Raw genomic sequence first — 56826 nt, 5'->3', positions numbered from 1 at the left:
AGGCCTGCCGCTTCAGCGTGATCGAGGCGACCTCGGTGGTCGATCCCGGTCCGCCGCCGGTCAGGAGGTTGACCATGTCGAACATCTTGAAGTTCTCGATGCCGCGGAACAGTACCGCCAGCATGATGAAGGGCAGCGCCATCGGCAGCGTGATCGACCAGAACTGCCGCCAGTTGGAGGCGCGGTCGACCTCGGCAGCCTCATAGATGTATTCGGGGATCGAGCGCAGGCCGGCGAGACAGATCAGCATCACGTAAGGCGTCCACATCCAGGTGTCGACGATGACGATCGACCACGGCGCCAGCGACACGTTGGAGAGCATGCCGATCTGCGTTGCCGGAATGCCGGTGGCGAACGAGATGGCATAGGCGAACAGCCCGATCTGCGGCTCGTAGAGGAAGCGCCAGAAATTGCCGACCACTGCCGGCGACAGCATCATCGGCACCAGAATGATGGTCGTCCAGAAGGCGTGGCCGCGAAACTTCCGATCGATCAGCCAGGCCAGGGTAAAACCGATCAGCGTTTGCAGCAGGATGGTCCAGAATACGAAATGCGCCGTCGTCTGCATGGCGATCCAGATGTCCTGGTCGCCGAGGATGCGCTTGTAGTTGGCAAGGCCGACGTTCCTGACCACCTCGTTGGGACGGTTGGCGCGGTAATTGGTGAAGGACAGATAGATCGCCCAGAACAGCGGGAAGATGTTGACGGCAAGCAGCAACAGGATCGTCGGCGAGATGAACAGCCAGGCGAGGCCCTTGTCGCTGATACCTCGGACCTTGCGGGCCAACGGCTCAGGCGTAGCCCGGGCGACGCTGTCCGCAGTCCGATTGAGCATGGTCAGTCCCGCTTCGGTCACTTGGGTCGTCTCGACAGTGGAATTTATCTGAGCTGTGTCCCGTGCCAAGGGTGGCACGGGACACGCGGTCGTGGCTCGGGAGGAGCCGATTGGATACTGCCCCAACTACATCTTGCCGTCGTCCTGGAAGACCTCGGTCCAGTCCTTGACCAGGCCATCAAGTGCATCCTTGGCCGAACCCTGGCCGGCGACGACGTAATCATGGAAGCGCTTCTGCGACGCCTGCAGCAGCGGCGCATAGCTGGGCTCTGCCCAAAAATCCTTCACGATGGCCATGGAGTCGAGGAAGGTCTGCGCATAAGGCTGGCTGGCCGGGAAGCCTGGATCCTTGACGACCGCGTTGAGGCAGGAAAAGCCGCCGAGCGACCACCATTTGGCCTGAACATCCTTGTTGGCGAACCACCTGATGTATTTGAGCGCAGCCTCCTGCTTGTCGGAGTAAGAGACCACCGAGATGCCCTGGCCGCCAAGCTGGGCGAATTGATCGCCGTCGGGCCCCTTGGGATTGGCGAAATAACCTATCTTGTCGCCGCCGACATTTTCGTCCTTCTGCAGGCCTGGCCAGGTAAAGGCGAAGTTCATGTGCATCGCCACCTGGCCGGATTTGAAGGCGTCGACGCCTTCGCCCATGTAGCTGTTCGAGGCTCCAGGAGGCGTGCAGCAGTCATAGAGCGCCTTGTAGAACTCAAGACCCTTCACCGATTTCTCGGAGTTGACGAAGCCGTCCATCTCGTATGGCTTGTCGGGATTCTCATATTTGAAACCGAAGCTGTAGAGCCCGTCCATGGCACCCATGGTGATGCCTTCGGAGCCGCGCTCGGTATAGATCGATGCGCCATAGACCGTCTTGCCGTCGATCTCGCGCTTCTGGAAAAACTCGGCGATCTGCTTCAGCTGGTCGAAGGTCGTCGGCGCTGCGAGATCCCAGCCGTACTTTTCCTTGAATTCCTTCTGCAGTTCCGGCTTGGAGAACCAGTCCTTGCGATAGGTCCAGCCGACGACGTCGCCCATGGCCGGCAGCGCCCAGTAATTCGGCGAGTTCTTCGGCCATTCGGAGTAGCCGACGACGGTCGCTGGCACGAAGTCGTCCATGCTGATCTTCTCCTTGTCGAAGAAGTCGTTCAGCTTGACGTAGTGGCCGTTCTCGGCCGAGCCGCCGATCCACTGGCTGTCGCCGATGATCAGGTCGCACAGCTTGCCCTTGGAATTCAGTTCGTTGAGGAAGCGATCGGCATAGTTGGTCCACGGCACGAATTCGAATTTCATGCCGATGCCGGTTTCCTTGGTGAAATCCTTGGACAATTCGACAAGCGCGTTGGCCGGGTCCCAGGCTGCCCAGCAAAGCGTCAGATCTTCAGCCTGCGCGACATTCGAAACGGCGGTCGACGCAAACATGGCCGATGTCAGTCCCAACGTCAGTTTCAAGGTCGATTTCATGCCTTCCTCCCATTTGCGAAACGCGCCCGGATGACGGTTTCAAATAACCTCAAAACCCCCTCCTCAGGGGTCTAAACATGACGACGCGGTTAAGCGGCGGATGTTTAGTAATTTGTTTAGTGATGCAATTTTTACTAAACAACGCAAGCGAATTCGTCGCTGCGCTGCAGCATAATTCGCTTGTATCTGGGCGGTGGCCCTGGCCGCGCCGTTCTATTAGGAAATATCCCGACTTCCTGTCGCTCCTCGGCCGCGTCATCCTCGGTGGCTTCCGCCTTTGACTATGGCGAGTAGGTGGACCCGCTTTGAGTTGGTCCGTTGCCCGGTTGCGCGGCGACCGCCACCGCTGATATGCGGGGCGCGACCGACCTGCCGCGAGATTGGGTGGATGCATCCCTGAAACAATGACCAGAAAACCCTTGCCAGAGCTTCCGGTCTCCGCCGTCCTGCCGGCGCTCGGTGAAGCGCTCGGCCATGGCAACAGTGCCGTGCTGGTGGCGCCGCCCGGCGCCGGCAAGACGACGCTGGTGCCGCTGGCGCTGCTCGATGCGGCTTGGCTCGGCACGGGGAAGATCATTCTGCTCGAGCCGCGCCGGCTCGCTGCCCGCGCAGCCGCCCGCCGCATGGCCGAACTGCTCGGCGAGGAGCCCGGCGAAACGGTCGGCTATGCCATGCGGATGGAGAACCGCACTTCTGCGAGGACCAGAATTCTTGTCGTCACCGAAGGCGTGCTGTCGCGGATGATCCTCGACGATCCGGAGTTGCCCGGTGTCTCGGCGGTATTCTTCGACGAGTTCCACGAGCGCTCGCTCGACGGCGATTTTGGTCTGGCGCTGGCGCTCGACGTGCAAGGTGCGCTGCGGACCGATCTGCGATTGCTGGTCATGTCGGCGACGCTCGACGGCGCGCGCGTCGCTCGGCTGCTTTCCGGCGCCCCGGTGATCGAGAGCGAAGGCCGCGCCTTTCGCGTCGATGTCCGCTACGACGAGCGGCCGGCCGGCATCGCCATCGAGGACGCGATGGCCAAGGCAATCCGCGCGGCCCTTGCCGAGGAGAGCGGCAGCGTGCTCGCCTTCCTGCCCGGCCAGCGCGAGATCGAGCGCACCGCCGAGCGGCTGCAAGGCCGCGTCAGTGCCGACACCGACATCGTGCCGCTCTATGGCATGCTCGACAACAAGGCGCAGGACGCCGCGATCAAGCCGGCGCCGTCCGGCCGCCGCAAGGTGGTGCTGGCGACCTCGATCGCCGAGACCTCGATTACCATCGACGGCGTGCGCGTCGTCATCGATTCCGGCTTGTCGCGCCTGCCGCGCTACGAGCCGGCCAGCGGCCTGACGCGGCTGGAGACGGTGCGGGTCAGCAAAGCCTCCGCCGACCAGCGCTCCGGCCGCGCCGGCCGCACGCAGCCCGGCGTCGCCGTCCGGTTGTGGCGGACCGAGCAGACCGCGGCACTTCCCGCCTTCACGCCGCCGGAAATCCTCGAGGCGGACCTTTCCGGACTTCTGCTCGATTGCGCCGCCTTCGGTGTCGCCGACCCGTCGAGCCTCTGCTTCCTCGATCCGCCGCCGGCCCCGGCACTCAACGAGGCAAGGGCGCTGCTTCGTGCGCTCGACGCCTTTGACGAGGCAGGGCGACTGACGCAATCGGGTGCTGCGATGCGCAGGCTGGCACTGCCTGTGCGGCTGGCTCACATGGTCGCCGAGGTGGCAAACACCGGCCGGGCGTTCGAAGCGGCCATGCTCGCCGTGCTGCTCACCGAGCGTGGCCTGGGCGGCGACGGCGCCGACCTCGAACGGCGGCTGCTTCGGTTCCGATCCGAAAGATCGCCGCGCGCCACCGCCGCCCGGCAACTCGCTGAGCGGCTGGCGAAACAGGCTTCACCCTCCCCTTCGAGGGGGACCGAAGGCCGGGCGAGACCCGTGGTTCGCCCCGGTATGTCGATCCGCGAAGCGGATCGGGGTGGGGTTGGGTCGGGCACGTCATCGCCGACCCCACCCCGTCTCCCTCGCCTCGCTGGGCAAGGCTCACTGGCCGACCCTCCCCTCGGGGGGGAGGGCAGCGCCGGCGCTCTCCTCATCCACGCCTGGCCGGATCGCGTCGCCAGGGCGCGCGGAGAGCGCGGCCGTTTCGTGCTGGCCAACGGTTCAGGCGCCATGCTTGACGCCGCCGACCCACTGGCGGGCGAAACCTGGCTTGTCGTCGCCGATCTGCAGGGCAAGGCGCAGAATGCCCGCATTACGGCAGCGGCGGCGATAGACGAAGCCGACATTCGCGCTTCGCTCGCCGACAAGATCGAGACAAACCGCGAAACCAGTTTCGACCGCGACGGGCGTGCGGTGCGTGTGCGTGAAACCGTTCGCCTCGGCGCCATCACCCTGTCCGAACGCATGCTGCCGGCGCCGGCCGGCATCGCCGCCGATCGCGCCATCCTTGACGCCCTGCGCCAACACGGGCTGTCGCTTTTGCCGTGGGGCAAGGAGGCCGAAACGCTGCGCCAACGGCTCGGCTGGCTGCATCGCGGTCTTGGCGCGCCCTGGCCAGATGTTTCCGATGCGGCGCTCATCGACCGCCTCGACGACTGGCTGCTGCCCTTCCTTTCCGGCGCGGCGTCCTTTGCCGCGATCGATCCGGGCGTGCTTTCGGTCGGCCTCATGGCATTGGTGCCGCACGATCTGCAGCGCCGGATCGAGGCGCTGGCGCCGACCCATTTCGACCCTCCATCCGGCAGCCGCGTGCCGATCCGCTATGACGGTGAATGGCCGGTGCTGGCGATCCGCGTCCAGGAGCTGTTCGGTCTCGACCGGCATCCCGCGATCGCCAACGGCGCGGTGCCGCTGACGCTCGAGCTATTGTCACCGGCGCACCGACCGATCCAGACGACGCGTGACCTGCCCGGTTTCTGGCGCGGCTCCTGGGCCGATGTGCGAGCCGAGATGCGTGGCCGCTATCCCCGGCATATCTGGCCGGAGAACCCGCTTCTCGCCACCGCAACCAGCCGCGCCAAACCGCGGGGGACCTAGCCTTTCTCCTTTTCCGGCTATAATCCTTGGCCATGATAAACATCCTGCGGGCGCCCGACTTCCAGCAAAGCCAGCGGCTGCGCCTCAACACGCTGATCAGGCTGCGCTGGCTTGCCATTGTTGGCCAGAGTCTGACGGTCCTTGTCGTTGCCTATGGGCTGAAATTCCCGCTGCCGGTCAGTCTCTGCTTCGCGCTGATCGCCTGTTCGGCCTGGATGAACCTGCTGCTGACCTTCCGTTATCCGGCGGCGCATCGGCTGACCCCGCTGCAGGCTTTCGCCATCCTGACCATCGACAGCCTGCAGCTTGCCGGTCTGCTCTACCTGACCGGCGGCCTCACCAACCCGTTTTCAGTGCTGGTCACCGTGCCCGTGGTCATCTCGGCGACGTCGCTGCCGCTGCGCCTGACCGCCATCCTCGGCGCGCTGGTGATGGTGACGGCGAGCCTGCTGGTGTTCTTCCATCTGCCGCTGCCCTGGTACGAGGGCGCGCCGCTGGAGATGCCGTTCATTTACGTCGCCGGCATGTGGATGGCGGTGTTTTCCTCGATCGCCTTCACCGCGATCTACGCCTTCCGCGTGGCCGAGGAAGCCCGGCTGCTCGCCAACGCGCTTGCCGCCACCGAGCTGGTGCTGCAGCGCGAACAGCATTTGTCGGCGCTGGACGGCCTTGCCGCTGCCGCCGCGCATGAGCTCGGCACGCCGCTCGCCACCATCACGCTTGTTGCCAAGGAGATGGAGAAGGCGCTCCGCAATGACCCGAAATACGGCGAGGACGTGACGCTGCTGCGCTCGCAGAGCGAGCGTTGCCGCGAGATCCTCAAACGCCTGACCAGCCTGTCCTCCGAGGGCGAGGCGCATCTCTCCCGCCTGCCGCTGACCTCGCTGGTCGAGGAGATGACCGCCCCGCACCGCGATTTCGGCATCTCGATCAAGCTTCTCCCCGGCGAGCGCATCGGCCCCGAACCGGTGGGACGGCGCAATCCCGGCGTCATCTACGGCCTCGGCAATCTGGTCGAGAACGCCGTCGATTTTGCCCGCAAGAGCGTCACCGTGCGCTGGAGCTGGAACGAGGCAACGGTCACCTTCTCGATCACCGACGACGGGCCGGGCTTTCCTCCCGAAATTATCGATCGCATCGGCGAGCCCTATATGTCGACACGCCAGGGCACCGAGGCCGGCGGCGGCCTCGGACTGGGGCTGTTCATCGCCAAGACCCTGCTTGAACGCTCGGGCGCCACGCTCGATTTCCGCAATTCAAACGAGCCGGGCGAGGGCGCCGTCGTGCGGATATCGTGGCCGCGCAGCGTCTTCCTCAATCCTGAATCGGCTTCGGCCACCATGTTTGACACGGCTTGAATTGGACAATAGCGCTCCAAAACTATATCTGCGTAAAATTCGGGCAGCAGGAATGTCAAGACGATGAATGGCGACGAAACGATTGGCGCAATGGTTGAGGGCGAGGACACCTCGCTGCTGATCGTCGACGACGACAGGCCATTCCTCACGCGCCTTGCCCGCGCCATGGAGACCAGGGGTTTCGTGGTCGAGACGGCCGAGAGCGTCGAGGAGGCCGTGGCCAAGGCGCGCGCCAATCCGCCAGCCTACGCGGTGGTCGACATGCGGCTCGCCGACGGCAACGGCCTCGACGTCGTCGCCGCCATCCGCGAGAAGCGCGACGACGCCCGCGCCGTCATCCTCACCGGCTATGGCAACATCGCCACCGCGGTTACGGCGGTGAAGCTCGGGGCCATCGACTATCTGTCGAAACCGGCCGATGCCGACGAGGTTTTCGCGGCTCTTACCCGCACTGCGGGCGAACGCGCCGCGCCGCCTGAAAACCCGATGTCTGCCGACCGCGTGCGCTGGGAGCACATCCAGCGCGTCTACGAAATGTGCGACCGCAACGTCTCCGAGACGGCGCGCCGGCTCAACATGCATCGCCGCACGCTGCAGCGGATACTCGCCAAACGCGCGCCGCGCTAACGCCTGACGGTCCTATGCGCCCCCAAGGTCGCGCGGCACTGTAGGAACTGCCCTGCCATCGGCGGTTGCGCATCATCGCACAGGGTGATGTTGTCCCTGCCGGCGGGTAGGCGATACGATGGAGACGACATGCAGGACCAGAAGCCGCGGCCGATCTCCATCTTTCGCGAATTCCTGGCCAGCGAGGCGGCAGGCGGCATCGTCCTGATGGCAGCCGCGGCATTGGCGCTGGTCGTCGCCAATTCGCCGCTGGCCGAAACCTATTTCGACGCCCTTCACGCCTATCTGGGACCGCTCAGCGTATCGCACTGGATCAATGACGGCCTGATGGCGGTGTTTTTCCTGCTGGTCGGCCTGGAGATCAAGCGCGAGATGCTGGACGGCCAGCTCTCGACCTGGCCACGCCGCGCTCTGCCCGGCATCGCCGCTGCCGGCGGCATGCTGGTGCCGGCGCTTGTCTATGTCGCCATCAACCGCGACAATCCAGCCGCCCTGTCCGGCTGGGCGATCCCGACCGCCACCGACATCGCCTTTGCGCTCGGCGTGCTGTCGCTGCTCGGCAGCCGCGTGCCAGGGTCGCTGAAGGTATTCCTCACCGCGCTCGCCATCATCGACGACCTTGGCGCCGTCATCATCATCGCGGTGTTCTATACGAGCGGCCTGTCGCTCGCCTATCTCGGCGCCGCCTTCGCGGTCATCGCTCTGCTCATCGTGCTCAACCGCATGAAGGTGCTGACGCTGCTGCCCTATCTCCTGCTTGGTGTCGTGCTGTGGGTGCTTGTGCTGAAATCGGGCGTCCATGCCACGCTCGCCGGCGTGGCGCTGGCCCTGACCATACCTTTGAAAATCACCCCCGGCATCAGCCAGGATTCAGACCATTCACCGCTGCACCGGCTCGAGCACGGCCTGCACAGGATAGTGCCCTTCGTCGTCGTCCCGATCTTCGGCTTCGCCAATGCCGGCGTCCCGCTCGCCGGCCTCAGTGCTGCCACCCTGGTCGAGCCACTGACGCTGGGCGTCGCCGCCGGCCTCGTCGCCGGCAAGCTGGTCGGCGTGTTCGGTTCTTCTGCGCTTGCCATCCGGCTCGGCCTCGCCGATCTGCCGGTCAATGCCGGCTGGCTGCACATGGTCGGCATTTCGCTGCTCTGCGGCATCGGCTTCACCATGAGCCTGTTCATCGGCCTGCTCGCCTTCGCCAGCAATGTCGAGCTCCAGGACGCGGTGAAAGTCGGCATCCTCGCCGGCTCCTTCATCGCCGCCATCCTCGGCGCCGCCGTGCTGCTGGTGGCGCCGGCAGCGAATGGGATGGACCAAGGGGAAGAGTAGCCGACGAACGTTGCGCCGCCCCTCATTGCCCTGCCGGGCATTTCTCCCCGTTTAGAGACGGGGAGAAAGACGCCTTCGCAAAGGATTTCGCCAATCTCCAGCGTTGCAGAAAGTGCGCCAAGGTTACGGCCAGCTCCCTTCTCCCCTTCACTATACGGTGAGAAGGTGCCGGCAGGCGGATGTGGGGCAGTGCGAAGGGCTAAGGAAGAGCACAAACGTTCCAGCTACTCGCTCTCGCCCTCCAGAGCCGACACCGCCACGCCGGCAAGTTCCGCCGCGAGCAGCCGCGCTGCTCCGGCCCGCGCGATCCTCAGCATCAGCGCCTTGCGCGTCGCCGCCGCCATGCGGTGCTCGGGCGCGTCGCGCAGGATTTCGGCGCCGTAGCCGTCGGAAAGGATAAAACCGCATTCCTGCGGAAAGATCTCCGACGGCACACCGGGATGCGTGGCGAAAAAAAATCGGTCGGAGTGCAGCCGGTAGTCCGGCCATTTGCGGTCGACCCTGAAATCCTCGATCGAGGATTTGATCTCGATGATCCAGATGTCGCCCTGGCGGGTCAGCGCGACGAGGTCGGCGCGGCGCCCGGTCGCCAGCGACAGTTCCGGCAGCACATGCGCGCCCATCTCCCTGAGCAGCCGCTGCACGCCACGCCGAACCAGCATCGCGCGCTCCGACTGGCGGCCGTCGATCAGCGGATTGAGGGGTACAGGTGAGATGATTGGCATGGGCTCACCATGCCAGACTTTGTTCACGGTTTGAACCCGTTTCTTGATGGCAGCTGTGCATTTGACAACCTGTATTGCAGAACGGGGCGGGGTTGCCGTCCTGCTTGGCAGGTCGATTTCCCCGCGACTTCGTGCCCAGGTTAAGCCAGGGCGGGAATACGCAATCGCAGCTATCGTCGTGCTAATTCTAGGAGCTATCAAATGGCTCCTTTAGGAGCCATCGTTTCCTAAGCGCTACCCCTGCCATTCCCCGATGGCTGGGTCGCGCTGTCGGGTAGGGGCGTTTCAAGCTCTGCCTTAACTTTCAGAACGCCGTCAACCAGGTCATTGAACTCCTCAACGCTTAAACTGCACAGGGCCTCGGCCGCACCGTAATGGCAAAATTTGAATTCTACGAATTTCTTGTTGTCGGCTCTATCCAGCTTGATGAAGAACCTAAACGAATGGGCTCCGCGAAGCGACACATAGACATAACCCAAGTCGACGGCCATGAACTGCCGTTTGATGAACTGCCAAAGCCCCATCGTCGCCCCGCCTTTTCCTACGGGTATCTGTTGCCTCCAAGCTGCCTAGCGCGGCCAGCGGCAGTTGGTGATTTGACAGTTAGTGGGCCGCACATTATCCGCTCTACGCCCGGTGTATTTATATAATAAGCCCGCACGCAGTATTTATTTGGAGTGTCTGGCAGGCAAAGTTCACGCTTTTCACCTGTCCCTGGCTCAACATAGATTCGACAGGTTTTTTTACTCGTATCATAAGGAACGTTCGCCTGACTGGTGCATGCCGATGCACCGACGGCAACGGCTATAGCGGTGGCTATGCGGATCATGTGTTTCCCCCAAAGACAACCGCACTTGAATCATGATTTGTTGCCGGTGCCAAGGCGTATTGTCGAATAAATAAGCGCCTTTCCTAAGGTGATTGTATATTTGATCAAAGACCCGACAGTTTAGCGCGTTCGACTCAGTGAGCGGACAAAGAGAACAATGGCTCCTAATTCACGTCTTCATACATTAGTAATATGAGATATTGTGCGAATGCGGGTGGGTTTAGGGAGTTTGGATGATGAACGCGGACGAGATGCAGGCGGTGGCCGACGCCTATCCGGTCGTGACGCCTGACATGGCACCCAGGCAATTGATCAAAGCGGCCAGGAACCCGAACGCGTCAAAGAAGGAAATCGCCCGTGCGGCGTTCTTCTCGATTGTCGCCTTGAGCGTATCGATGGTGCCGATTGATCGCTGAAACCTAACCTGGAAAACGGCTGGCGACGCCACGCAACCTTCACACCTGGGCGGGAACGACTTTGTCAGATGGCAAAACCGCCCCCGCAATATCGTCCAGGATCGGGCAGTCCGGCCGGTCATCGCCGTGGCAGGCATGGATCAGCTTCTGCAGGGTCGAGCGCATCGACTGCAGTTCGCGCACCTTCTCCTCGATTGCCGTCACATGCGCGGCGGCGATCTCGCGCACGTCATGGCTGGCGCGGCTGCGGTCCTGGTAGAGCGCCATCAGCTGGCGGCAGTCGTCGATGGAAAAGCCGAGATTGCGCGCGCGGCGCAGAAACGTCAGCCGGTGGATGTCGTCGCCCGAATAATCGCGGTAGCCGTTGCCGGCGCGCTGCGGGCGGATCAGGCCGATCTCCTCATAGTAGCGAATGGTCTTGGCCGGCAGGCCGGAACGCTGGGCGGCATCTCCGACATTCATGATTGGTTCCCTAACTTCGGGCGGCCTGGCGGACCGCCCCATTGAATTTCCTACATAATCTTATGAGAGCCGTTGCCGAAAAGCCACAGCTGCGGACTTACCGGCATGTAAGCCCCTGCATATAGGCATCGCCCGCTTGGCAAGCAAAGCAAATGCCAGCATGAATGATAGCGACAAGGCGGCCGTCTCGTGCCGCTATCTTTCGGGCGGGGCATCGGACCTTTTCATGCGCATGAAGTCATTCGCAATCGTCGCCGCACTTGCGCTGTCGACGGCTATTGCTGGTTGCAGCACCATCGGCTCGCAGATATTCACCAACAACTATGGCCCGATGACCGATGCGGGCTATCAACTGCCGCGCATTCCGATCGAAAAGGTGCCGTTCAAGTACCGCCGGCAGATCGTGAGCTACGACACCGGTGAAAAGCCGGGCACTATCGTCGTCGATACGCAGAACAAGTTCCTCTATTATGTCATGGGCGGCGGCGAGGCTATGCGTTACGGCATCGGCGTCGGCCGCGAGGGTTTTGAATGGCGCGGCACCGCCCGCATCGCGGCGAAGCGCCAATGGCCGACCTGGACGCCGCCTTCGGCGATGATCAAGCGCCAGCCGGAACTCGCCAAATTTGCCGGCGGCATGGATCCCGGATTGACCAACCCGCTCGGCGCGCGCGCCCTGTATCTGTTCAACAAGGGCGGCGATTCAGGCTACCGCCTGCATGGCAGCCCGGAGTGGAACTCGATCGGCAAAGCGATGTCGTCGGGCTGCATTCGGCTGATGAACCAGGACATCATCGACCTTTACGACCGCACCTCCGTCGGCGCCAAGGTCATCGTTCTCTAGAGCTCATACGCGGACCGTCTAGGCAACAACTGACGTCCCAAAACAAAAAACCGGGCAATTTGGCCCGGTTTTTTGTGTCGCGCGAAGGGGCGAATTGACGTCCTTTGATCTTAAGAGACCTGTTCGACCTGCTGCACCTCGGGCACAAAATGCCGGAGCAGGTTCTGGATGCCGTGCTTCAGCGTCGCCGTCGACGACGGGCAGCCGGCGCAGGCGCCCTTCATGTGCAGGAACACGGTGCCGTTCTCGAAGCCGCGGAAGGTGATGTCGCCACCGTCCTGGGCGACCGCCGGACGCACCCGCGTGTCGAGCAGTTCCTTGATGGTGATGACCAGTTCCTCGTCGGCCTTGTCGTAGAATTCGCCGGTCTGGCTGGTCTCGGCGGCGGGGCCGGCCCTGGCCATGACCGGCGCGCCGGACATGAAGTGCTCCATGATGGCGCCGAGGATCGCCGGCTTCAGATGCTGCCAGTCGGGGCCGTCCTTGGTCACGGTGACGAAATCATAGCCGAAGAAGACGCCGGTCACGCCGGGGATCTCGAACAGCCGGCCGGCCAGCGGCGAAGCCGCGGCAGCGCTGTCGGCATCGCGGAAATCGGCGGTGCCTTCGACAAGCACTTCCTTGCCGGGCAGGAACTTCAATGTCGCCGGATTTGGCGTCGATTCGGTCTGGATGAACATGGACGTCTCCGAGCCCGTTCGGGCAGATAGTCTGGAATAATTCTAAATAGGCCTTATGGGCAGGACATTCAAGCGAAAGCCATCGCCGGAACGGCTGGCTGGGAGAATGTTTTTGCGGTCTTCTGAAACACAGCTTAGGCCAGGCTGTCGATTTCTTCGTCTGACAGGTTCTGCGGCACCACTGTCACCGGGATCGGGAAGGCGGCGCCCTTGCCGGCGACCGCGCCGACCAGCGGGCCCGGCCCCTCCTTGCCGGCGCCGGCGGCCAGCACGAGGATGGCGATATCCTGGTCCTCCTCGATCAATCTGTGGATCTCTTCCGTCGGCTTGCCTTCGCGCACCACCAGTTCCGGCTCGATGCCGAGCTTCTGGCGCACCTTGTTGGCATAGCTGTCCAGTGCGGCGCGCGCGGTGGCGGTGGCCTCCTCGCGCATGATCTTCTCGACACCTAGCCAATGCTGGAAATCGTCCGGCTCGATCACATAGAGCAGCACCAGCACGCCGCTGGTGCTCTGCGCGCGCTTCGAGGCGTAGACGACGGCCCGTTCGCATTCGGGCGTGTCGTCGATGATCGCCAAAAACTTGCGGCGATGGCCGGCTTCGCGGCTGAGGCGTTTGGAGACCATATTCTACCTCAAATGGTTTCGGTCGCAATCTGCCACCGCCACGGCCCGGCCGCAAGCGACCGGCGGATGTAGCGATATTGGCTGCAGATTAACCCTGCAGCAGGCCGATGATGTCGCGCACGGTCTTCATCGTCGCCTCGGCCAGCAGGCCGGCCCGCTCGCCGCCATCCCTGAGCACCGCGTCGACATAGGCGCGGTCGTCGGAAATGCGGCGCATTTCGCCGGCGACCGGCGCCAGCTTTTCCACGGCAAGGTCGGCCAGCGCCGGCTTGAACACCGAAAACTGCTGGCCGCCGAACTCTTTCAGCACTGCCTCCTTCGATATCTCGGCGAGACCCGCATAGATGCCGACCAGGTTTTCGGCTTCCGGCCGGCCGGCCAGGCCGTCCAATTCGCCAGGCAACGCCTCCGGGTCGGTCTTGGCCTTGCGGATCTTCTTCGAGATGCTGTCGGCATCGTCGGTCAGATTGATGCGCGACAGGTCCGACGGATCCGACTTCGACATCTTCTTCGAGCCGTCGCGTAGCGACATGATACGCGCCGCCGGTCCGCCGATGATCGGTTCGGTCAGCGGGAAATAACCGTTCACGGTCTCCTCGCCGACCTTCATCTCGACCCCGACGCCAAGGCCGGCAATGCGGTCGGAAAAGTCGTTGTTGAATTTTTGCGCGATGTCGCGTGTCAGCTCCAGATGCTGCTTCTGGTCGTCGCCGACCGGCACATGGGTGGCGCGGTAGACGAGGATGTCGGCAGCCATCAGGCTCGGATAGGCAAGCAGCCCAAGCGAGGCGTTCTCGCGATCCTTGCCGGCCTTGTCCTTGAACTGCGTCATCCGGTTCATCCAGCCGATGCGGGCCACGCAGTTGAAGATCCAGGCAAGCTCGGCGTGCTGCATGACCCGCGACTGGTTGAAGACGATGTGCTTCTTCGGGTCGATGCCGGAGGCGAGAAACGCCGCGGTGATCGCGCGCGTCTGGTCCTTGAGATCCTCATGGACAAGCTGCGCGGTCAGCGAATGCAGGTCGACGACGCAATAGATGCAATCGGAGGTGTCCTGCAGGGCGACGAATTTCTTGATGGCGCCGAGATAGTTGCCGAGGTGCAGATTGCCGGTCGGCTGGACGCCGGAAAAAACGAGGGGCTTGAAGGCGGGCTGATTGGCGTCGGTCATGGTGCTTCCCTGGCTTGTGGAGGGCCGTTTCGCGCGCGGCGAAAGTCTTGCGACGGCGCGCTTATGGACGAGAGCGAGTAGACGATCAAGGGGCTGTAGGCGATCGCAGCAGAGCGATTGCTTCAGGTCGGATTGCTTGTTCGATGTTGTTGGCGCTGCGCCTATAGCGCCCGTCTCGGCTTGACAGGTCGGCGCTGCCCCTCATTGCCCTGCCGGGTCTATAGTGACGGGGAGAAAGACCCGTCGTCGACGGTTTAGCCAACGACAGGCGTTGCAGGACGAGCGCCGAGGGGCAGCCAGCTTCTTTCTCCCCGTTTACGGGGAGAAATGCCCGGCAGGGCAATGAGGGGCGGCGCCGACATCGATATGTATGATAGGGTGAAACATATTCTGCAAACGATCTGACGAGAAATGGATGACCATCTCAAACGAGAAAGCTTTGGAGCACCGACATGGCCGCGAGACGCCGCTGGAGACAGCGGCGCGGCTTCGGGCCGAATTCGGGATCGAACTTAGCAAGCAGGCACGTAAGCCGCTGCCGCGCCCGGTCTATGACGAATTGTCCGGCGAAGACTGATGCTTGTCGACGGGTCGCTACTGTTAGGCTTACGGATCTGGAGACTATTCCCTGGTCGAAGGTGATCCCCTCCGCGCCATACTGCGCCGGATCATGCCGAAATCGGCGCCGCCGGTGGCGAAGGCGGTGACGAAGTAAAGCAGCGCCCCGCCGGCGACGAGCCCAAGCAGCGTTGCCGCCTTGACCACCAGCGGCGAGCCCGAAGCCAGTTGGGCGGCAAACCAGTGTTCGGCAAAATACAGCGCCGTCGCCATCACCGCCGCCGACAGCACCAGCCGTGGGATGCGTCTCATGAGCGGTACGTCGCGGCCCCAATGGCCGCGCCGGATCAGCACGCCGAGCAGCATCAACGCATTGACCCAGCCGGCGACGGCCGAAGCGACGGCGATGCCCGGCGCGCCCATCTGCGGAAACAGCGTCAGCGCGGTGGTGATGTTCACAGCCACCGAGATCGCGGCGAAGATCATCGGCGTGCGCGTGTCCTCGCGAGCGAAATAGCCGGGGGTGAACGCCTTGATCAGCACAAAGGCCGGCAGCCCCAAGCCGAAGATTGCCAGGATCGCCGCCACGACCGGCGTCGAGTTGTTGGCGGCAAATGCGCCGCGTTCATAGACCAGCCCGACGATCGGCTCCGCCATGACCAGCAGTGCCGCCGCCGCTGGCAAGGTAAGGAACAAGGTGAACTCCACCGACCGGTTCTGCAGATTGGCCGCCTCCATCAGATTGCCCGACTTCAGCGCCCGCGACAGTTCGGGCAGAAGCACGATGGCGACGGCGATGCCGACGACGCCGAGCGGCAGCTGATAGATGCGATCGGCATAGGCGAGCGACGACACCGCGCTGTCCTGCGCCGAGGCGATTGCGGTGCCGATCAGCTGGTTGATCTGGGTGATGCCGCCGGTGATCGCCGCCGGCAGCGCCAGGATCAGCAGCCGCTTGACATTGGGCGTCATCCTTGGCCGGCGAAAGCCGATCGAGATGCCGGCATGGCGCACCGCCACCCAGACGATCGCCAGTTGCACCAGCCCCGCCGCCAGCACGCCCCAGGCCAGTGCGAAGCCAACGGTGCGCGCGTCCGATCCCTTGTGCCAGGCATAGGCGAGCACGCCGATCAGGATGACGTTCAGGAACACCGGCGCCACCGCGGCGGCGAAATAGCGGCGCAGCGAATTCAGCATGCCGGCCATCATGGCGCCGAGCGACATGCAGATCAGATAGGGAAACATGATGGTCGCGAGCCGGACCGTCATCTCGAACTTTCCCGGCGAGTCGGCAAAGCCCGGCGCCACCAGGTAGCGCACGATCAGCGGCATCGCCAGTTCCATGGCGATGGTCAGCGCCAGCAGCGCCGTGAACAGCACGCCGAACACCTCTTCGGAAAAGCGCTTGGCGCCATCGGTGCCGTGGGTTTCGATCTCCTTGGCGAACAGCGGCACGAAGGCGGCGTTGAAGGCGCCTTCGGCAAACAGCCGGCGGAAGGTGTTGGGAAACTGGAAGGCGGCGTTGAAGGCGTCGGCGATCGGCCCGGTGCCGAGCGCGGCCGCCATCAGCATCTCGCGGCCGAAGCCGAGGGCGCGGCTCATCAGCGTGCCGGAAGCGACCGTCGCGAACTTTTTGACAAGGCTCATGCGTCTGGAGACTGCCTGCAGGATTGGGACAAATGAGTGGTGGCGGTCACTCGGCCGCAGCCTTGGCCTTGCCGCCGCGCTCGGGCACGGTGCCTTCGAGGACGGCGATCAGCCTGTTTTTGATGGCGGCCATGCGGGTCGGGCTGTCGATTTTCTGGCCGGTGAGATCGGTGACATAGAAGGTGTCGATGACCTTTTCGCCGAAGGTGGTGATGTGTGCCGAGGCGATGTCGAGCGACAAGTCGGACAACGCCCCGGTGATCTCGGACAGCAGGCCCGGCCGATCCAGCCCCTCGACCTCGATCACCGAGAACCGGTTCGACAGCGTGTTGCGGATTTCGGCGCGCGGCTGGATGCGGAAGACCTTGGCGCCGCGCCGCGGCTTGGTGCGCTTCTCGATCATCTCCGGCAGCCAGCTCTTGCCCGACAGCACGTCCTCGATCAGCCGGCCGACGCGTTCGGCACGGCGGCGTTCGTCCTCGTCGCGGTCGAATTCCCTCGAGATCAGGATGGTGTCCAGCGCGCGGCCGTCGGAGGTGGTGAAGATCTGCGCATCGACGATGTTGCCGCCGGCCGCCACACAGGCGCCGGCAATGACCGACAGCAGGCGGGGATGGTCCTGCGCCAGCACGGTGATCTCGGTGACCGCCTCGAACTGATGGGTCTTGATCATCGTGGCGAGCTTCTTGCCCGCCGCATCCGCCTCGCGGATGAATTCGGCGTGGCGAAGCTGGTCGGCGAGATCGACCGCCAGCAGATAATTCTCATAGTGCTTGGCGACATAGCGCTTGCGCGCCTTTTCCGGCCAATCGGCGAGCGCCTCGGCCAGCTTTTCGCGGGCGGCCGCGGTGCGCATCGCACGCGACACTTCCGAAAACCCGCCGGTCAACAGCAGTTCGGTTTCGTAGTAGAGCGTGCGCAGCAACTGCCCCTTCCAGCCGTTCCAGACGCCAGGCCCGACGCCTCTGATATCGCAGACGGTCAGGACGAGCAGCAGCTTCAACCGTTCGACCGACTGCACGATCGCGGAAAAGTCCTCGATCGTCTTGCGGTCGTTGAGGTCGCGGGTCTGGGCCGTCATCGACATCACCAAATGGTTCTCGACCAGCCAGGCGACCGTTTCGGTGTCGGCCGCCGACAGCCCCATATGCGGGCAGATCCGCCGCGCGATCCGGGCGCCAGCTTCGGAATGGTCCTCCGGCCGGCCCTTGGCGATGTCGTGCAGCAGCACCGCGACATAAAGCGCCTCGCGGCTTTTCTTCAGCCCCGGCATCAGCGAGTGGGCAAGCGGGTGGACCTTTTCACCGTCGCCGCGCTCGATCTCGGCCAGCACGCCGATGCAGCGGATCAGGTGCTCGTCCACCGTATAGTGGTGGTACAGCGAGAACTGCATCATGGCGACGATCTTGCCGAAATCCGGGATTAGCTTTGCCAGCAGTCCCGCCTCGTTCATCCGCCTGAGATTGAGTTCGGCATTGCCGTCCGACGTCAATACGTCGAGGAACAGCCGGTTGGCTTCCTCGTCGCGCCTGAGCGCCTTGCCGATGAGGCCGAGCGAACGGGTCAGCAGCTTCAGCGCATCGGGGTGAAATTCCAGCCCGTGCTTGTCGGCGAACCAGAACAGCCGCAGGAGATTGACCGGATCGCGCTCGAACACCAGGTCGTCGGCGATGTTGATGCGATGGTTGTCGATAATGAAATCGGACGTGCCGGCAAGCTTGCGCTTGCGGCGCGAGAAGGTGAGGAAGATACGGTTGAAGCCCGGCACATGCTTGGCCTGCTCCTCCTCGAGCGCCGCGCAGAAGATGCGGGTCAGATCGCCGACGTCCTTGGCGACGAGGAAGTAATGCTTCATGAAGCGCTCGACCGCCGACAGGCCCGGATGTGTGGTGTAGCCCAGCCGCTCGGCGATCTCGCGCTGGATGTCGAAATGCAGCCGTTCCTCGGCCTTGCCGGTGAGGAAATGCATGTGGCAGCGCACCGCCCACAGGAAGTCCTCGGCCTTCTGGAATTCCCGGTATTCGGTGCCGGTGAAGACGCCCTTGTCGACCAGTTCCTCGCCGGTGCGGACCCGGTAGAAATACTTGCCGATCCAGAACAGCGTCTGCAGGTCGCGCAGGCCGCCCTTGCCGTCCTTGACGTTGGGTTCGACCAGATAGCGGCTTTCGCCGGCCTTGGCATGACGCTCGTCGCGTTCGGCAAGCTTGGCCTGCACATATTCGGGTCCGGTCGTGCGCACCACCTCGCGGTCGAAGCGCTGCAAGAGCTCGTCATAGAGCTTCTGCTCGCCCCACAGGAAACGCGCCTCCAGGATCGAGGTGCGGATGGTGATGTCGGTGCGCGACTGCCGCAGGCATTCGTCGATGTTGCGGGTGGCGTGGCCGACCTTCAGCCCCAGGTCCCACAGCACGTAGAGCATGTATTCGACGATCTGCTCGCCCCATGGCGTCTGCTTGTAGGGCAGCAGGAAGAGCAGATCGATATCGGATCCCGGCGCCAGCGTGCCGCGGCCATAGCCGCCGACCGCGACGACGGCCATGCGTTCGGCCGATGACGGGTTCTTGACGCGATAGACGTGGGTGGCGGCGAACTCGTGGAGCGCGCGGATGATTTCGTCCATGAGATGCGACAGCCGGGCGGCGCAGGCAGTGCCGCTGCCGTCGTCCATCAGCATGCGTTCGGCGATGCTGCGGCCGGCGGCGAGCCTGCCCTTGAGAAGCTGGAGAACACCGGCACGCGCAGCCTTGCCGGAGCCGTCGCCTGCCGTGGCCGCAGTCAGCGCGGTCATCTCGCGGCGCAAGGCTTCGGCGTCGATCAGTTCGTCGAGCTTTAGAGAGATTCTTGCCATAACTGCCGTTCGGCCTCGCCGTTTTGGCGGCGTCTATAGCGCGTTTTCGCGGCGCTGGGTATGGGGCGGACAGACAGGCTCTCCACGGGAGTCGAAACCGGATGATCGCCTCCTGCCGCACTTGATAGATGGTCTTGCTGGACGATGTTGCCAAGCCCGGAAGTAGCGGCGGCCATAAGCATGGAAGCGGTTTGGGTCAGCCAGTCCGGCATGCACCACGGCACCAAAGGTCGAAATTGGCCCTTGACCTTCCAGTCACTGGAAGCACTACCTCTGTTGCAAGTTCGAGACAGAGCGGTCTTTCCGCATTGACGCATTCCGACCACGACCATCACGCCCATAGCGGTTGCTGCTCGCCGAAAGCTGCTCCGTCCGCCGCCGACGCGGTCATTCGCGACCCGGTCTGCGGCATGACCGTCGATCCGGCCGCCGGCAAGCCGACCGCCGAGCATGGCGGCCATCGCTATCATTTCTGCAGCGAGCGCTGCCGTTCGAGGTTCACGGCCGAGCCGGAAAACTACATTACCGCCACCGATCCGGTCTGCGGCATGCGTGTCGAGCGTGCCGCCGCGAAGCACTTTTCCCGGCATGAAGGCCAGGGCTTCTATTTCTGCTCGGCCGGCTGCAAGGTGAGTTCGAGGCGGAGCCGGCAAAGTATCTTGGCGACAGGCCGGAGCAGCAGGCGATGCCGAAAGGCACGCAATACACCTGTCCGATGCATCCAGAAATCGTCCGCGACAAGTCAGGCGCTGCCCGATCTGCGGGATGGCGCTGGAACCGATGGGCGTGCCGACCGGCGACGAGGGCCCGAACCCGGAACTGGTCGATTTCTGGCGCGGATCGTCGAGCTCGTCGCCAAGGCGCAGCGTTCGCGCGCGCCGATCCAGGGCCTGGCCGAACGCGTCTCCTTCTATCTCGTCCCGGCCGTCGTGGTGGTTGCGATCGTTGCGTTCATCGCCTGGGCGATCTTCGGGCCGCAACCCAGTCTGATCTTTGCAATCGCCTCGGCGGTCTCGGTGCTGATCATCGCCTGTCCCTGCGCGCTGGGCCTTGCCACGCCGATGTCGATCATGACCGCCACAGGGCGCGGCGCGCATGCCGGCGTGCTGATCAAGGACGCCGAGGCGCTCGAGCGCTTTGCCTCGGTCGACACGCTGATCGTCGACAAGACCGGCACATTGACCGAAGGCCGGCCGAGATTGACCGAAATCGTCGCTGCCGAGGGCATGGCGGACGATGATCTGCTGGCCATTGCCGCCGGCCTCGAAAAGTCGGGACAGAAGGTGGCGCTCGGCAACGCCGCGATGATGGCCGCTCTCGGCATCGATATCGCATCCATCTCGACCAGCGCCGAGGCGCTGCAGGCCGAGGGCAAGACCTCGATGTTCGTCGCCGTCGGCAACAAGCTGGCCGGCATCGTCGCCGTCGCGACCCGATCAAGGCGACGACATCAGAGGCGATAAAGGCGCTGCACGAGCGCGGCCTGAAGATCATCATGGCGACCGGCAGCGGCGATGAGCCTGTCCTCGGTTTCGGTGATCACCAACGCGTTGCGGCTCAGGACGTTGAAACTCTGAGCCAAGTCCCCAGATAGGAAGTCGTTCAAAAAGGAGATCATGAATGACGTTGGCCAAGAAGATCGTGCTGCTGCTGATGGCGGCCGGAATGCTGCTTGCCGTTTTCCTCGAAAGCATTCCGTCGCAAGCCCAGGAGACGAAACACGACATGGGGGCGCACGACGCGAGTGGTGCCTCGACCGACAGCTACAACGCGGCGATGGACAAGATGCACAGCGCGATGATGGCGATCGAATATTCCGGCAATGCCGATGTCGATTTCGCCCGCGGCATGATCCCGCATCACCAGGCGGCTATCGACATGGCCAAGGTCGAGCTTGCCAATGGCAAAGATCCGGAAATGCGCAAGCTGGCCGAAGCGGTGATCGCGGCGCAGGAAGCCGAGATCAAGCGGATGCAGGATTGGCTGGCCGCCCATCCGGTGAAGTAGCATCAGCCATAGGGCCTCGACTGGAGCACGCCGTGCCGTCAACGATAAGAACCACAACATTGCCCTCGGGCGAAGCCGTTCCGGTGCTGGGTCAAGGCACCTGGAAAATGGGAGAGGACGCCCGCCGCCATGCCGATGAGGTCAATGCCCTGAAGCTTGGGCTGGATCTCGGCATGACGCTGATCGACACCGCCGAAATGTATGCCAGCGGCGGCGCCGAGGAAGTGGTGGCGGATGCTATTGCCGGGCGCCGCGACGAGGTGTTCCTGGGCTCCAAGGTGCTGCCGTCCAACGCCTCGCGCACCGGCGTGCCGGCTGCCTGCGAGGCAAGCCTCAGGCATCTGCGCACCGACCGCATCGATCTCTATCTGCTGCACTGGCCCGGCAGCGTGCCGCTGGCGGAAACGGTCGAGGCCTTCGAAGCGTTGAAAAAAGCCGGCAAGATCCGCCACTGGGGCGTTAGCAATTTTGACACTCATGAGATGGAGGAACTGGTCAGCCTGCCGGCCGGCGACGGCGTCCAGACCAACCAGATCCTCTACAATCTGTCCCAGCGCGGCCCCGAATTCGACCTTGCGCCCTGGAGCCGGCAGCGCGGCATTCCGCTGATGGCCTATTCGCCGGTCGACCAGGGCGTATTGGCGCGCAACGCCAGCCTCGAAGCCATCGCCGCCCGCCACGATGCGACGCCGGCTCAGCTGGCGCTGGCCTGGGTGATGGCACAGGACGGCGTCATCGCCATTCCAAAGGCCAGCAAGCAGGAGCATATCCGCCAGAATGTCGCGGCGCTCGACATCGAGCTTACGCGTGAGGATTTCGCCGAAATCGACCGCGCCTTCCCGCCGCCGCGGCGCAAGCAGGGCCTGCAGATGATTTGAGGGATGGGAGCGGACGAGGCCCAGCTATTTCCCCGCCATTCCCTTCAGCCGATACAGCGCCTCCAGCGCCTCCCGCGGCGTCATCTCGTCGGGGTTGATCGCTCCGAGCGCGGCGCCCAGTGCATCGTCCTTCACCGGCTTCGGCGCCTCCCGCCTCACCGCCACCGAAAACAGCGGCAGATCGTCGACCAGCCGGTTGGCCTTGCCCGAAACCTCGCCAGCTTCCAGTTGGTGCAGCACTTCCCTGGCCCGCCCGACCACCGCCTCCGGCAAGCCGGCCAGACGCGCCACCTGCACGCCGTAGGAGCGGTCGGCGGCACCCTTGCCGACCTCGTGCAGGAAGACCACGTCGCCTTCCCATTCCTTGACCCGCATGGTGACATTGTGCAGTCGAGCGAGCTTGCTGGCCAGCGCAGTCATTTCGTGGAAATGGGTGGCGAAGATCGCCCGGCAGCGGTTTTTTTCGTGCAGATACTCGACCGCCGCCCAGGCGATCGACAGGCCGTCGAAGGTGGCGGTGCCGCGGCCGATCTCATCGAGGATCACCAGCGCGCGTTCGCCGGCCTGGTTGAGGATCGCCGCCGTTTCGACCATCTCGACCATGAAGGTCGAACGGCCGCGCGCCAGGTCGTCGGAGGCGCCGACACGTGAAAACAGCCGGTCGACGACGCCGATATGGGCTGATGCCGCCGGCACGAACGAGCCGGTCTGGGCGAGGATGGCGATCAGCGCGTTCTGCCTGAGGAAGGTCGATTTGCCGCCCATATTCGGGCCGGTCAGCAGCCAGATCGCGCCGTTTTTGGCATTGCCTTCCGGCGACAGATCGCAATCATTGGCGACGAACGGTCCTTCGCCCGAACGCCGCAGCGACTGTTCCACCACCGGATGCCGTCCGCCCGAAATGGCGAAGGCGAGGCTCGCGTCCACGATGGGTCGGCACCATGCCTCGCTTTCGGAAACCAGCGCCAGTGCCGCCGACACGTCGAGCACGGCGAGTGCTTCGGCGCCGGCGCGGATCTTGTCCGCCTCGCCGACGGCTTCCGCCGTCAGCCTGTCGAAGGCGGCAAGCTCGATCGCCAGCGCCCGGTCGGCGGCATTGGCGATCTTCGATTCCAGCTCGGCCAGTTCGGTCGTGGTGAAGCGCATGGCGTTGGCCATGGTCTGGCGATGGATGAAGCGCGCCTTCGCCCCGTCGCTGCTCGTCATGATCGCATGGTTGTTGGCGGTGACTTCGATGTAGTAGCCAAGCACTTTGTTGTGCCGGATTTTCAGCGAGCGGATGCCGGTTTCGTCGATCAGCGAGCGCTCCAGCCCGGCGATCACCTTGCGCGATTCATCGCGCAGCGCCCGCATCTCGTCGAGCTCGGCGTTGTAGCTGGAACGGACGAAGCCGCCGTCGCGCTTGAGCAGCGGCAGCTCGTCGGCGAGCGCCCGTGTCAGATGCTCGGCCAGCGGGCGCGGCAGCGCCTCGATCGCCGCCAGCGCCGCCGCCAATTCTGGCGACAGGGCGGTCGCCCCAAACAGTTCGGCAATAGCGCCGGCGGCCTCGAACCCGGCACGCAGCGCGCCGAGATCGCGCGGGCCGCCGCGGTTGAGCGCCAGCCGCGACAGCGCGCGTGGCATGTCGGCGACGCTCTTCAGGCTCGCCCGCACCGCCTGGCACAGCCGTATCTCGGACCGGAAGAACGACACCGAATCCAGCCTTGCGCCAATTGCCGCCGGATCGGTCAGCGGCGCCATCAGCCGGTCGGCGAGCAGCCGCGCGCCGCCGCCGGTCACCGTGCGGTCGATCGCCTTGAACAGCGAGCCCTCGCGGCTGCCGGACAGCGTGCGCAGCAGTTCCAGATTGGCGCGTGTCGCCGGATCGATGAACAGCGTCGAACCCTGCTCCTCGCGCTCGGGCCGCGACAGCGGCGGCCGCTCGGCCTTCTGCGTCTTCTCGACATAGGCGATGGCGCCTGAGATCGCCGACAGCTCGGCGCGGGAAAACGTGCCGAAACTGTCCGGCGTCGCCACCTCGAAGAAACGGGCGATGCGGCCCGCGGCCGACGCCGAATCGAACAGACTCGGCGGCTGCGGACTGGCGATCCGGCCGAGCACATCGAACACCGGTTTCAGCTCCGGATCGTAAAACACCGGTTCGGCGACGATCAGCTCGCGTGGGTCGACGCGAAAGACATCGGCGAGCAGCCGGTCGGCGCTGGTCTCGGCAACGCGAAAGGCGCCGGTCGAGATCTCGATCCAGGCCAGCGCAAAACTTCCTTGGTTCCCTGTCGCGCTGCCGCGATCCCCGCTTCTTTGTTCGGCTCCGCCCTTGACCCGGCCAAGTGCCATCAAGAAACTCGATTCCGACGGCGCCAGCAATTTGTCCTCGGTGATGGTGCCGGGCGTTACCAGCCGCACCACGTCGCGGCGCACCACCGATTTGCCACCGCGTTTCTTCGCCTCTGCCGGATCCTCGATCTGCTCGCAGACGGCGACGCGGAACCCTTGTCCAATCAGCTTCTGCAGATAATCGTCGGCGGCATGCACCGGCACGCCGCACATCGGGATGTCGAGGCCCTGGTGCTTGCCACGCTTGGTCAGGACGATGCCGAGCGCCCGGCTCGCCTTCTCGGCGTCGTCGAAGAACAGCTCGTAGAAATCGCCCATTCGGTAGAACAGCAGCGAATCCGGGTTCGCCGCCTTGATCTCGATATACTGCTCCATCATCGGCGTTGCCGGCGCAAAGGCCGGCGTAGCGCTGTCGCTACGAATGGGCGTTTCGTCGTTCAAGAAGTTGCTTCCAAAATTTCCCAAGCCATCTGCTTGGCGGTTTACAGCGGCGAAGTGTAGCCTTAATCCCGAACGTTCCACAAAAGAAAGCACCGCGCCCGTCTCAACGAGGTGCTGCACGGGTGAGGAAATCGAAAGCATCATGGCCAAGAAAACCGAAAGCAACGGCCCCTCCGTCAGTGCGCAGGAGGCGCTGGAATTCCACGCCATGGGCCGCCCGGGCAAGCTGGAGATCGTCGCTACCAAGCCGATGGCCACCCAGCGCGACCTAAGCCTCGCCTATTCGCCGGGCGTCGCGGTTCCGGTGCTTGCCATTGCCGAGGATCCCAGCCGCGCCTTCGACTACACGGCGCGCGGCAACATGGTCGCCGTCATCTCAAACGGCACCGCCATCCTCGGCCTCGGCAATCTCGGCGCGCTGGCCGCCAAGCCGGTGATGGAAGGCAAGGCGGTGCTGTTCAAGCGCTTCGCCGATGTCGATTCGATCGATCTCGAAGTCGACACCGAGGATGCCGAAGAGTTCATCAATTGCGTGCGTTTCCTTGGGCCGTCGTTCGGCGGTATCAATCTGGAAGACATCAAGGCGCCGGAGTGCTTCATCATCGAGCAGCGGCTGCGCGAACTTATGGACATACCGGTCTTTCATGACGACCAGCACGGCACCGCCATCATTTCGGCGGCCGGCCTGATCAACGCGCTGGAAATCACCGGCCGCGACATGAAGACCACCAAAATGGTCTGCAACGGCGCCGGTGCCGCCGGCATCGCCTGCATCGAGCTGATGAAGGCGATGGGCTTTGCGCCCGAAAACATCATCCTGTGCGACACCAAAGGCGTCGTCTTCCAGGGCCGCACCGAAGGCATGAACCAGTGGAAGTCGGCGCATGCCGTCAAGACCGACGCACGCTCGCTGGCCGAGGCGCTCGACGGTGCCGACGTGTTCCTCGGCCTCTCGGCCAAGGGCGCGCTGACCACCAAGATGGTGCAGTCCATGGCCGAGAAGCCGATCATCTTCGCCATGGCCAACCCCGATCCGGAGATCACGCCGGAGGAAGTCGCCGAAATCCGCGCCGATGCCATCATGGCCACCGGCCGTTCGGACTATCCGAACCAGGTCAACAACGTGCTCGGCTTCCCTTACATCTTCCGCGGCGCGCTGGACGTGCGGGCGACCACCATCAATGACGACATGAAGATCGCTGCGGCGCGTGCGCTCGCCGAACTGGCGCGCCAGGATGTACCCGACGACGTCGCCGCCGCCTACCAGGGCATGCGGCCGAAATTCGGCCCCAACTACATCATCCCGGTGCCGTTCGACCCGCGCCTGATCTCGGCCATTCCGATCGCGGTTGCCAAGGCCGCGATGGAATCCGGCGTCGCGCGCAAGCCGATCCTCGACCTCGACCGCTACGCGCAGGAGCTTTCCGCCCGCCGCGATCCGATCGCCTCGACCCTTCAGCGCATCTACGACCGCGTGCGCCGCCAGCCCAAGCGCATCGTTTTCGCCGAGGGCGAGGAGGAGCAGGTGATGCGCGCCGCCGTCTCCTATGTGAACCAGCGGCTCGGCACCGCCATCCTGCTGGGCCGCGACGACATCATCAAGGAGAACGCCAGGAACGCCGGCATCGAACTGAACAAGCAAGGCATCGAGATCATCAATGCCAGGCTGTCGCGCCGCAACGGCGTCTACACCGACTATCTGTACGAGCGCATGCAGCGCAAGGGCTTCCTGTTTCGCGACTGCCAGCGCCTGATCAACACCGACCGCAACCATTTCGCCGCCTGCATGGTGGCGCTGGGCGATGCCGATGGCATCGTCACCGGCGTTACCCGCAACTACTCGACGGCGCTCGACGACATCCGCCGCATCATCGACGCCAAGCCCGGCCACCGCGTCATCGGCGCCTCGATCGTGCTGGCGCGGGGCCGAACCGTGATTGTCGCCGACACCGCCGTGCACGATATGCCGAATGCCGAACAGATCGCCGACATCGCCGAGGAGGCCGCCGGCTTTGCCCGCCGCATGGGTTATGAGCCGCGGCTGGCCATGCTTGCCTATTCCACCTTCGGCCATCCGCAGGGCGAGCGCTCCGAACGCATCCAGGAAGCGGTGCGCATCCTCGACAAGCGGCGCGTCGATTTCGAGTATGACGGCGAGATGGCAGCCGACGTGGCGCTCAGCGCACGCGCCATGGCGCAATACCCGTTCATCCGGCTGACCGGCCCAGCCAATGTGCTGATCATGCCGGCCTTCCACTCGGCCTCGATCTCGACCAAGATGCTGCAGGAGCTCGGCGGCTCGACCGTTATCGGCCCGCTGCTGGTCGGCCTGGACAAGCCGGTTCAGATCGTCTCGCTCAACGCCAAGGACAGCGACATCGTCAACATGGCGGCGATTGCCGCTTATACGGCGGGGGCCTGAGGAGCGAGCGCCTCTTCCTAAATCAGGCCTGCCTGCTCAGCCTCGTGGCGTAAATTCTGCCGCGGCCTTGGCCCGATCTGCTGGATCACCAGCCCGGCCGCCAGCGAGCCGAGATCGCCGCAATGCTTCAGGCTACGGCCTTGTGTGTAGCCGTAGAGGAAGCCGGCGGCATAGAGGTCGCCGGCGCCGGTGGTGTCGACCAGTTCGCGGATTTCCGTCGCATTGATGGTGACGGTCTCGTCGCCGCGCACGATGACCGAGCCCTTTTCGGAGCGGGTGACGGCGGCGATCTTGCAATCCTTGCGGATCTGGGCCAGCGCCTCGTCGAAGGAGGCGGTCTGGTACAGCGACTTGATCTCGTGGCTATTGGCAAAGACGATATCGACAGTACCCGAGCGCATCAGCTCCAGAAACTCCTCGCGGTAGCGGTCGACGCAGAACGAATCCGACAATGTCATCGACACTTCGCGCCCGGCTGCGTGGGCGAGCTTCGCCGTCTGCCGGAACGCTTCCTTGGCGCGCGGCGGGTCCCACAGATAGCCCTCGAAATAGGTGACGGCGGCGCCCGACGCCTTGTCCGCCTCGACATCCTCCGGACCGAGCTCGACGCAAGCGCCGAGATAGGTGTTCATCGAGCGCTCGCCGTCCGGCGTGACGAAGATCATCGAGCGCGCCGTCGGCGGTTCGCCATCGAGCGGCCTGGTGTCGAAGGCCACGCCCTGGGCGTGCATGTCATGGGCGTAGATTTCGCCGAGCGTGTCGTTCGAGACCTTGCCGAAGAAGGCGGCGCGGCCGCCGAAGCTGGCGACGCCCGCCGCCGTGTTGCCGGCGCTGCCGCCGGAGGCTTCGATGGCCGGGCCCATGCGGCTGTAGAGCAGCTCGGCGCGCCTCGTGTCGATCAGGTTCATCGCGCCCTTGATGATGCCGTTCGTCTCAAGGAATGCCTCGTCGCACTGGGCGATGATGTCGACAATGGCATTACCGATACAAAGCACGTCATAGTTCGGCATCAATCATGTCTCCGCGAAAAACCACCGGCTTTCTGGCATGCCGGCCGCGGGCGGGTCTAGCGATTTGATGCGGCTTTGCCTAGGTCGTGATTTTAATTGGCGTGACGCTGCACGTGGTTGCGCCCTTGGTTGCGCTTGTGACTTCTCGTGTCTCCGCTTATTTCGCAGATGTTCAACATGGAATTGGAAACGCCGTGATCTCCAGCGCCGCCCGCGCCGCCGCCAGCCAGCTGTTCTCGCCCGAATTCCGCTCGGTGTTCGTAAAAACGTTGGGCCTGACCTTGCTGGCGCTCGCCGCGCTGTGGTTCGCCATCGAGGGCCTGTTCGAATGGCTGGCCTGGCCATGGATCGACGCATGGCTGCCCGCCATGCCGTCCTGGGCCGGATGGCTGGGCGTCATCGTCGCCGGGATCGGTCTGGCGCTCGGTCTGGCGCTGCTGATCGCGCCGGTGACGGCGATCATCGCCGGCCTGTTCCTCGACGACGCCGCCGAACTGGTCGAGCGCACCGACTATCCCAATGACCCGCCCGGCCGCGCCATGCCGGCGCTGCGCTCGCTGGTGCTGGCGATAAGATTCTTCGGCGTCGTCATCCTCGGCAACATCGTGGCCTTGCTGCTGCTGCTGGTGCCGGGCATCAACATCGCTGCCTTCTTCATCGTCAACGGCTATCTGCTGGGACGCGAATTCTTCGAATTCGCCGCCATGCGCTTTCGCCCGGAGGCCGAGGCCCGGGCATTGCGCAAAAAACATGCCGTCACGGTGTTTCTCGCCGGGCTGGTTGTCGCTGCCTTCCTCGCGGTGCCGCTGCTCAACCTTTTGACGCCGCTGTTCGCCGCCGCCATGATGGTGCACCTGCACAAGGCGATCTCGGCGCGGGAAGCAGCTTAGGAATGCTGATGCTCAGGTGAGGCCGGCTTGCGAATGCCGATGTCCTGCGCTTCCGGGGCGTACCCAACGGTACGCTCGGTTCCGTTTCTCGGGGCCCGCGCTAACGTAAAAGAAAACCACGTCCCAACTCGTCCTCGGGTTCGACGATGAATTCGGCCCGCCCGCAGTAGAAGGCGCGGCCGCCGACGCGGGCGATGATGGCGTCATGCGGCCCGGCTTTCGCGGTCCTCGCCACGCTGCCGGAAAAGCGCGAGCCGGCGATACTCTCGAACAGCCGAATCTGGCCGGCGATTTCGCCCCTGCCATGCATCGCCGCCAGCCGCGCGGTGACACCCGATCCGGTCGGCGAGCGGTCGACCTCGGCCTCGGCGAAGACGCATATGTTTTTGGTCGGGCTATCGGAATATGCGTCCTGTCCGTCGGTCAGGATGGTGCCGTAGAGAAAGGCAAGCTCGGCATGGTCGGGATGCGACAGCGGGAATCCCTTCTTCAGCTTCTCCGTCAGTGCCGTCGCCGCATCGACGAAATCGCGCACGCGGTTCTTGCTGAACTCCAGCCCGAACTGCCGGCAATCGGCGAGCGCATAGAAGGCGCCGCCATAGGCGATGTCGAATCCGATCGCCCCGTAACCCGGCAATTCGATCTGCTGGTCGCGGGCGAACAGAAAGGCCGGCACGCTTTCGAATGACACAGCACCGGCCTTGCCGTCCTGCACCTCGACCGAGGCGACGACCAGCCCGCACGGCGCCTCGATGTTGACTGTCGTCAGCGGCTCCTGCCGCGCCACCAGCCCCTCGTCGACGGCGTAGCGGCCGAGCGCGACGATGGCGTGGCCGCACATCGTCGAATAGCCCTCATTGTGCATGAACAGCACGGCGAGGTCGGCGCCGGGCAGGTCGGGTTCCACCAGCAGCGCGCCATACATGTCGTGATGGCCGCGCGGCTCGAACATCAGGATCCTCCTGAGATGATCGAGGTGATCGCGCACATAGGAGCGTTTTTCCAGGATCGTGCCTGCAGGAATCCTGGGATAACCACCGGTGACGATCCGCAGCGGCTCGCCGCCGGTGTGCATGTCGACGACGCTGAGCTTCATGCGTTGGGTTCGGCAAACAACGCCTGCAGCTTGCCGAACGGCATGGCGGTGCGGGTGAAGCCGAAGGTGCCGTCCTGCTGGATCTCGCGCGCCGCCGTTTCCAGCATGCCGAAGGCGTAATTGGTCAGCCAGGGTCCGAGCGAAATGCGCTTGACCCCTGCCTGGGCAAGATCGGCGATGGTGAAGCCGGGCCTCACCATGACGTTGACCGGCTTGGTCAGCGCCGAGCAAACGGTTTGCACCGTCTCGACATCGCCGAGGCCTGGCGCGTAGAGCACGTCGGCGCCGGCCTTCTCGAAGGCCTGCAGCCGCTTGATCGTGTCGTCGATGTCTGGCCTGCCCCACAGAAAATTCTCGGCCCGCGCGGTGAAGACGAAGTCGTGCTTCAGCGCCCGTGCCGCCTCCGCTGCAGCAGCGACGCGCTCGACGGCATGCGAAAAATCATAAATCGGCTTGTCGGGCTCGCCGGTGTGGTCCTCGATCGAGCAGCCGGCGAGGCCTGCCGCCTCGGCTGCGAAGACAGTTTCCGCGGCACTTGTCGCGCTGTCGCCCTTGCCCTTCTCGAGGTCGGCCGAGACCGGCAGGCCGGTCGCCGCGGTCACGTCGCGGCAGTGGTGGATCATCGCCTCGAAGGTCACCGCGCCGTCGGGCAGGCCGCGCGAAAAGGCAAAGCCGGCGCTGGTCGTCGCCAACGCCTTGAAACCGAAGGAGGCCAGCAGTTTCGTCGTGCCGACGTCCCAGGGGTTGGGCATGACGAAGATCGAACTGTGCAGGTCGCGAAAGATTTTGCCCTTGTCCATGGATGCTCCCCAGAGTGCGAAGCGCATTTTATCCCGCCACTGCCCGCCGGGCAAACGAATGCGATTGGGTCAGAAGCGATTGGCGTTCTCTCCTGCCAATTTGTCCAGCGCGTCGGACCCCTTGACGTATGCGGTCCCGTCCCAATGGTAGGTGACGGAGATGTCGCGCGAGGAAGCCTCGGGCGCCGCATCGTCGCAGCTTTCGCCATTCGGCATGGTGGCATCGGTCACCGTCGCCTTGATGGCCGCATAGGGCTGGCCTTCCGCAACGGTCTGAAACGCCAACTCCTGCGTGCGCCTGTAGGCACACAGGGACTCGTCGAACGTATAGATCATGTCGATCAGCTCGAACCTGTCGTCGCGGACCAGGATCAGCGGCGTGCTCACATAGCCCTGGCTCGAATTGAAATGCGTGCTCAGGGTAATGATGGCGTCATCGCCGGGCCCGATCGGCAGCTTGCCCGGATCGCGGAGATAGGTGCTCCGGTCGACGGCGACATTGACAGCGTCGAGCAGTCTCGGCTTGCTGGCAAGATCGTAGAGCGCCAGCACCGCAAAGCCCTCAGCGCTGTCGGAGGAACTGCCGAGGTCGAACAGCATGGCCAGCCGCTCCTTGCCGCCGGCCCTGATCTGGAGCACGCCAGCATCGGAAAAGCCCGACGTTTCGGGTGGCAGGCCACCGCTATCCCCACCTTCGATATGGCGCATCTCGATCGGCATGGAACCACGGTAGAAGCCGTCCTTGTCCGCCGCCAGATCGGGAATGACCATCCTGGCGAGGTCGAGATAGGTCGTGTCCTTGTGGCCGGGAACGGCGCTGCCAAGGTCCGGGAAGCTGACGCCCTGCGCGCCGGCCGCGGCCCACAGACACGGCAGCAGCAAGCAGGCGAGGGTGAAGCGAAACAGGATCGAGTTCATAGGCTGGGCGCCTCCCACTGTCGAACATTGGCAAGCTAGCATGGGCGCCTGGCGCGTCCAGCCGGATAAAAACCTGAAGACCAGATCAGGGGATCGGCACCAGCCCGGCCAGCTCGCGCATGTCGTCAAACAGGATGCCGCCGGCCTCGGTCAGGCCGTCGCGGTCGGAATGCGGGTCGCCGTAGTAGGAAAATACGCGCATGCCGGCGGCAATGCCGGCTAATGTCCCGGCGACGCTGTCCTCGATGACGATGCAGTCGGCGGGCGCGAAGCCCATCGTGCTTGCGGCATGCAGGAACAGGTCGGGAAACGGCTTGCCGCGCGAAACCATGGTCGAGCTGAACAGTGCATGCTCGAACAGCGGCAGCAGCCCGGTCTGGCCGAGCGTGATGTGCATTTTACTCACCCGCGCCGACGAAGCGACGCAAGTTGCGATGCCGGCAGCGTGCACGGCTTCGATGAACTGCCTGACATAGGGGACGGCTTCGACGCCATGCGCGAACAGGTCCGGCAGACCGGCGTTCCAACGGTCGACGAAATCGGCGCCGAGGCTGGCGCCGGTCGCCTCGACTTCCTTCTGCACCGAGACCATGGCGCGGCCGGAGAAGTTCTTGCGGCAATATTCGAAGCTTGCCGGGTAGCCGGCGGCGCTGAGCCATTCGGCGAGGCGTCGATTGGCCAGGTTCTCGGTGTCGACCAGAACCCCGTCGCAGTCGAAGATGACCAGTTTGGGTAGGGACATCAGGCCGTGCCGGTCGATCCGAAGCCGCCGGAGCCGCGCGTCGTTCCGCCGGCCAAGCTGCGCTCATCGACCGTCGCCTGCGTCACCGGGGCGAAGACGATCTGCGCGATCCGCATGCCGCGCGTCACCGCGAAATCCTCGTCGCCAAGATTGATCAGCAGCACCTTGACCTCGCCGCGATAGTCGCTGTCGATGGTGCCCGGCGTGTTGAGGCAGGTGAGGCCATGCTTGAAGGCGAGGCCCGAGCGTGGCCGGACCTGGCCTTCCACCCCCTCCGGGATCTCCAGGATCAGCCCGGTCGGCACCAGCGCGCGTTTTCCCGGCAGGATCAGCAGCGGTCGGTCGTCCGGCACCGCGGCGCGCAGATCCATGCCGGCGGCGCCCGGGCTTTCATAGGCGGGAAGCGGCAGGCCTTCACCGTGCGGCAGCCTGATGAAGCCGACGGCCGGACCGATGACGGAGGAAGTGTAGAGTGCTGCGCGCATGAGGCTGATCCTATCGCTATCAACGCCGATTCAGTCAACTCGGCGGCCAGACTATCAACGGCTTTCTTTCAGCGCAGTTCCGTTTCAGCGCAGTTCTACGGGGACGATGGTCGTCTCCTTGATCTCCTCCATGACGAAGGACGCCGAAACATCCGACAGCGCCACCTTGGCGATAAGTCGCTGATAGAGCCGGTCATACGCCTTCACGTCGGCGACGCGGGCACGCAAGACATAATCGAGGTCGCCGGACATGCGGTAGACGCCGGTGATCTCGGGAAAACTGGTGACTGCCGCCCGGAATTTCTGCAGCCAGTCCGGATCGTGGTTGGAGGTCCGGACCAGGATGAACACCGAAAGGCCAAGGCCAAGCTTGTCGGCATCGACCAGCGCCACCCGGCCGGTGATGACTCCGTCTTCCTCGAGCCGCTTGACCCGGCGCCAGCAGGCGTTGCGCGACAGCGACACTCTTTCCGACAATTGGTCGACCGACAGCGTGCCGTCGCGTTGCAGTTCGGCCAGCAATCTTCGGTCGATCTCATCGATTTCCAGCGGCATGTGGGATGTTTGTCCCAATAATTGGCCAAACACAAGGATGATTTGGGACCGATGAACCGAAAGCTTGTGCCAGAATACTCAGCATCGGGGGCTTACCCAGCCAGGAGGGATCACCATGACGACACGGCTTGCAAGGCTCTTTACCTCTCACCCGACCAAGGTGGGCGAGACCTATTTCAGCCATATGGCTTTCGCGGCGTGGTTCTGCTCGCGTCTGTTCATGGCAGCGTTCGCCGCACTCATTCACGCTTTCTTGCCGTTTCTGTTTGAGACTACGGCCAGCCGAATCGTTCGCGAGCTCTATGAGCGCACGCACAACAGAGGCACACACGCGATCAAGGAGCCTGCGGCTCTCATGGATCGCGCCTGAGGGGGATTAAGCGATGTGCCGGTGGGCGGCCTATCTTGGCGAAGCGGTTTTCCTCGAAGACATCGTCACGGCGCCCTGCCATTCGCTGATCGCCCAGAGTCATTGCGCCGAAGAAGCCAAGTCGCCGACCAATGGCGATGGCTTTGGTCTCGCCTGGTACGGCGACCGGCCCGAACCGGGTCTCTATCGCGACATCCTGCCGGCCTGGTCCGATCCCAATCTGAAGAGCCTGTGCCGGCAGATCAGGTCCAGCCTGTTCCTTGCCCATGTGCGCGCCTCGACCGGCGGCGCCACCAGCCGCATGAACTGTCATCCCTTCACTGCCGGCCGCTGGTCGTTCATGCACAACGGCCAGATCGGCGGCTTCGAAAGAATCCGCCGCGCGCTGGAAAACGCGCTCTCCGACGATGTCTTCGATCGGCGCGAGGGCACCACCGATTCCGAACTTTTCTTTCTCCTGATGATCGACGAGGGTCTGGCGGGCGATCCGCAAGGCGCGGTGTCGCGCGCTACGGCGCGGGTGATCGACGCCTCGCGCCGCGCCGGCTTCGAACCGGCGCTGAGACTCACCGCCGCCTTGTCGGACGGCGAATCGCTCCATGCGGTGCGCTATGCGACCGATGCCCACGCGCCGACGCTCTACACCTCCGTCTTCCGCAACGGCGGCGGGCGATGCCTGAGTCGGAGCCTTTCGACCGTGATGGCGGCGACTGGCAGCCGATCCCGCCCTCTAGCTTCGTCACCATTACCAGAGACGGCATGACCACTCGTCCATTTGCGCCGGAACCGGCAAGACTGGCGCTGGCGGTGTAGCTCCCTCGCTATCGCGGCAACATCGCGGGACAGTGCCCCCTCAACAGACCCTCGCAGCGCAATTCCGATCAAGCACCACCTGTCCTCGAATGCTGAACTCGGCTTGAAGACGCGCCGTAGTCCGCCATTTGGTGAGGCTGGCGCCGCTAGCAAGCCGGAGCATTGGTCATGGACCTCGTCTTTTCCTCCACCAGAGACTTGGCTGCCGCGATCCGCGACCGCAAAATTTCCGCCGTGGAAGCGCTGGACGCGCATTTGGCTGAGATCGACAGGCATAATGAGGCGGTCAACGCGGTCGTCACGCTCGACAGGGAAGGGGCTCGCGCTCGCGCGAAGAAGGCCGACGAAGCGCAGGCGCGCGGCGACGCTCTCGGGCCGCTGCACGGCGTGCCGTTCACGCTGAAGGACACTCACGAAACAGTGGGGATGAAGACGACGGTCGGCTTCCCGCCTTTTGCCGACTATGTGGCGAGAAAAGACAGCCCGGTCGTTCTCAGGTTGAAGGCGGCCGGCGGCGTGCTGGTCGGCAAGACAAATGTCGCAACGATGCTGGGCGACTGGCAGTCGAACAACCCGCTGTTCGGCCGCACCAGTAATCCGTGGGATCTATCGCGCACCGCCGGCGGCTCCAGCGGGGGAGCGGCGGCAGCACTTTGCGCGGGCATGACGCCATTCGAACTAGGCACCGACATGCAGGATTCGATCCGCCTGCCGGCAGCCTTTTGCGGCGTCTACGGCCTCAAGCCGACCGAGCATCGCGTCTCCCTGGCCGGCGCCTTTCCCAATCCCGGTGGCGTACCGCGCGGCGTGCGGCTGATGTCCTGCATCGGTCCGCTGGCCCGCAACGTCGAAGATCTGGCGCTGATTCTGAGGATCATCGCAGGACCGGATGGCAGCGACACCGACCTTGCCCCGGTGCCTGTCGAGGGCACGCCGGAGGTTGATCCCAAGACCCTGCGCATCGCTTTCGCGCCGGCCTTTCCGGGTTTTCCGGTAGCCGGCGAGATCAGGGCCGCGGCCGAAAGTCTGGCCGAGCAACTCAAGTCTGCGGGGGTAGCCGTCGAGGAAGCAAGACTGCCGACGCTCGATCTGCATGACGATCTGACGCAAGGCGGCGCGCTGATCGGCATGATGCTGGAGGCTGCGCAGCCGGAGCCGCCAGAAGAACCGACACCGGTCTCGCGCTGGTTCGAAGCGCTCGCCCGCCGCGACCAGTCAATCCTTGCCTGGGACCGGTTTTTCGAAGGTTGCGATGTCTTGCTTTGTCCCGTCACCATGACCACGGCCTTTCCGCATTGCGAGCCGGGAACACCAATCAAGGTCGATGACAGGGAGCAGAGCTACTGGCTGCTGCCAGCCTATGGCGCGGTGTTCAACTACAGCGGCCAGCCGGCACTGTCGATGCCCTGCGGGCAGGACCGCGACGGCCTGCCCATCGGCCTGCAACTGGTCGGCCGTCGCTGGTCAGAATCGCGGCTGCTTGGCATCGCCAGGGCGATAGCGCCGCTGAGCGGCGGTTTTCGCCGTCCGCCTGGCTATTGAGCAAACCGCGTCAGCCTATAGGGCTCAAGTAGCGGATCGCGCGCGTCGGCCGGCGAACAGGCCGACGGCAGGGGCCAGCGTGATGCCGGAATGCATGACCGCGACATAGAGGCCGCTCACGCCTTGAGCCCGTCCGATGATCGGAAAGCCGTCGACGGGCGTCGGCCGATAGCCGACGGTGTGAAAATCCAGTTCCAGCCGGTCGGCGCCGCGCAGCATGCTCTTCATCGCCGCAAACAGGTCGCGGGCTGTGGCTTCGGGATCCATGCCCGGATCGGCGCCGCCGAAATCCGAGCCGGCGATGATGCGGCTCTCGGCGCATGTGCAGCCGGTCGCCGATCACCAGGCCGTTGAGCAGCTTTTCGTACGGGCGTGAATGGACGATCAGGCCGGGCGGCGTCTCGATCGGCAGTTTTAGCCCGGCCGTCGCCGCAATTGCCGCAGAGCCGGCGCCGGCCGCGATCACCATCTCGTCGGCGACAATCCGTCCGCCTGATGTATCGACGCCGCTAATCCTGCCATTGGTCTGTATCAGCGCGGTGACTGTCGTGCCGGTAATCACCCGCGCGCCAAGTCGCTCGGCGTCGGCCAGCAGTGTCTGCGTGGCCGCGACCGGTTCGGCCACGCCCTCCCAAGCGACGTGAAGGGCGAAGTCGGGAAGCTCGGTCAAATTGGGCTCTATACGTGCGGCTCCCGCGCGGTCGACGCGCTCGATCCCGTAGCCCCAGGCGGAATGCTCGGCGGCATAGGCCTCAAGCTCGGCCGGCGGCAGGTCCCAGCACAGGCCGCCGCACCAGGCGAGCGGAATGCCGGGCACGTCATGAGCAAGCCGCGTCCACTCGGCCATCGAACGGGTACGCAGCCGGAAATACGGCTCTGGATTGCCCCAACTGGCATTGATCCAGGCAAAGGAATTCGCCGTGGCGACGCCGCCCGCACCGCTGTCGGCAACGATCGTCACGTTCGCGCCAGCCTTCGCCAGATGCCAGGCGATGGACGCGCCGATGATGCCGGCGCCGACGACAATGACGTGCTTGGCTGCGCTCATGGATGGACCTTTATCGAACCGCCTCTGTTGATGCCATTGCGGCGGACCTATCTCAAGGCCGGGCAAACCGCCCAAAATTGTTCGACAGGCTGCAAAAGCGCTGCTAGAAGCCCGCGCACCACATGGGATTCCACAAATTGGCTGAAGACATCACGAACGCGGTGGCGCGCCGCCGCACTTTCGCGATCATCGCGCATCCGGACGCCGGCAAGACGACGCTGACCGAAAAGCTGCTGCTGTTCGGCGGTGCCATCCAGCTTGCCGGCGAGGTCAAGGCCAAGAAGGATCGCATCCAGACCCGGTCGGACTGGATGAAGATCGAGCGCGAGCGCGGCATTTCGGTCGTCACCTCGGTGATGACCTTCGAGTATGAGGACAATGTCTTCAACCTGCTCGATACGCCCGGTCACGAGGATTTCGCCGACGATACCTATCGCACGCTGTCGGCGGTCGATGCGGCGGTCATGGTCATCGACGCCGCGAAGGGCATCGAGCCGCGCACTCTAAAACTGTTCGAGGTCTGCCGGCTTCGCGACATCCCGATCATCACCTTCGTCAACAAGATGGACCGCGAAAGCCGCGACCCGTTCGAGATCCTCGATGAGATCGAGCAGAAGCTGGCGCTGGACACCGCACCGATCACCTGGCCGATCGGCCGCGGCAGAACCTTTTCCGGCACCTATCATCTGGCGCTGAATGCCATGCGCAAGGGCGACGCGGAGAAAGAACGCACGCCGGTCAACGGTCCCGACTCCAACCGCGTCGCCGGCCTGTTGCCGGAGAACGAGCGCGAGGCTTTCATCGAGGAGCTGGAGCTGGCGCGCGAAGCCTGCCGTCCGCTCGACATCGGTGCGTTCCGCGAGGGCCATCTGACGCCGGTCTATTTCGGTTCGGCGCTGCGCAACTACGGCGTGCGCGATCTGATCGAGGCGCTTGGCGCCTACGGACCGCCGCCGCGCGCGCAGGAGGCCGACACCCGCAAGGTCGAGGCGACCGAGGATAAGATGACCTCCTTCGTCTTCAAGATCCAGGCCAACATGGATCCCAACCACCGCGACCGCATCGCCTTCGTCCGCGTCTGCTCGGGCAAGCTCGAGCGCGGCATGAAGGCCAAGCTGGTACGCACGGGAAAACCGATGAGCCTGTCGGCGCCGCAATTCTTCTTCGCCCGCACCCGCGTCACCGCCGACGAGGCCTTTGCCGGCGACGTCGTCGGCATCCCCAACCACGGCACGCTGCGCATCGGCGATACGCTGACCGAGGGCGAGGAGATCCTGTTCCGCGGCGTGCCGAATTTCGCGCCGGAAATCCTGCGCCGCGTCCGGCTCGGCGACGCGATGAAGGCCAAGAAGCTGAAGGAGGCGCTGCACCAGATGGCCGAGGAAGGCGTCGTGCAACTGTTCTCGCCAGAAGACGGCTCGCCGGCAATCGTCGGCGTCGTCGGTGCGCTGCAGCTCGACGTGCTGAAGGAGCGGCTGAATATCGAATACACGCTGCCGGTCGATTTCGAGATGTCGCGCTTTTCCGTCTGCCGCTGGATATCGGCCGACGACAAGGCCGAGGTGCATCGCTTCATCGAGGCGCATCGCGGCGACATTGCCCGCGACCTCGACCACGATCCGGTGTTTCTTGCCCAGCACGCCTTTTCGCTCAACTACGAGGCCGAGCGCTGGAAGGCGATCCGCTTCGCCGCGGTCAAGGATTACCAGGTCCGCGACAAGGCGGCTTGACCGTTGCCGTATGGCCGCCAAGATCACACTCGCGCGTTGCGCCGCCCTTCATCCGCCTGCCGGCACCTTCTCCCCGTATAGTGACGGGGAGAAGGGGGCTGGCCGCAACGCCAACGCCCTTCCTGCAACGTGGGTAATTGGCGAAATCATGTATGAGAGCGCCCCTCTCCCCGTCACTATACTTGGAGAGGATGCCGGCAGGCAGGTGAGGGACGGCGCCGACTTTGGCAGTTGATATTCCCAAAATCGGGCAAAGATCGCCTGTCGGGAGCGTCTCACTCACCCCTGGCGGCCTCTTCGATCTTGGCGATGTCGATCTTGGTCATTTGCATCATCGCCTGCATGACGCGGCCGGCCTTTTCCGTGTCGGGGTCCTGCAGCAGCCTCGGCAATTGCTCCGGCACGACCTGCCAGGAGACGCCGAATTTGTCCTTCAGCCAGCTGCACTGGCTGGGCTCGCCACCGCCCTCGATCAGCCTGTCCCAGAAATAGTCGACCTCCTCCTGCGTCTTGCAGTCGATGGACAGCGAGACTGCCTCGGTGAACTTGAATTGCGGCCCGCCGTTGAGCGCCTGGAACTGCACGCCGTCGAGCTCGAAATAGGTCACCAGCACCTTGCCCTCATTATCGCCGCTGCCCTTGGGCCAGCGCATCACGCTCAGCACCTTCGAGTTCTTGAAGATGGAGATGTAATGGTTCATGGCCTCCTCGGCCTGGTCGTCGAACCACAGGCAGGGGGTGATCTTTTGCATTTTCTTGCTCCTCGGGCTGTTTTGGCTTGTTTTCACGGGTCCAACGGCCGGCTGGCGATAGATGCCGGTCGCCGCCGTCTGCCCAAGGACGCTCAAACAAAACACGATCCGACAGCACCTCTGACTTTTTTTACTGCCTGGACCGGCTTGCCGTCTTTGGCTCAAGATCCCGGCGCATCGCAAAACCGTGGCCAGACCAGACGGTGGCGTATATAACGCCGCTCAATTCCGGTTTTCCGCCCCTGTTCGGACGACGCAAACAGCAAGGACAGTTTAATGCCCGCCTACCGTTCCCGCACCACTACCCATGGCCGTAACATGGCCGGCGCCCGCGGCCTGTGGCGCGCCACCGGCATGAAGGATTCCGATTTCGGCAAGCCGATCATCGCTGTCGTCAATTCCTTCACCCAGTTCGTTCCGGGCCACGTCCATCTCAAGGATCTCGGCCAACTGGTCGCCCGCGAGATCGAGAAGGCCGGCGGCGTCGCCAAGGAGTTCAACACCATCGCTGTCGACGACGGCATCGCCATGGGTCATGACGGCATGCTCTATTCGCTGCCTTCGCGCGAGCTGATCGCCGACTCGGTCGAATATATGGTCAACGCCCACTGCGCCGACGCCATGGTCTGCATCTCGAATTGCGACAAGATCACGCCGGGCATGCTGATGGCGTCGCTGCGTCTCAACATCCCGACCGTCTTCGTCTCCGGCGGCCCGATGGAGGCCGGCAAGGTGGTGCTTGCCGGCAAGACGCAGGCGCTCGATCTGGTCGACGCCATGGTCGCGGCTGCCGACGACAAGATCTCCGACGAGGACGTCAAGACCATCGAGCGCTCGGCCTGCCCGACCTGCGGCTCCTGCTCGGGCATGTTCACCGCCAATTCGATGAATTGCCTGACCGAGGCGCTCGGCCTTTCGCTGCCCGGCAACGGTTCGACGTTGGCGACGCACGTCGACCGCAGGCGGCTGTTCGTCGAGGCCGGCCACCTGATCGTCGATCTCGCGCAGCGCTACTACGAGCAGGACGACGACACCGCGCTGCCGCGCAGCATCGCCTCGAAGGGCGCCTTCGAGAACGCCATGACGCTCGACATCGCCATGGGCGGCTCGACCAACACCGTGCTGCACATCCTGGCTGCCGCGCATGAGGGCGAGATCGATTTCGGTCAGGACGACATTGACGCGCTGTCACGCAAGGTGCCGGTGCTATGCAAGGTTGCCCCCGCCAAGGCGGATGTGCACATGGAAGACGTCCACCGCGCCGGCGGCATCATGGCGATCCTCGGCCAGCTCGATAACGCAGGACTGATCAACCGCGACCTGCCGACCGTCCACACCGCAAGCCTCGGCGAAGCGCTCGACCATTGGGATATCTCGCGCACGTCAAGCCAGAATGTCCGCGACTTCTTTCTGGCGGCCCCGGGCGGCGTGCCGACGCAGGTCGCCTTCAGCCAGGATCGCCGCTGGGACGAACTCGATCTCGACCGAGAGAAGGGTGTCATCCGCTCGGCCCAATATCCTTTTTCCAAGGATGGTGGCCTTGCCGTGCTGAAAGGCAACCTGGCGCTCGACGGCTGTATCGTGAAGACCGCGGGCGTCGATGAATCGATCCTGAAATTCACCGGCCCGGCCAGGGTGTTCGAAAGCCAGGACGCCAGCGTCAAGGCGATCCTGTCCAACGAGATCAAGGCCGGCGATGTCGTCGTCATCCGCTACGAAGGGCCGCGCGGCGGCCCCGGCATGCAGGAAATGCTCTATCCGACCAGCTATTTGAAGTCGAAGGGCCTCGGCAAGGCCTGCGCGCTGGTCACCGATGGCCGCTTCTCCGGCGGCACCTCCGGCCTGTCGATAGGCCATGCTTCTCCCGAGGCGGCGGAAGGCGGGCTGATCGGGCTGGTGCATGAGGGCGATACGATCGAGATCGATATCCCGAACCGCACCATCCGGCTTGCCGTCGACGATGCCGAACTAGCCGCCCGCCGCGCCGCGATGGAGGCCAAGGGAGCCGCCGCCTGGAAGCCCGAGGAAAAGCGCAAGCGCAAGGTGACGATGGCCTTGCGCGCCTACGCCTCGATGGCGACCAGTGCTGCAAAGGGTGCGGTAAGGTATGTGCCGGAATAGGTTCGCTTCTTCAAAGGGATGACGGTAGATGGATTTCGACCTTATCGTCCGCGGCGGCACGCTGCCCGACGGCAGGATCGCCGATATCGGCATCATCGGCGAGACGATCGCGGCCATCGAGCCGGAGCTGAACGCTCGCGCGGGCACGGCGATCGACGCCCATGGCAATCTGATCTCGCCGCCCTTCGTCGATCCGCATTTTCACATGGACGCCACGCTCTCGCTAGGCATCCCGCGCATCAACGTGTCGGGCACGCTGCTCGAAGGCATCTCGCTGTGGGGCGAACTGAAGCCGTTGTTGACGCACGAAGCGGTGCGCGACCGCGCGCTCGCCTATTGCGACTGGGCAGTGTCCATGGGCCTGCTCGCCATCCGCAGCCATGTCGATGTCTGCGATACCAGGCTGCTGGCGGTCGAAGCCCTGCTCGATGTGAAGAAGACCGTCGCGCCCTATATCGACCTGCAACTGGTCGCCTTCCCGCAGGATGGGTTTTATCGCTCGCCGACGGCGCGCGATAACACCATCCGCGCGCTCGGCATGGGTGTCGACATCGTCGGCGGTATTCCGCATTTCGAGCGCACCGTGGCCGACGGCACGCGTTCGGTGACGGAACTGTGCGAAATCGCGGCAGAACGCGGCCTCATGGTCGACCTGCATTGCGACGAGACCGATGATCCGCTGTCGCGCCATATCGAACAACTGGCCTATGAGACGCAACGCCTCGGCCTGCAGGGCAGGGTCGCCGGCTCGCATCTTACGTCGATGCACTCGATGGACAATTACTATGTCTCGAAGCTGTTGCCGCTGATCGCCGAGGCAGGCGTCTCGGCGATCCCCAATCCGCTGATCAACATCATGCTGCAGGGCCGCCACGACACATTCCCCAAACGCCGCGGCCTGACGCGGGTCAAGGAAATGCTTGCCCACAGTATCCGCGTCGGCTGGGGTCAGGATTGCGTGCTCGACCCCTGGTATTCGCTGGGCACCGCCGACATGCTCGACGTCGCCTTCATGGGCCTTCACGTCGCCCAGATGTCGAGCCCGGCCGACATGGCGCGCTGCTTCGACATGGTCACCAACGTCAACGCCGCCATCATGGGCCTCGACCATTTCGGCCTGTCGGTCGGCAAGCGCGCCAGCCTCGTCGTCCTCGATGCCGGCGATCCGGTCGAGGCCTTGCGCCTGCGTCCCGAGCGGCTCTGTGTCATCGCCAGGGGCAAGGTGGTGGCCGAGCGGGCCAGGCAGGAAACACGGCTCTCGATCGCCGGACGGCCGGCAACAGTAAACCGCAGGCACCGCCGGTCTCAAAACTCCATCGATCAGATTGATAGGTCCTGACCGCAAGTCTACAATCAACCTCCAGTTTTATGCCGAGGAGGATGTCATGTGGCACAAGGCGGCGATGGTGGTCGTGTTGGCGGCGACCTGTGCAGGCTGCATGACGGCCGAAGACCGTCGTGCCGCGGACGAGGCGAAATGCCGATCCTACGGCTTCGTCAGGAAGAATGATGCCTTCGCCGAATGTCTGCAGCGCATCGATCTGGCGCGCCGCGCCGAGCTCAGAAGTGCGTCGGTCTTCGATCCTTGGGATCGGCCGGTGATCTATCGTCCGGTTATCATTCGGCCACGGCCAAAGTAGGCCGTTGCGATCGTCCGTACAGGCCCAGCCGATTTCCGGTCCCTGGTCTGGCCGGCTTCCCGATTTCCGCTCGTCAAAGCGGCCGCTTGCGTCTACGACGCTGCTCACCGGGCTTTCATGCGGGAGGAAGCGACATCGGCATGGCACAGCCAACAGCCCAGAATTCAACGTTCAGGAACGTGCTTTTTGCTGGCATTCTGCTGATGCTGGCCGGCGATTTCCTGTTTGCTTTGAATGATGCGATCGGCAAATGGCTGGTCGCCAGCTTTTCCGTCGGCCAGGTCGTGCTGATCCGTTCCATCGGCGCCTTTTTCGTGCTCGGTCCGATGATCGCGCGTCAAGGCGCGGCCAGGCTGTTCCGCATGGAGCGCCTGGAACTGCAGGTCTTGCGCGTCGTCATGACGACGCTTGACACGGCGCTGTTCTACGCCGCCGTCGTCTATCTGCCGCTCGCCGACGTCATGAGCTTCTACATGGCAGGGCCGATCTACGTGGCGGCGCTGTCCCACCTGTTGCTTGGTGAAAAGGTCGGCTGGCGCCGCTGGATGGCGATTCTGGTCGGGTTCTGCGGTGTGCTGATCATGCTCGAACCGTCCTCGGCCGCGTTTTCGCTGTCGTCGACCTTCGCGCTGGCCGGAAGCATTTCATTCGCCTTCGCGATCATTCTCAACCGTCGGTTGCGTAGCACCAGCGACACCTCGCTCGTTACCTGGCAAACCATCGGCACGCTGCTGGTCGGCGGGTTTCTCACCATCGGCAACTGGCAGACGCCGTCCTCGCTCGATTTCGGCGCCATGCTGCTTCTTGGCATCGTCTCCTGCGGCGCGCATCTGATGATCACCAGGGCGCTGAAGCTGGCGCCGGCGTCGACGCTGGCGCCGCTGCATTACAGCCTGCTGCTGTGGGCCGTCATCTTCGGGCTGGCCTTCTTCGGCGACATGCCCGGCCCGCGCATTCTGATCGGCTCGGGCATCATCGTGCTGGCCGGCCTGTTCATCTTCCATCGCCAGAAAGTGGTCGACACGTTGCCGCCCGAAAACGTGCCGAAAGGTGTCAACTAGGGTCCAGATTTCTGGTGCCTTAAGGTTCAGAGTTTTCGCACTTAACCGGCGCGCACCGCCGCCAGATGCGTTGAGAAGTCGGCCGTCTCCATCAGCGCCCTGCAGCGTGAAAAGCGACCGTCGGCATAGGCGCGGAAATCGTCGGCTGGATTGCTGTTGGCAAGCTGGATCAGTCCCCACAGCGTCCACAAGAGATCGCACATCGCCTTGTAGATGACGATGCGGCCGCGCTCCGCCGGCGTCGGCTCGCCACCGAAATAGGCGCCCATCATCTCGTCCTCCTGCGCCGTATCAAACTGGCCTTCGACGCTGAGGTCGCCGAGATCCCAAAGCGGGTCGTTCATGCCGGAATATTCCCAGTCGACGATCCACATCCTGTCGCCCGTATCGAGAAAATTTTCGCACAGCGGATCGCAGTGGCAGGCGACGAGAGGCAGGGGATGCGCGGCAAGCGCCGAGCGCACGGTTTCCGCCTCGATAACGACGTCGTGGTAACCGGCAGGCAGGGCGACGTCCTTGGTCGACAGCACCTTCAGGTAGTCGTCGATCATCGCAAACAGCTCGAAGCGGAAGGGAAACACCGCGCCGGATGTATGCAATCTGCGGAAGGCTTTGCCGGCACGCGCCGGACTGCCCGGCCGGGTCTTGAATTTATCCGGCGACATCGTCTCGGCGCCCGCGATGAAGCGCGTCACCATCACGCCTGTCTCGCCGTCGACATGCAGCAGCTCGGGGCTGACGCCGGCCATCGCTGCCTCCCGCGCCGCCACCGCCTCGTTGGCGCGGTTGATATACTCCTGCGTGCCCTTGCCGGGAATCCGCAGGCAGGCATCTCCAGCCCTGAAGACGAGGTTGGTGAGGCCACCCAGCCGCTCCAGCGGTCCCTCGTAGCCGGCCAGCGCCGGAATGGCTGCAAGCGCCGCGCGTGCTTCCTCGTCCACCATCGCTTCTGCCCTCTTTTCGCGTCTATTTGTGGTGACGACGGTTCCACAAATTTCGCCGTTTGGCTATCATCGCTTGCATGCGGTTCACTCCAGCGCCGTGCGTTCCTGCAGGACGCGCTAAGAACGCTGCGGCGCTTTGATTTGCGGACGAGACTGTAATGGCGGACAGGAAAAACAAAGGCGCGCTCGCCGCGGCCTATGCAGCGAAGCGGCCAGAGGAGGTGGCGGCGCTCTACGACCGCTGGTCCGACACCTACGACGCCGACATGTCGGCGGCCGGTTATCGCCATCCGACCATCTGCCTTGCCCTGCTTGCCCGCCACCTGCCGCGCGGCGCGGCACCGCTCCTCGATGCCGGTGCCGGCACCGGGCTCATCGGCGAGTGGCTGAAGATCGCGGGCTATCCGCAGGTCGAGGCGCTCGACATTTCCGAAGGCATGCTGGCCCAGGCAGCGCGCAAGGGCGTCTATTCGGCGCTTCACTGCTTGGCGCTCGGCGGCCCGCTGCCCTTCGCGGATGATGCCTATGCCGGCATCATATCGGCCGGCGTCTTCACCTCGGGCCATGTCGGCGCTGAGGGGCTGGACGAACTGATCCGCATCTGCCGGCCGGGCGGGATAATCGTGCTGACGGTCAAGAACACCCTGTGGGACGCCGGCTTTTCCGCAGGGATAGCCGACCTCGAGGCGAAGGGCGTCGTCACGCGCGCCGAGGAGACATCGCCCTATGTCTCCATGCCGGGCGAGGCCGACACCGTGCCCAGCCGCGGTCTCGTTCTGCGCGTGAACTGACCATCCCCGCTCTTATGCATGTCGCGCAAAAGTGCGCAGCGGTTTTGCGATAACGACATGCATAGAAACAAGAACTTAAAGCGCCTCGCATGAATCCGTTCAGACGCGACGCGCTTTAGGCTCTGATCCTTTCTCCGGCCGGGTCGTAAAGCGGCTCGAGATGGATTTTTGCCGGCGTCCGCTGCATAGCCACCACCAGCTCGTAGTCGCCGCAGGTGAGGAAATCGTCGCTGACGCCGTCGGCGTTGCGCACATAGCCGTAGCCGATGTTCTTTCCGACCGTGTAGCCATAGCCGCCGCTGGTCAGGTAGCCGACCGGCTCGCTGTTGCGCAGGATCGTTTCGCGCCCGAGCAGCACGATCTCGCAATCGTCGACGGTGAAGCCGGCAAAGCGTTTTTTCAGCGCCGCGCCGCCGATCTCTTCCAGCGCCCGCCGTCCGAGAAAATCGGTATTCTTGCGAAGCTTCACCGCCCAGCCAAGGCCGGCCTCCTGCGGCGTGTCGTTGGGCGTGATGTCGGAGCCCCAGGCGCGGTAGCCTTTTTCCAGCCGCAGCGATTCCAGCGCCCTGTAGCCGACCGGGCGGATGCTGTGCTCCTCGCCCGCCGCCATCAGCGCGTCGAAGATTTCGCCCGTCGCCGCGATCGGCACATGCAGCTCCCAGCCGAGCTCGCCGACATAGGTGACGCGCAGCGCCCGAACTGTGGTGCCGGCGATGGAGATTTCCCGCACGTGTCCGAACGGGAAAGCGGTGTTCGACACGTCCGCGTCGGTCACCGCAGCCAGCACGTCGCGGGCCCGCGGCCCCATCAGCGACAGCGTGCCGAAATCCTCGGTGACATCGGTGAGCGTCACGTCGAGCTCGTTGCCGACATGGTCGCCGATCCACGAGAAGTCATGCGTCCTAAAGCCGGTGCCGGTGACGACGTAGAATCGGTCTTCGCCGAGCCGCGCCACGGTCAGGTCGGCCTCGATGCCGCCGCGCGTGTTGAGAAGCTGCGTGTAGGTCAGCCGGCCGACCGGCTTGGCGGCGTCGTTGGCGCAGATCCAGTCGAGCGCCTTCAGCGCATCCGCACCGGTCATTTCGTATTTGGCGAAGGATGACTGGTCGAAGATGCCGACGTTCTCGCGCACGTGCCGATGCTCGTCGCCGACCGGCAAAAACCAGTTCTGCCGGCCCATCGAATAGATGTCCTTCGGCTCGACGCCTTCGGGCGCAAACCAGTTCGGCCGCTCCCAACCGAGCTTGGAGCCGAACACGGCGCGGTGCTTTTGCAGCCGTTCATAGAGTGGCGACACGATCCGTGGCCGGCCCGTGGCATACTCTTCATGCGGGAAGCCGATCGTATAGTGCTTGCCATAGGCTTCCAGCGTGCGGTCGCGGACCCATTGCCGGTCGCGGTGCAGGTCGGAAAAGCGCCTGATATCGACCACCCACAGGTCGAGTGGCGCCTCGCCGTCGACGACCCACTGCGCCAGCACCCAGCCGGCGCCGCCGCCTGCCGCGATGCCGAAGGCGTTGAAGCCGGCGCCGACGAACATGTTGGCGCATTCGGGTGCCACGCCGAGAATGAAATTGCCGTCCGGCGTGAAGCTCTCCGGCCCGTTGATCATCTGCTTGACGCCGACGCTTTCGAGCGCCGGAACCCGCGTGATCGCCTGGTTCATATGCTGCTCGAAATGATCGTAGTCGTCGTCGAACAGCCGGAACTGCCAGTCGTCAGGGACATCGCCGCCGGGAAGATCGGTCGTCCAGGCTTGCGGGTTCGGCTCATAGCCGCCCATCACCAGCCCACCGACCTCCTCCTTGAAATAAATGCGGCGGTCGGGGTCGCGGATCGTCGGCGCATCGCTCGCCAACCCGTCTATTCTCTCGGTGACGATGTACTGGTGCTTCACCGGCTGCAGCGGCACGTTGATGCCGGCTAGCGCCCCCACCTGCCGCGCCCATTGCCCGGCACAGTTCACCACCTTGTCGCAGGCGATATCGCCCCTGTTGGTCTTTACCGCTGTGATGCGGCCATCCTGCATGTCGAAGCCGGTGACGCGGACATCCTCGAACAGCCTAGCGCCATGCATGCGCGCGCCTTTGGCCAGCGACTGCGTGATGTCGGAAGGGTTTGCCTGGCCGTCGGTCGGCAGCCAGTTGGCGCCGACGAGATCGCCGGTTGCCAGCAGCGGCCACATCGCCTTGACCTCGGCCGGTGACAGCAACTGCATGTCCATGCCGAAGCTCTTCGCCGTCGTCGCCAGCCTCTTGTACTCGATCCAGCGGTCGGCATTGGTGGCGAGCCTGAGGCATCCGGTCATCTTCCAGCCGGTGGCCAGCCCGGTTTCGGCTTCCAGTCCCTTGTAGAGATCGACCGAATATTTGAGCACGCGGGTGATAGAGGCCGAAGACCGCAATTGACCGACCAGCCCCGCCGCATGCCATGTCGAGCCCGAAGTCAGTTTGCCCTGTTCCAGGAGCACGACATCGGCCTTGTGGTCACGCGCCAGATGATAAGCCGTCGAACAGCCGATTATGCCGCCGCCGATGACGACGATCTCGGCGTAGGCGGGCAATGTCATGATATCTGTCCGTATTTTGTTCTGTAGTTTTCCAGCGCGGCATCGAGCCGCGTCAGGTTTTCGTCGGTATAGGCAACGTAGTCGATGCCGGGCGCGTCGAGATAAAGTTCGGAAACCATGCTCCACATTGCCTCGCGCAGCAGCGATGCGCATTGCATGGCCGCATGCGAGCGGCGGATCGCCTCGTCCGGCTCCTTCATGAAATAGGCGGTCAGGAAGGCGAAGGACTCCTCGTCGTTCATGGTGGCGTTCGAGGCAACGCCGGCGAGGTCGAACATCGCCGTGTTGAAGCCGGCATATTCGAAATCGATCAGCCACAGCCGGTGGCCGTCATCGAGAATATTAGCCGGCAGAAGGTCATTATGACCAAAGACGATCGGCAGCAATTTCTGCGCCCGTTCGAGCTCGTCTGCAAGCGTCAGCAGCCGCGGCAACTCGCTTCGCATGCGGCTGTCGGCTTCCTCCAGCGTGCGCGCATAGTCGCGGATGACATGGAATACCCAGAACATGAAGCCGGCGCCGGAGACATGATTGGGCATCTCGCGATGGAAGCCGCGCATCAGGGCGGCGACGCGGTCGATATTGGCGCGGACGTCCTCGGCGACAAAAGTCTTGGCGCCGAGAAATTCCGTTACCAGGATGCCGGGCTCGGAATGGCGAACCGCAGGCGCGAAGCCGGCGGCGTGCGCCGCGCGCGCGGTCATCACCTCGCGCTCGCGAAAGACATGATGGAATGGAAAGTCCTGGCCAAAGCGCACGACATGCCGCCCGGCGGCGTCCTTGACCAGATAGTTGGCGTTGCTCAGGCCGCCCGGCAGCGGCGCGATCTCGACGCTGCCGGTCCAGCAGGGCAGGGCGCGGATGCGGTCCTCGGTGGTCACAGGTGAATCCCTCGTTGCGCGGGGTTCAAGGCATCGCGGGCGACGCAAAGAGGGCGGCCGGCAGGAGGGAGCAATGCGAAGTCCTCGTCGGTGCGGGATCCCGGGATCGGTATCCCGCACCGCACCGACGAGCCCCAGTGCCGGGTTCTTTGACTCCGGCATCCGCCCCCGCGGATTCAAAAAAGTCCTTTTCCCTTACGTCAGACGATTTCCCGGACGTTCGGGCAGGCGAATTTTGGTGCGGCTCTGCCATCGTTCTCCCGTGGCAGTTCCGAAGCCTGTCACAAGCCAGTGTCGCGCCATGTGATCCGGCTTGTCAACGACAACTTGTGGCTTTTTGCCCGAAATCACAAGGATTTCTTGTAAACTGTGGCCGATTTGCCTTAGAAGCGGTCAGTAGCGCAACAAATCGATTGGGTGAGACCGATGCCCTCGAAGCGGCATGGCGAGATCCTGCGTCTCCTCCATGAGGAAGGCACCGTCACCATCGCCAGCCTGGCCGACCGGCTGGGCGTCTCGCTGGAGACCGTGCGCCGCGACGTCAAGCCGCTGACCAGTGACGGTTCGATCCTGAAGATGCATGGCGCCGTCGGCCTGCCGTCGATGGCCGGCGAGGCGCCGTTCGAGCGGCGTATGCGCGAGAATGCCGATGCCAAGCGCGCCATCGCCCGCATGGTTGCCGCCACCATCCGCGACGGCGAAGCGATCATGCTCGACACCGGCACCACGACCTCTTTCCTGGCCCGCGAACTGCTCGGTCACCGGCGGTTGACGGTGGTCACCAACTCCTCCGACATCGCCCGCACGCTGGCCACCGTCAACGGCAACAAGGTCTATATGGCCGGCGGCGAACTGCGCAGCGATTCGGGCGCCGCCTTCGGCGTCTCGGCCATTGAATTCGTCAGCCGCTTTTCCGTCAGCCACGCTGTGATCTCCACTGGCGCGGTCGATGCCGTCACCGGCGTGATGGACTATGATCTGGACGAGGCGGAGTTCGCCCGCATGGTGCTGTCGCGCGGCCAGCGCTCGCTCGTCATCACCGATCACACCAAGTTCGGCCGCCAGGGCCTGGTCCAGGTCTGCGGCCTCGACGGTTTTTCCGAACTCGTCACCGATCGGCCGCCGCCGCACGCCATCGCCGCAGCGCTTGCCCAGGCTGGCGCACGGCTCAGCATTGCCGGCAGCGAAAGCGGGATCTGACCTGGCCAGAGCAGTAATGCGGTGAGCCTGGGATCGGCGGCTTTTCTTCCTTGCCGTCCCGGTGTTTAGTCCGGCGATGGCTTTCACCATCCGCCAATTGCAGTTCTTCATCGCCGTCGCCGAGCAAGGCACAGTGTCTGGCGCCGCCCAAAACCTGTCCATCTCGCAATCGTCGGTCACCGAGGCGATCAAGGAGCTCGAAGGCGATCTCGGCGTCGAACTGTTCGAGCGCCATCCGCGCGGCCTCAACATCACCCACAAGGGCCACCAGTTCCTGCGCCACGCGACAAAGATCCTTGCCGATGTTTCCGATGCGCGCCGCGCCTTCTCCGGCGAGCAAGCGGCGGCTGGCGGCCGGCTGCAACTCGGCGTCACCTCGCTGGTCGCCGGCTATGTCCTGTCCGACCTTCTCGCCCGCTATCGCCGCGCCTATCCGGGCGTCGAGATCTCGGCCATCGAGGACAATGGCGACTACCTCGAACATCTGCTGGTCGGCGGCAAGCTCGACATCGCCGTCATGGTCACCTCGAACCTGCGCGACCGCACCGCCCTGCAATCGGAAATTCTCGAAGTCTCGCCCTACCGGCTATGGCTGCCGCTTGGCCATCCGCTGTCCAGCGCCGACATCATCGGCATCAGCGACATCGCCTCGGAACCGCTGATCATGCTGACCGTCGATGAGATCGAAGAGAATACCGGAAAATTGCTGGCGGCGATCGCCGCCAAGCCGCATGTCGCCTTCCGCACCCGCTCGGTCGAAGCGGTGCGCAGCCTCGTCGCCACCGGCGCCGGCGTGGCGCTGCTGCCCGACCTCGTCTACCGGCCATGGTCGCTTGAAGGCGACCGCATCGAATCGCGCGATATTTCGGGCTCGTTGCCGGTTGTCCAGGTCGGCACGGTCTGGCGGCGCGGCTCCGGCCTGCCGCAGGCCGCGCGCGACTTCATCGGGCTTGCCCAGTCGCAGCGCATGGTTCGTCAGCGGCCGGACAAGAACGGCCGCTGATCTATCGGAAAAACCGATATCGCCTTTCTGATAAATGAATTTGCGAAACCGGAAATTTCACAGCACCTTCATGATCAGGGAGCAAAGCCACCGCGAGAGTGCGGCCCTCAAATGGGAGATCGACGATGAATTCATTCCTGAAGTCATGCACTGCATTGACGGTCGCGCTGGCCTTCTCCGGCCAGGCGATCGCTCAGGTTAAGGAACTTGGCAAGGGCGAAGGCCAGGTCAACATTGTTGCCTGGCCCGGCTACATCGAACGCGGCGAAACCGACAAGAACTATGATTGGGTCACGTCTTTCGAGAAGAACACAGGCTGCAAGGTCAACATCAAGACCGCCAACACCTCCGACGAGATGGTCGCGCTGATGAACGAGGGCGGTTTTGACCTCGTTACCGCCTCGGGCGACGCTTCGCTGCGCCTTGTCGCCGGCAAGCGGGTCCAGCCGATCAACACCGATCTGATCCCGAGCTGGAGCACGGTCGACGACCGGCTGAAGGATGCGCCGTGGTTCACGGTCGGCGGCACCCACTACGGCGCCCCCTACCAGTGGGGGCCGAACGTGCTGATGTACAACACCGAGGTGTTCAAGGAAGCGCCGAAGAGCTGGAACGTCGTCTTCGAGGAGATGACCTTGCCCGACGGCAAGCCGAACAAGGGCCGCGTCCAGGCCTATGACGGGCCGATCCACATCGCCGATGCCGCCAACTATCTGATGTTCCACAAGCCGGAGCTCGGCATCAAGGATCCCTACGAGCTGACCGAGGACCAGTACAAGGCCGCCCTCGATCTGCTGCGCGTCCAGCGCACGCTGGTCGGACGCTACTGGCATGACGCCGCCATCCAGGTCGACGATTTCCAGAACGAAGGCGTCGTTGCCTCCGGTTCATGGCCCTATCAGGTCAACACGCTGGTTGCTGCCAAGAAGCCGGTCGCTTCGACCATCCCCCAGGAGGGCGTGACCGGCTGGGCCGACACGACCATGCTGGCAGCCGACGCAGCCCACCCCAACTGCGCCTATATGTGGATGGAGCACTCGCTGTCACCGAAAGTGCAGGGCGATGTCTCCGCCTGGTTCGGTTCGCTGCCGGTGGTGCCGGCTGCCTGCAAGGGCAACGAATTGCTCGGCGACGAAGGCTGCAAGACCAACGGCTACAACAATTTCGAAAAGATCAAGTTCTGGAAGACGCCGGTGTCGAAATGCGCCACCCAAGACCAGTGCGTGCCTTACTATCGCTGGGTGTCGGACTATATCGGCGTCATCGGCGGACGGTGAGTTCGTTTCGCATTGCTCGCAAGTTGGCGCTGCCCCTTACCCTCTCCCCGTGAACAACGGGGAGAGGGGATCGCGACCGTTGCGGCTAGCCCCTTCTCCCGTCTCTATACGGGCAGAAGGCCGGCAGGCGGATGAGGGGCAGCGCTGTCGTCTGAATTGACGAGCCTGGCAGATCAGGACAGCTCCATGACATCAGCCGTTTCCTTCCAAAAAGTCTCGCGCCATTTCGGCACCGTGCGCGCCGTCGACATGGTCGATCTCGACATCGTGCCGGGCGAGTTCTTCGCCATGCTTGGACCTTCGGGTTCCGGCAAGACGACCTGCCTGCGCTTGATCGCCGGCTTTGAGCAGCCGACATCGGGCTCGATCTCCATCTTCGGCGAACGCGCCGAAGGCGTTCCGCCCTATCGCCGAAACGTCAACACCGTGTTTCAGGACTATGCGCTGTTCCCGCATCTGAACGTGCTCGAAAACGTCGCCTACGGGCTGATGGTCAAGGGTGTCGGCAAGCCCGAACGGCAGAAGGCGGCCGAGGAAGCATTGTCGCTGGTCCGGCTTCCCGGCTACGGCGCCCGCCGCCCGAGCCAGCTTTCCGGCGGACAGCGCCAGCGCGTCGCGCTCGCCCGCGCGCTGGTCAACCAGCCGAAGGTGCTTCTGCTCGACGAGCCGCTTGGCGCGCTCGACCTCAAGCTCCGCGAGAACATGCAGGAGGAGCTGAAGTCGCTGCAGAAGGCGCTCGGCATCACCTTCATCTTCGTCACCCACGACCAGGGCGAGGCGCTGTCGATGGCCGACCGCGTCGCCGTCTTCAACGACGGCAAGATCATGCAGATCGGCACGCCGGAGGACATCTACCAGCGGCCGAGGACGCGCTTCGTCGCCGATTTCGTCGGCTCGTCCAATGTGCTGCCGCCGGATTTCGTTCAGCGCTATTCCGGCCAGCATCGCTGGGGCAGCCTGCGCCCTGAATCCATTCGCATCGTCCAGGCAGCCAAGGGCGACGGCGTTGCCGCTCGCCTCGTCTCGACCAATTATCTCGGCGCCACGACCAGGCTGGCGCTCGATGCCGACGGGTTGAGATTGCATGCCATGGTGCCGGCCGGGGCGAATTTGCCGAAAGAGGGCGAGGCGGTCGTGCTCACTTTTAACCGCGAGCATTTGCATTTGATGGATGAGCCGGGATGATGAAGGTTTGCGCGGTGCACCCCCCTCTGTCCTGCCGGACATCTCCCCCTCAAGGGGGGAGATTGGCAGCTTCTCGGCCTCGCCAATTTTGCCACACTAAAGATAGGCGAAACCGGAAGGGACAGCCAATCTCCCCCCTAGAGGGGGAGATGTCCGGCAGGACAGAGGGGGGTGCCGTGGAATGCGGCGGGTCGAAGAAACCATGACTCTGACCGCGACCCACACAAAACCTGCCCCAGCCGTCCTTCCTCGCGCGGGCGGCGTGCGCGGCGCCCTGTCCGACCTGTTCTGGCGCAAGCCGAAGCTGCTGCTGCTGTTGATGCTGCTGCCGCCGGTGCTGTGGCTTGGCATCGTCTATGTCGGCTCGCTGTTCGCGCTGCTCTTGCAGAGTTTTTTCTCGATCGACGAATTCTCCGGCCTCATCAACCGGCAGTTCACGCTGAAGACCTATGGCGACCTGCTGCAGGCCGCCAATCTCGACATCATCCTGCGCACGGTGACGATGGCGGCCCTGGTCACGTTCGCCTCGGCGATCATCGCCTTTCCCATCGCCTTTTACGCGGCCCGCTATGCGCGCGGCCGCTGGAAGGCGCTGTTCTATCTCGGCGTGATGCTGCCGCTGTGGTCGAGCTATCTGGTCAAGATCTACGCCTGGAAGCTCATTCTCGCCAAGGAAGGCATTCTCACCTGGCTGCTCGCCAAGCTGCATCTGCTATGGCTGCTCGACGGCTGGCTGTCGCTGCCGGTCGTCGGCGGCAACTCGCTGTCGGTGTCGTCCACCGGCACCTTCATCGTCTTCGTCTACGTCTGGCTGCCGTTCATGATCCTGCCGGTGCAGGCGGCGCTTGAGCGCGTGCCGGGCAATCTGGTCGAGGCCTCGTCCGATCTCGGCGCCTCGCCCGGCCAGACCTTCCGCAACGTGCTGTTCCCGCTGGCGCTGCCGGGCATCGTCGCCGGCTCGATCTTCACCTTCTCGCTGACGCTGGGCGACTACATCATCCCGCAGATCATCGGCACCTCGCGGCTGTTCATCGGCCAGGCAGTCTATTCGCAGCAGGGCACCGCCGGCAACATTCCGCTCGCCGCCGCCTTCACCGTGGTGCCGATCGTCATCATGGGCTTCTACCTCTGGGGCGCCAAGCGCATGGGGGCCTTCAATGCGCTCTGATGGCTCACCAACCGCCCCTCTCGGCCTGAAGGTCGCCGCCGCCTGCGGCCTGCTGTTCCTGCATCTGCCGATCTTCCTGATCTTCGTCTATGCCTTCACGACCGAGGAAAAGAGCTTCGCCTGGCCGCCGCCGGGGCTGACCATGCAATGGTTCGCCGTCACCTGGAACCGCCCGGACGTGTGGGAAGCGCTGTCGCTGTCGGTCCGTGTCGCCGCTATCTCGACACTCGTCGCCCTGGTGCTCGGCACGCTCTGCGCGGCCGCCGTTTCGCGAACACGGTTCTTTGGCCGCGAAACCATCTCGCTGCTGGTCATCCTGCCGATCGCGCTGCCCGGCATCATCACCGGCATCGCGCTGCGTTCGGCCTTTTCGCTGGCCGAGGTTCCGTTCTCGTTCTGGACGATCGTGCTCGGCCACGCCACCTTCTGTGTCGTCGTCGTCTACAACAACGCCGTCGCCCGCTTTCGCCGCACCTCCGGCTCGATGATCGAGGCGTCGATGGACCTCGGCGCCGACGGCTTCCAGACGTTTCGGCATGTCGTGCTGCCCAACATCGCCACCGCGCTGCTTGCCGGCGGCATGCTTGCCTTTGCGCTGTCGTTTGACGAGGTCATCGTCACCACCTTCACCGCCGGCCAGCAGCAGACGCTGCCGATCTGGATGCTGGAGGAATTGATCCGTCCGCGCCAGCGCCCGGTCACCAATGTCGTGGCCATGGTCGT

Annotated in this window: 48 protein-coding genes and 3 pseudogenes (2 of these 51 cut by a window edge); 27 read left to right on the top strand and 24 right to left on the bottom strand. The window is 64.0% G+C overall.

The features are described from left to right. Positions 1 to 835, bottom strand: the 5' portion of a protein-coding gene (locus tag AC0L2M_RS28510; protein WP_128244752.1) for a carbohydrate ABC transporter permease. 113 nt of this gene lie to the left of the window's left edge; the window shows 835 of its 948 coding nt (coding positions 1–835); it begins with the start codon at positions 833 to 835; its stop codon lies off the left edge, out of view. Positions 836 to 961: 126 nt separating this feature from the next. Further along, positions 962 to 2293 (bottom strand): ABC transporter substrate-binding protein, encoded by a 1332-nt coding sequence (locus tag AC0L2M_RS28505; RefSeq protein ID WP_473533002.1) that lies wholly within the window; start codon positions 2291 to 2293, stop codon positions 962 to 964. Positions 2294 to 2697: 404 nt separating this feature from the next. Between AC0L2M_RS28505 and hrpB the strand changes: the two genes are divergently transcribed. The 4 genes from hrpB (at position 2698) to nhaA (ending at position 8624) form a co-directional block, all read left to right on the top strand. Further along, on the top strand, positions 2698 to 5313 hold the full coding sequence (hrpB, locus tag AC0L2M_RS28500; protein ID WP_473536493.1) for an ATP-dependent helicase HrpB: 2616 nt from the start codon (positions 2698 to 2700) through the stop codon (positions 5311 to 5313). Between the two features lie 32 nt (positions 5314 to 5345). Next, complete coding sequence (locus tag AC0L2M_RS28495) at positions 5346 to 6671, top strand: ActS/PrrB/RegB family redox-sensitive histidine kinase (protein ID WP_023796718.1); 1326 nt, start codon at positions 5346 to 5348, stop codon at positions 6669 to 6671. Between the two features lie 63 nt (positions 6672 to 6734). Continuing rightward, positions 6735 to 7298, top strand: a complete 564-nt coding sequence (locus tag AC0L2M_RS28490) for an ActR/PrrA/RegA family redox response regulator transcription factor (protein WP_023796717.1) — start codon at positions 6735 to 6737, stop codon at positions 7296 to 7298. 129 nt (positions 7299 to 7427) lie between these two features. Then, entirely contained in the window at positions 7428 to 8624 is a 1197-nt protein-coding gene (gene nhaA / locus AC0L2M_RS28485; RefSeq protein WP_473536492.1) for a Na+/H+ antiporter NhaA, read from the top strand. Positions 8625 to 8848: 224 nt separating this feature from the next. Here nhaA and AC0L2M_RS28480 read toward each other — a convergent pair whose 3' ends face one another. Then, complete coding sequence (locus AC0L2M_RS28480; RefSeq protein WP_287239135.1) at positions 8849 to 9349, bottom strand: MmcB family DNA repair protein; 501 nt, start codon at positions 9347 to 9349, stop codon at positions 8849 to 8851. Between the two features lie 227 nt (positions 9350 to 9576). After that, positions 9577 to 9873: a hypothetical protein gene (locus AC0L2M_RS28475; protein ID WP_128168328.1), complete on the bottom strand. Its 297-nt coding sequence runs from the start codon at positions 9871 to 9873 to the stop codon at positions 9577 to 9579. Positions 9874 to 10411: 538 nt separating this feature from the next. Here AC0L2M_RS28475 and AC0L2M_RS28470 point away from each other — a divergent pair. Continuing rightward, on the top strand, positions 10412 to 10594 hold the full coding sequence (locus AC0L2M_RS28470) for a hypothetical protein (RefSeq protein WP_306454924.1): 183 nt from the start codon (positions 10412 to 10414) through the stop codon (positions 10592 to 10594). Between the two features lie 39 nt (positions 10595 to 10633). On the opposite strand, the gene cueR is transcribed toward AC0L2M_RS28470, so the two are convergent. After that, a complete protein-coding gene (cueR, locus tag AC0L2M_RS28465; protein ID WP_036261399.1) occupies positions 10634 to 11056 on the bottom strand; it encodes a Cu(I)-responsive transcriptional regulator in 423 nt (140 codons plus the stop codon). A gap of 226 nt (positions 11057 to 11282) precedes the next feature. On the opposite strand from cueR, the gene AC0L2M_RS28460 reads away from it, so the two are divergent. Beyond that, on the top strand, positions 11283 to 11900 hold the full coding sequence (locus AC0L2M_RS28460) for a L,D-transpeptidase (protein WP_287239227.1): 618 nt from the start codon (positions 11283 to 11285) through the stop codon (positions 11898 to 11900). Between the two features lie 110 nt (positions 11901 to 12010). Here the strand turns inward: AC0L2M_RS28460 and AC0L2M_RS28455 are convergent, their stop codons facing one another. From AC0L2M_RS28455 to trpS, 3 genes are all read right to left on the bottom strand, one after another. Further along, the gene (locus AC0L2M_RS28455) at positions 12011 to 12580 is read right to left on the bottom strand and encodes a NifU family protein (RefSeq protein WP_023796710.1); all 570 of its coding nucleotides are present in this window, start codon (positions 12578 to 12580) and stop codon (positions 12011 to 12013) included. A gap of 134 nt (positions 12581 to 12714) precedes the next feature. Beyond that, on the bottom strand, positions 12715 to 13206 hold the full coding sequence (locus AC0L2M_RS28450; RefSeq protein WP_128174113.1) for a universal stress protein: 492 nt from the start codon (positions 13204 to 13206) through the stop codon (positions 12715 to 12717). 88 nt (positions 13207 to 13294) lie between these two features. Further along, a complete protein-coding gene (gene trpS, locus AC0L2M_RS28445) occupies positions 13295 to 14377 on the bottom strand; it encodes a tryptophan--tRNA ligase (RefSeq protein WP_128168326.1) in 1083 nt (360 codons plus the stop codon). A gap of 415 nt (positions 14378 to 14792) precedes the next feature. Between trpS and AC0L2M_RS28440 the strand changes: the two genes are divergently transcribed. After that, on the top strand, positions 14793 to 14954 hold the full coding sequence (locus tag AC0L2M_RS28440) for a hypothetical protein (protein WP_023803758.1): 162 nt from the start codon (positions 14793 to 14795) through the stop codon (positions 14952 to 14954). Between the two features lie 44 nt (positions 14955 to 14998). On the opposite strand, the gene murJ is transcribed toward AC0L2M_RS28440, so the two are convergent. Together murJ and AC0L2M_RS28430 are read right to left on the bottom strand one after the other, a co-directional pair. Next, positions 14999 to 16582, bottom strand: coding sequence for a murein biosynthesis integral membrane protein MurJ (gene murJ / locus AC0L2M_RS28435; RefSeq protein ID WP_473536491.1), 1584 nt, complete (start codon positions 16580 to 16582; stop codon positions 14999 to 15001). A gap of 46 nt (positions 16583 to 16628) precedes the next feature. Further along, complete coding sequence (locus AC0L2M_RS28430; protein ID WP_473536490.1) at positions 16629 to 19430, bottom strand: [protein-PII] uridylyltransferase; 2802 nt, start codon at positions 19428 to 19430, stop codon at positions 16629 to 16631. 308 nt (positions 19431 to 19738) lie between these two features. Here AC0L2M_RS28430 and AC0L2M_RS28425 point away from each other — a divergent pair. Then, positions 19739 to 20946, top strand: a pseudogene (locus AC0L2M_RS28425) (HAD-IC family P-type ATPase); the annotation flags it as partial. Here the strand turns inward: AC0L2M_RS28425 and AC0L2M_RS28420 are convergent. Continuing rightward, entirely contained in the window at positions 20881 to 21036 is a 156-nt protein-coding gene (locus AC0L2M_RS28420) for a hypothetical protein (protein WP_473536514.1), read from the bottom strand. The pseudogene AC0L2M_RS28425 and the gene AC0L2M_RS28420 sit on opposite strands and share 66 nt — an antisense overlap. Positions 21037 to 21050: 14 nt before the next feature. Between AC0L2M_RS28420 and copM the strand changes: the two genes are divergently transcribed. Then, positions 21051 to 21437 carry a CopM family metallochaperone gene (gene copM / locus AC0L2M_RS28415; RefSeq protein WP_473536489.1) on the top strand — a complete coding sequence of 129 codons (387 nt, stop codon included), beginning with the start codon at positions 21051 to 21053 and terminating at the stop codon, positions 21435 to 21437. Positions 21438 to 21469: 32 nt separating this feature from the next. After that, a complete protein-coding gene (locus AC0L2M_RS28410; protein ID WP_473536488.1) occupies positions 21470 to 22315 on the top strand; it encodes an aldo/keto reductase in 846 nt (281 codons plus the stop codon). 24 nt (positions 22316 to 22339) lie between these two features. On the opposite strand, the gene mutS is transcribed toward AC0L2M_RS28410, so the two are convergent. Then, a complete protein-coding gene (mutS, locus tag AC0L2M_RS28405; RefSeq protein WP_473536511.1) occupies positions 22340 to 25027 on the bottom strand; it encodes a DNA mismatch repair protein MutS in 2688 nt (895 codons plus the stop codon). Positions 25028 to 25232: 205 nt separating this feature from the next. Here mutS and AC0L2M_RS28400 point away from each other — a divergent pair, with 205 nt between their 5' ends. Next, on the top strand, positions 25233 to 27512 hold the full coding sequence (locus AC0L2M_RS28400) for an NADP-dependent malic enzyme (protein ID WP_287235085.1): 2280 nt from the start codon (positions 25233 to 25235) through the stop codon (positions 27510 to 27512). A 17-nt stretch (positions 27513 to 27529) separates the two neighbouring features. On the opposite strand, the gene AC0L2M_RS28395 is transcribed toward AC0L2M_RS28400, so the two are convergent. Next, positions 27530 to 28522, bottom strand: a complete 993-nt coding sequence (locus tag AC0L2M_RS28395; protein ID WP_287217650.1) for an adenosine kinase — start codon at positions 28520 to 28522, stop codon at positions 27530 to 27532. Between the two features lie 194 nt (positions 28523 to 28716). Here AC0L2M_RS28395 and AC0L2M_RS28390 point away from each other — a divergent pair, with 194 nt between their 5' ends. Continuing rightward, positions 28717 to 29412, top strand: a complete 696-nt coding sequence (locus AC0L2M_RS28390; RefSeq protein ID WP_473536487.1) for a sulfate transporter family protein — start codon at positions 28717 to 28719, stop codon at positions 29410 to 29412. 100 nt (positions 29413 to 29512) lie between these two features. Here AC0L2M_RS28390 and AC0L2M_RS28385 read toward each other — a convergent pair whose 3' ends face one another. The 6 genes from AC0L2M_RS28385 to AC0L2M_RS28360 all read right to left on the bottom strand — a co-directional run bounded on the left by AC0L2M_RS28385 (position 29513) and on the right by AC0L2M_RS28360 (position 34008). Further along, positions 29513 to 30508 (bottom strand): proline racemase family protein, encoded by a 996-nt coding sequence (locus AC0L2M_RS28385; RefSeq protein ID WP_473536486.1) that lies wholly within the window; start codon positions 30506 to 30508, stop codon positions 29513 to 29515. Then, positions 30505 to 31308 (bottom strand): isocitrate lyase/PEP mutase family protein, encoded by an 804-nt coding sequence (locus tag AC0L2M_RS28380; protein WP_473536485.1) that lies wholly within the window; start codon positions 31306 to 31308, stop codon positions 30505 to 30507. The genes AC0L2M_RS28385 and AC0L2M_RS28380 overlap by 4 nt, the downstream gene beginning before the upstream one ends. A 69-nt stretch (positions 31309 to 31377) precedes the next feature. After that, positions 31378 to 32226, bottom strand: coding sequence for a hypothetical protein (locus AC0L2M_RS28375; RefSeq protein WP_473536484.1), 849 nt, complete (start codon positions 32224 to 32226; stop codon positions 31378 to 31380). An 85-nt stretch (positions 32227 to 32311) separates the two neighbouring features. After that, positions 32312 to 32968: an HAD family hydrolase gene (locus tag AC0L2M_RS28370; protein ID WP_287055152.1), complete on the bottom strand. Its 657-nt coding sequence runs from the start codon at positions 32966 to 32968 to the stop codon at positions 32312 to 32314. Further along, complete coding sequence (gene dut, locus AC0L2M_RS28365; RefSeq protein ID WP_023803741.1) at positions 32968 to 33453, bottom strand: dUTP diphosphatase; 486 nt, start codon at positions 33451 to 33453, stop codon at positions 32968 to 32970. The genes AC0L2M_RS28370 and dut overlap by 1 nt, the downstream gene beginning before the upstream one ends. Before the next feature lie 84 nt (positions 33454 to 33537). Then, on the bottom strand, positions 33538 to 34008 hold the full coding sequence (locus AC0L2M_RS28360; RefSeq protein WP_287055154.1) for an Lrp/AsnC family transcriptional regulator: 471 nt from the start codon (positions 34006 to 34008) through the stop codon (positions 33538 to 33540). A gap of 115 nt (positions 34009 to 34123) precedes the next feature. On the opposite strand from AC0L2M_RS28360, the gene AC0L2M_RS28355 reads away from it, so the two are divergent. The 3 genes and pseudogenes from AC0L2M_RS28355 (at position 34124) to AC0L2M_RS28345 (ending at position 36733) form a co-directional block, all read left to right on the top strand. After that, entirely contained in the window at positions 34124 to 34378 is a 255-nt protein-coding gene (locus AC0L2M_RS28355) for a DUF6356 family protein (protein ID WP_473536483.1), read from the top strand. A gap of 13 nt (positions 34379 to 34391) precedes the next feature. Then, positions 34392 to 35191: pseudogene (locus tag AC0L2M_RS28350) on the top strand (class II glutamine amidotransferase). A gap of 168 nt (positions 35192 to 35359) precedes the next feature. Continuing rightward, entirely contained in the window at positions 35360 to 36733 is a 1374-nt protein-coding gene (locus tag AC0L2M_RS28345; protein WP_287217655.1) for an amidase, read from the top strand. Here the strand turns inward: AC0L2M_RS28345 and AC0L2M_RS28340 are convergent. Next, positions 36727 to 37781, bottom strand: a pseudogene (locus AC0L2M_RS28340) (NAD(P)/FAD-dependent oxidoreductase). The gene AC0L2M_RS28345 and the pseudogene AC0L2M_RS28340 overlap by 7 nt on opposite strands. Before the next feature lie 137 nt (positions 37782 to 37918). Here AC0L2M_RS28340 and AC0L2M_RS28335 point away from each other — a divergent pair. Further along, on the top strand, positions 37919 to 39511 hold the full coding sequence (locus tag AC0L2M_RS28335; protein ID WP_473536482.1) for a peptide chain release factor 3: 1593 nt from the start codon (positions 37919 to 37921) through the stop codon (positions 39509 to 39511). Positions 39512 to 39786: 275 nt separating this feature from the next. Here the strand turns inward: AC0L2M_RS28335 and AC0L2M_RS28330 are convergent, their stop codons facing one another. Then, positions 39787 to 40263 (bottom strand): VOC family protein, encoded by a 477-nt coding sequence (locus AC0L2M_RS28330; protein ID WP_023802859.1) that lies wholly within the window; start codon positions 40261 to 40263, stop codon positions 39787 to 39789. Between the two features lie 276 nt (positions 40264 to 40539). On the opposite strand from AC0L2M_RS28330, the gene ilvD reads away from it, so the two are divergent. The 4 genes from ilvD to AC0L2M_RS28310 all read left to right on the top strand — a co-directional run bounded on the left by ilvD (position 40540) and on the right by AC0L2M_RS28310 (position 45085). Then, positions 40540 to 42384, top strand: coding sequence for a dihydroxy-acid dehydratase (gene ilvD / locus AC0L2M_RS28325; RefSeq protein WP_023802860.1), 1845 nt, complete (start codon positions 40540 to 40542; stop codon positions 42382 to 42384). Between the two features lie 28 nt (positions 42385 to 42412). After that, positions 42413 to 43723: an amidohydrolase family protein gene (locus AC0L2M_RS28320; protein WP_473536481.1), complete on the top strand. Its 1311-nt coding sequence runs from the start codon at positions 42413 to 42415 to the stop codon at positions 43721 to 43723. Positions 43724 to 43769: 46 nt separating this feature from the next. Then, complete coding sequence (locus tag AC0L2M_RS28315) at positions 43770 to 44024, top strand: hypothetical protein (RefSeq protein ID WP_023802862.1); 255 nt, start codon at positions 43770 to 43772, stop codon at positions 44022 to 44024. A gap of 140 nt (positions 44025 to 44164) precedes the next feature. After that, positions 44165 to 45085 carry a DMT family transporter gene (locus tag AC0L2M_RS28310; RefSeq protein ID WP_473536480.1) on the top strand — a complete coding sequence of 307 codons (921 nt, stop codon included), beginning with the start codon at positions 44165 to 44167 and terminating at the stop codon, positions 45083 to 45085. A gap of 41 nt (positions 45086 to 45126) precedes the next feature. On the opposite strand, the gene AC0L2M_RS28305 is transcribed toward AC0L2M_RS28310, so the two are convergent. After that, a complete protein-coding gene (locus tag AC0L2M_RS28305) occupies positions 45127 to 46029 on the bottom strand; it encodes a phosphotransferase family protein (RefSeq protein WP_128168304.1) in 903 nt (300 codons plus the stop codon). 158 nt (positions 46030 to 46187) lie between these two features. On the opposite strand from AC0L2M_RS28305, the gene AC0L2M_RS28300 reads away from it, so the two are divergent. Then, the gene (locus tag AC0L2M_RS28300) at positions 46188 to 46820 is read left to right on the top strand and encodes a class I SAM-dependent DNA methyltransferase (protein ID WP_023802865.1); all 633 of its coding nucleotides are present in this window, start codon (positions 46188 to 46190) and stop codon (positions 46818 to 46820) included. Between the two features lie 115 nt (positions 46821 to 46935). Here AC0L2M_RS28300 and AC0L2M_RS28295 read toward each other — a convergent pair whose 3' ends face one another. After that, positions 46936 to 49389: a GcvT family protein gene (locus AC0L2M_RS28295; RefSeq protein ID WP_473536479.1), complete on the bottom strand. Its 2454-nt coding sequence runs from the start codon at positions 49387 to 49389 to the stop codon at positions 46936 to 46938. Then, complete coding sequence (locus tag AC0L2M_RS28290) at positions 49386 to 50270, bottom strand: phosphotransferase family protein (RefSeq protein WP_128168301.1); 885 nt, start codon at positions 50268 to 50270, stop codon at positions 49386 to 49388. The genes AC0L2M_RS28295 and AC0L2M_RS28290 overlap by 4 nt, the downstream gene beginning before the upstream one ends. 426 nt (positions 50271 to 50696) lie before the next feature. Between AC0L2M_RS28290 and AC0L2M_RS28285 the strand changes: the two genes are divergently transcribed. From AC0L2M_RS28285 to AC0L2M_RS28260, 6 genes are all read left to right on the top strand, one after another. Continuing rightward, complete coding sequence (locus AC0L2M_RS28285) at positions 50697 to 51470, top strand: DeoR/GlpR family DNA-binding transcription regulator (protein ID WP_023802868.1); 774 nt, start codon at positions 50697 to 50699, stop codon at positions 51468 to 51470. A gap of 76 nt (positions 51471 to 51546) precedes the next feature. Beyond that, on the top strand, positions 51547 to 52473 hold the full coding sequence (locus tag AC0L2M_RS28280; RefSeq protein WP_023802869.1) for a LysR family transcriptional regulator: 927 nt from the start codon (positions 51547 to 51549) through the stop codon (positions 52471 to 52473). 125 nt (positions 52474 to 52598) lie between these two features. After that, positions 52599 to 53750: an ABC transporter substrate-binding protein gene (locus AC0L2M_RS28275; RefSeq protein ID WP_023802870.1), complete on the top strand. Its 1152-nt coding sequence runs from the start codon at positions 52599 to 52601 to the stop codon at positions 53748 to 53750. A 186-nt stretch (positions 53751 to 53936) separates the two neighbouring features. Further along, positions 53937 to 54935 (top strand): ABC transporter ATP-binding protein, encoded by a 999-nt coding sequence (locus AC0L2M_RS28270; RefSeq protein ID WP_473536478.1) that lies wholly within the window; start codon positions 53937 to 53939, stop codon positions 54933 to 54935. A 202-nt stretch (positions 54936 to 55137) separates the two neighbouring features. Next, positions 55138 to 56103, top strand: coding sequence for an ABC transporter permease (locus AC0L2M_RS28265; RefSeq protein ID WP_473536477.1), 966 nt, complete (start codon positions 55138 to 55140; stop codon positions 56101 to 56103). Continuing rightward, a protein-coding gene (locus tag AC0L2M_RS28260) for an ABC transporter permease (protein ID WP_128168297.1) crosses the window boundary here: on the top strand, positions 56093 to 56826 show its 5' portion. Its footprint extends 82 nt past the window's final position; the window shows 734 of its 816 coding nt (coding positions 1–734); it begins with the start codon at positions 56093 to 56095; its stop codon lies beyond the right edge, outside the window. Before AC0L2M_RS28265 ends, AC0L2M_RS28260 begins: the two co-directional genes overlap by 11 nt.

The organism is Mesorhizobium sp. WSM4806 (genome assembly GCF_055811635.1).
The sequence above is the reverse complement of the archived record's forward strand: the minus strand, read 5'-3'. Positions and strand labels throughout refer to the sequence as shown.

Coding starts and splice junctions, on each gene's coding strand:
- AC0L2M_RS28505 (WP_473533002.1), bottom strand. CDS start 2,293: ATGAAATCGACCTTGAAACTGACGTTGGGACTGACATCGGCCATGTTT.
- hrpB (WP_473536493.1), top strand. CDS start 2,698: ATGACCAGAAAACCCTTGCCAGAGCTTCCGGTCTCCGCCGTCCTGCCG.
- AC0L2M_RS28495 (WP_023796718.1), top strand. CDS start 5,346: ATGATAAACATCCTGCGGGCGCCCGACTTCCAGCAAAGCCAGCGGCTG.
- AC0L2M_RS28490 (WP_023796717.1), top strand. CDS start 6,735: ATGAATGGCGACGAAACGATTGGCGCAATGGTTGAGGGCGAGGACACC.
- nhaA (WP_473536492.1), top strand. CDS start 7,428: ATGCAGGACCAGAAGCCGCGGCCGATCTCCATCTTTCGCGAATTCCTG.
- AC0L2M_RS28480 (WP_287239135.1), bottom strand. CDS start 9,349: ATGCCAATCATCTCACCTGTACCCCTCAATCCGCTGATCGACGGCCGC.
- AC0L2M_RS28475 (WP_128168328.1), bottom strand. CDS start 9,873: ATGGGGCTTTGGCAGTTCATCAAACGGCAGTTCATGGCCGTCGACTTG.
- AC0L2M_RS28470 (WP_306454924.1), top strand. CDS start 10,412: ATGATGAACGCGGACGAGATGCAGGCGGTGGCCGACGCCTATCCGGTC.
- cueR (WP_036261399.1), bottom strand. CDS start 11,056: ATGAATGTCGGAGATGCCGCCCAGCGTTCCGGCCTGCCGGCCAAGACC.
- AC0L2M_RS28460 (WP_287239227.1), top strand. CDS start 11,283: ATGCGCATGAAGTCATTCGCAATCGTCGCCGCACTTGCGCTGTCGACG.
- AC0L2M_RS28455 (WP_023796710.1), bottom strand. CDS start 12,580: ATGTTCATCCAGACCGAATCGACGCCAAATCCGGCGACATTGAAGTTC.
- AC0L2M_RS28450 (WP_128174113.1), bottom strand. CDS start 13,206: ATGGTCTCCAAACGCCTCAGCCGCGAAGCCGGCCATCGCCGCAAGTTT.
- trpS (WP_128168326.1), bottom strand. CDS start 14,377: ATGACCGACGCCAATCAGCCCGCCTTCAAGCCCCTCGTTTTTTCCGGC.
- AC0L2M_RS28440 (WP_023803758.1), top strand. CDS start 14,793: ATGACCATCTCAAACGAGAAAGCTTTGGAGCACCGACATGGCCGCGAG.
- murJ (WP_473536491.1), bottom strand. CDS start 16,582: ATGAGCCTTGTCAAAAAGTTCGCGACGGTCGCTTCCGGCACGCTGATG.
- AC0L2M_RS28430 (WP_473536490.1), bottom strand. CDS start 19,430: ATGGCAAGAATCTCTCTAAAGCTCGACGAACTGATCGACGCCGAAGCC.
- copM (WP_473536489.1), top strand. CDS start 21,051: ATGACGTTGGCCAAGAAGATCGTGCTGCTGCTGATGGCGGCCGGAATG.
- mutS (WP_473536511.1), bottom strand. CDS start 25,027: ATGATGGAGCAGTATATCGAGATCAAGGCGGCGAACCCGGATTCGCTG.
- AC0L2M_RS28400 (WP_287235085.1), top strand. CDS start 25,233: ATGGCCAAGAAAACCGAAAGCAACGGCCCCTCCGTCAGTGCGCAGGAG.
- AC0L2M_RS28395 (WP_287217650.1), bottom strand. CDS start 28,522: ATGCCGAACTATGACGTGCTTTGTATCGGTAATGCCATTGTCGACATC.
- AC0L2M_RS28385 (WP_473536486.1), bottom strand. CDS start 30,508: ATGAAGCTCAGCGTCGTCGACATGCACACCGGCGGCGAGCCGCTGCGG.
- AC0L2M_RS28380 (WP_473536485.1), bottom strand. CDS start 31,308: ATGGACAAGGGCAAAATCTTTCGCGACCTGCACAGTTCGATCTTCGTC.
- AC0L2M_RS28375 (WP_473536484.1), bottom strand. CDS start 32,226: ATGAACTCGATCCTGTTTCGCTTCACCCTCGCCTGCTTGCTGCTGCCG.
- AC0L2M_RS28370 (WP_287055152.1), bottom strand. CDS start 32,968: ATGTCCCTACCCAAACTGGTCATCTTCGACTGCGACGGGGTTCTGGTC.
- dut (WP_023803741.1), bottom strand. CDS start 33,453: ATGCGCGCAGCACTCTACACTTCCTCCGTCATCGGTCCGGCCGTCGGC.
- AC0L2M_RS28360 (WP_287055154.1), bottom strand. CDS start 34,008: ATGCCGCTGGAAATCGATGAGATCGACCGAAGATTGCTGGCCGAACTG.
- AC0L2M_RS28355 (WP_473536483.1), top strand. CDS start 34,124: ATGACGACACGGCTTGCAAGGCTCTTTACCTCTCACCCGACCAAGGTG.
- AC0L2M_RS28345 (WP_287217655.1), top strand. CDS start 35,360: ATGGACCTCGTCTTTTCCTCCACCAGAGACTTGGCTGCCGCGATCCGC.
- AC0L2M_RS28330 (WP_023802859.1), bottom strand. CDS start 40,263: ATGCAAAAGATCACCCCCTGCCTGTGGTTCGACGACCAGGCCGAGGAG.
- ilvD (WP_023802860.1), top strand. CDS start 40,540: ATGCCCGCCTACCGTTCCCGCACCACTACCCATGGCCGTAACATGGCC.
- AC0L2M_RS28320 (WP_473536481.1), top strand. CDS start 42,413: ATGGATTTCGACCTTATCGTCCGCGGCGGCACGCTGCCCGACGGCAGG.
- AC0L2M_RS28315 (WP_023802862.1), top strand. CDS start 43,770: ATGTGGCACAAGGCGGCGATGGTGGTCGTGTTGGCGGCGACCTGTGCA.
- AC0L2M_RS28310 (WP_473536480.1), top strand. CDS start 44,165: ATGGCACAGCCAACAGCCCAGAATTCAACGTTCAGGAACGTGCTTTTT.
- AC0L2M_RS28305 (WP_128168304.1), bottom strand. CDS start 46,029: ATGGTGGACGAGGAAGCACGCGCGGCGCTTGCAGCCATTCCGGCGCTG.
- AC0L2M_RS28300 (WP_023802865.1), top strand. CDS start 46,188: ATGGCGGACAGGAAAAACAAAGGCGCGCTCGCCGCGGCCTATGCAGCG.
- AC0L2M_RS28295 (WP_473536479.1), bottom strand. CDS start 49,389: ATGACATTGCCCGCCTACGCCGAGATCGTCGTCATCGGCGGCGGCATA.
- AC0L2M_RS28285 (WP_023802868.1), top strand. CDS start 50,697: ATGCCCTCGAAGCGGCATGGCGAGATCCTGCGTCTCCTCCATGAGGAA.
- AC0L2M_RS28280 (WP_023802869.1), top strand. CDS start 51,547: ATGGCTTTCACCATCCGCCAATTGCAGTTCTTCATCGCCGTCGCCGAG.
- AC0L2M_RS28275 (WP_023802870.1), top strand. CDS start 52,599: ATGAATTCATTCCTGAAGTCATGCACTGCATTGACGGTCGCGCTGGCC.
- AC0L2M_RS28270 (WP_473536478.1), top strand. CDS start 53,937: ATGACATCAGCCGTTTCCTTCCAAAAAGTCTCGCGCCATTTCGGCACC.
- AC0L2M_RS28265 (WP_473536477.1), top strand. CDS start 55,138: ATGACTCTGACCGCGACCCACACAAAACCTGCCCCAGCCGTCCTTCCT.